Consider the following 56,049-nt stretch of genomic DNA (forward strand, 5'->3'; position numbering starts at 1 on the left):
GCAGGCCGGCCACATCGCGGGCGTCGGCTTCGATCTCTATCTGCGGATGATCGGCGAGGCGGTCTCGGCGTTCCGCGGCGAGGTCGCCGAGGGGCAGACGGAGCTGCGGCTCGAGCTCCCCGTCGACGCGCACATCCCCGAGGACTACGTCGACAGCGAGCGGCTGCGGCTCGAGGCCTACCAGAAGCTCTCCGCGGCGAGCGGGCCGGCATCGAAGGACGGGCAGATCGACCAAGTGCTCGAGGAGCTCGTCGACCGGTACGGTGCCCCGCCGGAGTCGGTCGAGCACCTCGTCGCGGTCTCGAGGCTCCGCCGTCAGGCGCAGCTCGCCGGGCTCGCCGAGGTCATCGCGACCGGGTCGAAGCTCCGCATCGCCCCGGCGAAGATCCCCGATTCCAGGCGGGTTCGGCTCGAGCGGCTGTACCCCGGCGCGAAGCACTTCGCCCAGAACGACGTGATCCTCGTGCCGTTCCCGACCCCGGGCGGCGAGGCGCCGGGCGACGGCGACCTCATCGAGTGGGTGTCCAGGCTCGTGGCGAACATCTTCGAGCCGAGCCCGGCCCCGGCCGAGCAGGGCTGAGCAGCAGAGCCGGGGCCCGTGGGGCTGCGGCTGCACGCGCGCCGGGAGGAGATCGTCGCCGAGGGAGGATGCCTCGGGGGATCCGGTCCTCCCGAGGGGCGATTCTCCTCGCGCGGCAGGCCTAGGGCTTGAGGTGGCCCCACTCGGCGAGGAACTCGGCGACCGTCATGGTCTCGAGGTCGAGCCGGATCTGCTGCAGCAGCATGTCGGCGTCGACGAGCGAACCCGCCTTCGTGCGGATGACGGGCGCCGCCGAGTCGGTGCGCACCACCACGAGCTCCGCGACCGAGGGGCCGCCGAGGCTCGTCGCCTCGCCCGCGACGAGCAGCACGGTGTGCACGAGCTTGCCGAGGCCGCGGAGCCGCCGGGGGCGGAGCTCCGCGCGCAGGTGCGCGCTCGCCGGCTCGGCGCCGTCGGGCAGGCCTGGGTCATCGGGCAGGCCTGGGTCATCGGGCAGGCCGTCGTCGGGCAGCTCCGCCGCGCTCATCGGGAGAACGCCCCGCCCACGCCCGCCCGCGCGCCGCGCCGGCGGTACTGCGCCGAGCGCAGCGACACCGCGACGGCGGACACCACGATCGCGACGCCCGAGCCGAGGAGCACCGCGAGCGTGCCCTCGTCGGCGACCTCCGGCAGCCCGGCGAAGGCGAGCTCGTTCATGAGCAGCGACACCGTGAAGCCGATGCCGCCGAGCGCGCCGACGACGAGCAGGTCGCCCCAGGTGAGCGGCGTGCTGTCGCGCCGTCGCGCCACCAGCGCGCCGATGCCGCCGCCGATCAGGATGCCGACGATCTTGCCGACCGGGAGGCCGACGAAGATGCCCCAGAAGGCCGGGTCCAGCTCCGACGGACTCACCTGCGGGACGGCGACCATCGCGGCAGACAGCGCGAACAGGGGCAGCACGACGCCGTTCGACCAGGGTTCGAGGGCGTGGACGGCGCGTCCGCCGGGTCGGCGGGCCATCACGAGGCCGAGCGCGACGCCCGCGATCGTCGCGTGCACCCCGGACTGGTACACGAAGTACCAGGCGAGCACGCCGAGCAGGATCAGCACGGCGACGACGGGCCACTGCGGCCGACGGGAGAGGATCCACGCCGAGCGGGGCTTCATCATGCGGCTGACCGCGCCGAACAGGGCGATCGCGATGCCCGCGAAGCCGAGCGAGGCGAGATCGGCGTCGCTCGTGAAGAAGAACGCGATGATGAGGATGGCGATGAGGTCGTCGAGCACCGCGAGGGCGAGCAGGAACACCCGCACGCGGGTCGGGATCCAGGTGCCGAACACCGCGAGCACGCCGAGCGCGAAGGCGATGTCGGTCGCGGTCGGGATCGGCCAGCCGTCGGCGGTCGGGGTGCCCGCCGTGAACGCGAGGAAGATCAGCGCCGGCACGACGACCCCGCCGACGGCGGCGATCGCCGGCAGCAGCGCCTTCGACAGGCTGTTCAGCTCGCCGATCACGAGCTCGCGCTTCAACTCGACCGCGACGATGAAGAAGAAGATCGCGAGCAGGCCGTCGCTGATCCAGTGGCCGATCGAGAGGTCGAGGCCGAGCCACGGCAGCTCGAGGTGCTCGGTCTTCAGGGCCAGCAGACCGGGACCGGCCGAGGTGTTCGCGAGCAGGAGGCCGAGGGCGGCGGCGACGAGGAGCAGGACGGCGGCCCAGCGCTCGGATCGGAGGAGGTTCATGCGAGCCTTTCGTACGGTCTTCGATCACGTTCGCCGACCAGACTTCCCGGCACTCCGCGAACGATCCTACCGCGCAGGTGCCGGGCGGCCCGTGCCGCCGTACGCTGGGGCGGTGACCCTCTCCCTCTGGGCGACGCTCCTCGCCGCCTGCTTCGTGATCAGCTTCACGCCGGGGGCCGGGGCGATCAACACGATGGGCAACTCGCTCACGGTCGGCTTCCTCCGCTCGATCTGGGGAATCCTCGGCCAGCAGGCGGCGCTCGTCGTGCACATCGTGATCGTCGCGGCGGGCGTCGGCGTGCTCGTCACGGGGTCGCCCGTGGTCTTCGAGATCATCCGGTACGCGGGGGCCGCCTACCTCGTGTACCTCGGCATCCGCCAGATCCTGGCCAAGCCGAGCGCCGAGGCGGTGGCGGTCGATGCGGCGCGGGCGGATGGCACGGAGCCGGCCGAGCCCGAAGCGGAGGCGGCGCCACCCGCGGCGCCGAGCGGCGAGTCGCGCTGGTCGATGTTCCGGCGCGGGCTCTGGGTGAACCTCCTGAACCCGAAGGCGATCGTGTTCTTCCTCGCCTTCCTGCCGCAGTTCATCCGGCCGGGGCTGCCGCTGCTGCCGCAGTACCTCGTGGTCGGGGCGACGGTGGTGCTCGTCGACGTCATCGTGATGTGGGGCTTCTTCGCGGTCGCCGCGCAGGGACTGCGCCGGCTCACCGCCTCCGCGCGGGGGCAGCGCATCGTGAACCGCCTGTTCGGCAGCCTGTTCATCGGCGTCGGGGTGCTGCTCGCGGTCGTGCACTAGCCCCGCCCGAGACGGGCCAGCCTAGGCTGGGCGCATGACCGCCGCCGCCCATCCCGCCCTCGACGAGCTCATCGCCACGGTCGCGCTGCTGCGCGCCCCGGGCGGCTGCCCCTGGGATGCCGAGCAGACCCACGAGTCGCTCGTGCAGTACCTCGTCGAGGAGTGCTGGGAGCTCATCGACGCGATCGAGTCGGGCGACCGCGCCGAGATGATCGAGGAGCTCGGCGATGTGCTCTACCAGGTGCTCTTCCACGCCGATCTCGCCGCGCACACCCCGGGCGAGGACTTCGACCTCGAGGACGTCGCCCGGCACATGACCGCGAAGATGGTGGCGCGGCATCCGCATGTCTTCGGCGACCGTGAGGCGGAGACCGCCGAGGACGTCGTCGGCTTCTGGGACGAGCTGAAGGCCGACGAGAAGCCGCACCGCACGAGCGTGCTCGACGGCGTGCCGATGGGTATGCCCGCGCTCGCGCTCGCCGCGAAGGTGCTGACCAAGGCCGAGAAGGCGGGCGTCGCGCCGAGCGCGAGCCCGCACGCCCCGGCCGATCCGCTCCTCGGCGAGCCGTTCCCTGCCGACGAGGCCGAGCTCGGCGAGGCGCTGCTCCGACTCGTCGCCGAGGCCCGCGGCCGCGGCCTGGACGCGGAGCGGGCGCTGCGCGGGGCGATCAGAGGCTTCACCGCCGAGGTGCGCGCCGCCGAGGCGTCCACGCCGCCCGGGCCGCGCGAATAACCCCGGCACGTCGGGCAGCCCCGGCACGTCGGGCAGCCCGGCGACGCGGGCACCGGCCGGCGCCTGGAAGAATGGGCGCATGGCCCAGACCGTCACGCCTCCGCGCGGCATGCGCGACTTCCTGCCCGCCGAGAAGGCCCGTCGCGAGCACGCGCTCGGCGTCATCCGCGGGGTCTACGCCGCGCACGGCTTCGACGAGATCGAGACGCCCGTGATGGAGGACAGCTCCCGGCTGCACGCCGGCCTCGGCGGCGACAACGAGAAGCTCGCCTTCGCCGTGATGAAGCGCGGGCTCGGCGAGGCGGAGCTCAGCGCCGCGGCCGCGGCGGGCGACCCGCTCTCGCTCGCCGACCTCGGCCTGCGCTACGACCTCACCGTGCCGCTCGCGCGCTTCTACGCGACGCACCGCGCGGCGCTGCCGCCCGTGTTCCGCTCCATCCAGATCGCGCCGGTCTGGCGGGCCGAGCGCCCGCAGAAGGGGCGCTACCGCCAGTTCGTGCAGTGCGACATCGACATCATCGGCGACGCCACCCCGCTCGCCGAGCTCGAGCTGCTGACGGCGACCGTCGCGACGCTCGACGCGCTCGGCCTCGCCGGCTGCACCATCCGCCTGAACGACCGGCGCATCCTCGCCGGCATCCTCGCCGCCTGGGGCGTGCCGCCCGAGCTCCGCGAGCGCGCGCTCATCACGGTCGACAAGCTCGACAAGATCGGCGTCGACGGGGTCGCCGACGAGCTCGTCGAGACCGGGGCCGTGGCCGCCCCCGACGCCGTCGTCGAAGCCCTGCACGGCCTCGCCACCGCCGACTGGCACCTGCACGACGGCGTCGCCCCGCCGCCCGCCTGGCTCGACCCCGACGCCTACCGTGAGCTGCTCGCGCTCCGGGAGGCGCTGCCGGGGGCGGCCATCGAGTTCGACCCGACCCTCGTGCGCGGCATGGGCTACTACACGGGCACGATCTTCGAGATCGCGCACCCCGAGTTCGGCTACTCGCTCGGCGGCGGCGGACGCTACGACGGCATGATCGGGCGGTTCCTCGGCCAGGAGGTGCCGGCCTGCGGCTTCTCGATCGGCTTCGAGCGGATCGTCGACCTGCTCGAGCTCCGCAACGCCGGCCGCCCCCGCGCGGTCGTACTCGTCCACGACGGCGCGACTCCGGCCGAGCGCCTGCTCGCGATCAAGCGGGAGCTCGTCGCCTCCGGCGTCCGTGTGCGCCTCGAACGCCGGGTGAAGAACTTCCGGGCGCTCCTCGACCGGGTCACCGCCGACGGCTTCGACGCCTTCGCCACCGTGACGGCCGACACGGCGGATGCCTCGGCGCTCGAGTTCCGGGAGCTCGCCGAGTAGCGCCGCGACCCGCGGAGTTGTGGCTCCCGCCGACGCCTCTAGACTGGGCGGCGGATCACGATGGCGTCGTCCACACCTTCCCAACCCCACGAAGCCCCCATCAGAGGAGTCCACTGTGGCATTCATCGAAGCAGTCGGCGCGCGCGAGATTCTCGATTCGCGCGGCAACCCCACCGTCGAGGTCGAGGTCCTCCTCGACGACGGCTCGCTCGCGCGGGCGGCCGTGCCCTCGGGGGCGTCGACCGGGGCGTTCGAGGCGTACGAGCTGCGCGACGGCGACGCCGACCGCTACCTCGGCAAGGGCGTGCAGAAGGCCGTCGACGCCGTGCTCGACGTGCTCGGCCCGGCCATCGAAGACCTCGACGCGAGCGACCAGCGCCTCGTCGACGCCGCCCTCATCGAGGCCGACGGCACCGAAAACAAGAGCCGCCTCGGCGCCAACGCCATCCTCGGTGTCTCTCTCGCCGTCGCGAAGGCCGCGGCCGACGCCTCCGACCTGCCGCTGTTCCGCTACCTCGGCGGGCCGAACGCGCACGTGCTGCCCGTGCCGATGATGAACATCATCAACGGCGGCGCGCACGCCGACACCGGCGTCGACATCCAGGAGTTCATGATCCTCCCGGTCGGCGCGCCGACCTTCTCGGAGGGCCTGCGCTGGGGCGTCGAGACCTACCACGCGCTGAAGAGCCTGCTGAAGGCGAACGGCCTCTCGACCGGCCTCGGCGACGAGGGCGGCTTCGCCCCCGACTTCGCGCACAACCGCGCCGCGCTCGACTTCATCTCCGAGGCCGTGCAGAAGGCCGGCTTCACCCTCGGCACCGACATCGCACTCGGCCTCGACGTCGCGTCGACGGAGTTCTTCGAGAACGGCGTCTACCGCTTCGAGGGCAAGGACCGCACCGCGGCCGAGATGAACGCGTACTACGCCGAGCTCGCCGAGGCCTACCCCCTGGTCTCGATCGAGGACCCGCTGGCCGAGGACGACTGGGACGGCTGGGCCGAGCTCACCGCCTCGCTCGGGCAGAAGCTGCAGCTCGTCGGCGACGACCTGTTCGTGACCAACCCGAAGCGACTCGCCGACGGCATCGCGAAGCACGCCGGCAACTCGATCCTCGTGAAGGTCAACCAGATCGGCACCCTCACCGAGACCCTCGACGCCGTCACGCTCGCGCAGCGCGCCGGCTACACCGCGGTGCTCTCGCACCGCTCGGGCGAGACCGAGGACACCACGATCGCCGACCTCGCGGTGGCGACCGACTGCGGCCAGATCAAGACGGGCGCGCCCGCCCGTTCGGAGCGGGTCGCCAAGTACAATCAGCTTCTGAGGATCGAAGAAGAGCTCGGTGAGGCCGCGGTGTACGCCGGCCGCACGGCTTTCCCGCGCTTCACGGCGTAAGACGATCGCGGCGCGAGAGCGCAGCGGAACGCAGGGGGCGGCCAGGCGGCCGCCCCCTGCGGCGTTCCCCGGGCGATCGGCCGGGAAGGAGGCGTCATGAGCGGACCGAAGCGTCCCGAGCGCCCCGGACGGCCGAGGCCCCCGCGGCCCGCGACTCCCGCATCGCCGCCCGAGACCACCCGGCCCGCACCGGCCGGCCCGACGGCCCCGCGCAGCGCGCGGCGACGCGCCGCCTCGGCGGCCGCCGCGGCCCCCGAGGCCGGCGCCGTGCGGCAGGGCTGGCTCGGCGGCATCCGCTTCTCGGGCTTCTCGCTCATCATGATGGGCCTGCTCGTGCTCGCCGTCGTCGTGCTCGCGCCCACGATCTCCGCCTTCGCCTCGCAGCGCCAGCAGATCGCCGAGCTGCGCGCCGAGGTGTCGCAGCAGGAGGCCGAGCTCACGAAGCTGCGCACCGAGCGCGAGCGCTGGAGCGACGAGACGTTCATCGTCACCCAGGCGCGCGAACGGCTCTACTACGTGCTGCCCGGCGAGGTCAGCTACCTCGTCATCGACGACCGCAGCGACGCCGACAAGGCCGAGGCCGAGCAGGCGGTCTCCGCCGAGGTGACCGAGGCCCGGCGCGACTGGCTGACGAGCCTCCTCGACTCGGTGATGACCGCGGGCCTGGCACCGGCGCCCGCCGACCCGACCGCGCCGCCCGCCGACCCTGCAGCGACCACGCCGCCCGCCGCGGCCCCATCCGGAGGTACCCGATGACCCGCCCGCCGTTCGAGCCCGTCGCCGAGCGCGACCTCCGCATCGTCTCGGCCCAGCTCGGCCGCGAGGCGCGCAACGTCGTCGGCATCGCGGCTCGCTGCGTCTGCGGGGCCCCGACCGTCGTCGCCACCGCCCCGCGGCTGGCCGACGGCACGCCGTTCCCGACCTTCTACTACCTGAGCCACCCCGCCGCCACCGCGGCGATGAGCTTCCTCGAGGCCGCCCAGCTCATGGTCGAGTGCAATGAGCTGCTGCACGCCGACGCCGAGCTCGCCGCGGGCTACGCCCGGGCCCACGAGGAGTACCTGGCCGACCGCGCCCAGTTCGGCGAGGTGCCGGAGATCGCCGGCGTCTCGGCCGGCGGCATGCCGAATCGCGTCAAGTGCCTGCACGCGGTCGCCGCGCACGCGCTCGCCGCCGGCCCCGGCGCGAACCCCGTCGGCGACCTCGCGCTCGCCCGCTCGAGCTGGTCGCCGGAGGTCTGCCAGTGCGCCGACTACGGCATCGACCGACTGCCGGGTGCCGCCGACGACGCGCCGCCGACCGCGGAGCCGGGCCGATGACCTCGCGCCGGCGCGGCGGCCGGGTGTCGCGGCTCGTGCGCGGGCTCGCGCTCGTCGCCGCGACCGCGGGCCTCGTCGGCGTCGGTGCGGCCCCCGCGCACGCGGACACCGTCCGCGACCTCGAGTACTGGCTCAGCGAGTACGGCTTCTCCACCGCCTGGAACACGACGAAGGGCAAGGGCGTCACCGTGGCCGTCATCGACACCGGCGTCGCGGGCACCGTCGTCGAGCTCAAGGGCGCGATCACCGGGGGCACGGATGTCTCGGGCCTCGGCTCGCCCGACGGGCAGACCCCGGTCGGCGAGAAGCCGGAGCACGGCACGATGGTCGCCTCGCTCCTCGCCGGCCGCGGCTCGACGCCGGGGAACGGCGTCATCGGCGTCGCGCCCGAGGCATCCATCCTCACCGCGTCCGTCGCCTTCGGCGAGGACACGGGGGCGGCGGCGTCGAACGACGAGCAGATCGCCGAGGCGGTGACCTGGGCCGTCGACCACGGTGCCGACGTCATCAACATGTCGCTCACGCGCAACACCCGGGACTGGCCGGAGAGCTGGGACGCGGCGTTCATGCACGCCTTCGAGCAGGACGTCGTGATCGTCGCGGCGGCGGGCAACCGCGGCAGCGGCACCACCGAGGTCGGCGCGCCCGCGACGATCCCCGGCGTGCTGACCGTCGCCGGCGTCGACCGCGAGGGCAACGCGAGCTTCGATGCGAGCTCGCAGGGCATCACGATCGCGGTCGCGGCGCCCAGCGAGGACCTGGTGGGTGTGCGTCCCGACGGCTCGTACGTGCAGTGGAACGGCACCAGCGCGGCGGCGCCGATCGTCTCGGGGCTCGTGGCGCTCGTGCGCGCCGAGTACCCCGAGCTCGACGCGGCGAACGTGATCAACCGGGTGATCTCCACCGCCGACCCGAAGGGCCACCCGGTCGGCGGCCCGCTCTACGGCTACGGCATCATCGACCCGGTCGCCGCCCTCACGAAGGACGTGCCGAGGGTCGAGGCGAACCCGCTCGGCAGCCTGTCCGACTGGATCCGGCTGCACCGCCGGGCGAGCGGGGAGGCGCCGGCGACGGCGGCGCCCGACGAGCAGATCGTGCCGATCGCCGACCCGCCGCTGCCCGAGTCGGCGAGCACCCAGACCCTACTGCCCACCTCGTGGACGCTCGCATATATCACGATCCCGCTCTCACTGGTCGCGGGATTTGGTACGCTAGCAGCGCTGTTGGGCATCGGCGCCACTCGGCATATCAGGCGGAGCACCCGCGGCGGCGGGGACTGACCGCCCATCCCCACAAATCAAGGAGTCCATTCACCGTGCCCAAGATTCTCATCGTCGGTGGCGGGTATGCAGGTTTCTACACCGCGTGGAAGCTCGAGAAGTGGCTGCGTCCCGGCGAAGCCGAGGTCACCGTGGTCGACCCGCTGCCCTACATGACGTACCAGCCGTTCCTCCCCGAGGTCGCGGCCGGGTCCATCGAGGCGCGCCACGCGGTCGTCGCGCAGCGCCGCCACCTGAAGAAGACGAACGTCGTCACCGCCAAGGTCACGAAGATCGACCACGCGGCCAAGACGGCGACGATCACCCCGGCCGAGGGCGAGCCGTGGCAGTTCGACTACGACATCGTCGTGGTCACCGGCGGCGCCGTCTCGCGCACCTTCCCGATCCCCGGCATCGCCGAGAACGCGATCGGCCTGAAGACCATCGAAGAGGCGGTCGCGATCCGCGACCGGCTGCTCTCGAACTTCGACCAGGCGTCCAACCTGCCCGCCGGGCCCGAGCGCGACCGGCTGCTCACCGTCACGGTGGTCGGCGGCGGCTTCGCCGGCATCGAGGTGTTCGCCGAGCTGCGTTCCTTCGCGAGCGCGCTGCTCGAGTACTACCCGCAGCTGAGCTTCGAGGACACCCACTTCCACCTCATCGAGGCGATGGGCCGCATCATGCCCGAGGTGTCGCTCCCGACGAGCCACTGGGTGATCAACCACCTCGACCAGCGCGGCGCGCAGATCCACCTCGACACGCAGCTCACGAGCGCGGTCGACGGCAAGATCGAGCTGTCCACGGGCGAGAGCTTCGAGTCCGACCTCATCGTCTGGACCGCCGGGGTCATGGCGAACCCGGCGATCGTCCGCACGAGCGACCTCCCCGTCGAGGAGCGTGGCCGCATCAAGACCCGCGCCGACCTCCGCGTCGGGGACGACGAGGACATCGTGGCCGACGCCTGGGCGGCCGGCGACATCTCGGCCGTGCCCGACCTCACCGGCGGCGGCGTCGGCGGCTACTGCGTGCCGAACGCCCAGCACGCCGTCCGTCAGGGCAAGCTGCTCGCGAAGAACGTCGTCGCGGTGCTCCGCGGCGAGGAGCCCAAGAACTACGTGCACAAGAACCTCGGTGCCGTCGCCGGCCTCGGCCTCGGCTCGGGCGTGTTCCAGTCGGGCAAGCTCGCCATCAAGGGCCTGATCGCCTGGTTCGCGCACCGCGGATACCACGGCCTGGCGATGCCGAGCTGGGAGCGCAAGTTCCGAGTGTTCTGGGGCTGGTGGAACAACTTCTGGCTCGGCCGCGACATCGTGTCGCTGTCGGCCGTGCAGCGCCCGCGCGCCGCGTTCGAGGAGTTCGCCGCCCGCCCGAAGCCGGCCGCCGACGCCGCCCCGACGACGCCCGCCGCCCCCGCGAAGGCGGAGCCCAAGACGGAGCCCACGGCCGCCCCGGCCAAGGCCGCCGCGAAGAAGGCTCCCGCCGCGAAGGCCGAGGCCGGCGAGGCCGCGCCGAAGAAGGCTCCGGCCAAGCGCACGACCGCGAAGAAGGCCGCACCGGCCGAGCCCGCCGCCGAGGCGCCCGCGGCCGAGGAGGTCGTCGCCGCCAAGTAGGCGGTACGGCAGCTGACTACGCAGCGCCTGACTACACTGTGACGCGGCGTCGCCCCCTGGGCGGCGCCGCGTTCGGCGTCTCGGGCGGGTGCGCCCGGCCGCCGCGCCCCCATAGCCCAACCGGCAGAGGCAGGCGGCTTAAACCCGCTCAAGTCTGGGTTCGAATCCCAGTGGGGGCACGCGGAGTGAGGGCGCGGGGAGGGCGGGCGTCGCGCCTCGGATCTGGATGCGCGAATATTAGCTTCAGCTATACTGGCTGCATGTCTGATCTCATTCGCGCTGCGCGGGACGAGCTGGGTATCACTGGTGCCGAACTCGCGGCGCGCCTCGGGGTGACCGCAGGCGCCGTTTCCCAGATCGAACGGTCCGAGCGCTCCGGCAGGATCAGGATCGACACCCTCTCCCGCGCCCTCGAGGCGATGCAGCTTCGACTGCGCGTCTCCACGAGTCCGGCCACGGCGTACGCCGACTACACCCCGGCGGCGGTCACCGATCGGGTCAACGAGGCGCTCGATCGTCGCGAGCCGAGCCTCGCGCTCCGGGTGATCTCTCACGCGGCCGACATGATCGCGCACGAGGCCGACGCACTCAGCTCCGCCGAGCTCGCGGACCGACCGTCCAGCATCAAGGATGAGCGATGGGAGCAGCTGTTCCGAGCGGTGTACGGTGGCGCCATCCCCGAGTCGCACAGACCCGACTGGGCCGTCACGTCGAAGCTGCAGCGCCGTTGGTATGTCTCGCGCTTCCCCTCCCTCCAGGAGAAGGCGAAGGTGACCACACCGGACTTCCTCCGCGAGCTGAACATCTACGTCGATGCCAACTCACTGAGCACCCGATGAGGAGTTTCGGCGCACCCGAGGTCCGTGCCCTCCTCGACGAGCTCGCGGAACGGCTCGCGGCGGCCGGCATCTCCGGATCGATCAAGATCGCCGGCGGCGCGGCGATGCTGCTGAACTACCCCGACGACCCGGCGGTGCGGGTGACGCGCGACATCGACGCCATGATCGAGCCGAGCGGGGACCTCGAACGAATCGTCGCGGAGATGGCCGAGGATCTCGGGCTGCCCGCTCGGTGGCTCAATGCGGCGGGAAGCGGCTGGCTCCGGGTCTCAGGTACTCCGGTCGCATCGGGATCGCTCTCGGTGTCGGTCGCCTCGCCGAGGGAACTGATCGCGATGAAACTCGCGGCGGGGCGTGACAAGGATGCCAGCGATCTGGTCCTGCTCGCCCGACACGAGGGCTTGACCGACCCGGCCGCACTCGTCGATATCGCCTACGAGGTGTACGGCGAGGACTCGGTCGAGCTGCCCGATGGTCGCCAGTCGTACCTCTGGTTCGCGAGCGATGTGATGGCCGAGGTGCAGCGCCTGGAGCGATACGGCCGCTAGCGCGGCCCTCAGTCGAGGTGGTCGAGCCGGCGCAGGATGAGGCCCTCGCGGAGCGCCCAGGGTGAGACGTCGAGCTCGTCGACGTCGAAGGCCCGCATGGCCTCTGAGAGCACCACGGCACCGGCGACGATCTGGAAGGTGCGGTCGGCGGTGATGCCGGGCAGCGCGGGGCGCGCGTCGGCGGGGATGCGGGCGAGCCGGGGGATCCAGTCGTCGAGACCCTTGAGCTTCAACATGGCGCGGCCGGACGACCCGACGCCGTCCTCGGTCCAGCCCGCGAGCCGGGCGAGCGAGCGGATCGTCTTCGACGAGCCGACGACGTGATCGGGGCCGGTGTGCGTGCGGAAGTCGGCGAGCGCGCCCTCGATGATGCGCCGGGCGTGTTCGCGCAGGCGGCCGACCTGTTCGACGGAGGGCGGGTCGTCGGGCAGGAAGGCGATCGTCGAACGGCCCGCGCCGAGGGGGAGCGAGCGTGCGACGTCGGGCACCTCGTCGCCGCCGAGGGCGATCTCCAGCGAGCCGCCACCGATGTCGAAGAGCAGGATGCGGTCGGCGGACCAGCCGTACCAGCGGCGCACCGCGAGGAAGGTGAGCCGCGCCTCGTCCTCGCCGGAGAGCACGTCGAGCCGGATGCCGGTCTCGCGCTCGACGAGGTCGAGCAGGTGCTCGCCGTTCGCGGCCTCGCGGATCGCCGAGGTGGCGAAGGCGAGCAGCTCGTCGATGCCGGCCTCGCGAGCCGCCCTGGCCGCCTCGCCGACGGCCGAGAGGACCGCCTGGACCCCCTCCGAACTGATCGAACCGTCGGGCTCCAGATAGCGCATGAGGCGCAGCACCGACTTGTTCGACGCGGTCGGGATGGGGCGGGCGCCCGGGTGGGCGTCGACCACGAGGAGGTGGACGGTGTTGGAACCGACATCGAGGACACCGAGGCGCATGAAAGCGAGCGTAGCGATCCCGGGCCCCATGCTGCATACTGAGGCGACTGGGTCAACTGTCCCAGTCCGTCGCGACGCGGTCGTCGCGGCGACTCGACGGCGAGGAGGACGCGATGGTGCGGATGTCCGCGGCCGACCGCCGGGCGGCGCTCATCGAGGCGGCGCTCCGGGTCGTGTCCCGCGAGGGGCTCGCCCAGGCGACCACGCGGGCCATCGTCGCCGAGGCCGGCATGAGCCTCGCGAGCTTCCACTACGCCTTCGACTCCCGCGACGAACTCGTCGACGAGCTCATCGGCACGGTCGTGGCCCGCGAGCGCAAGGCGGTGGCGCCCGAGGAGCTCATCGCCGCCGCGGGGGCCGGCGCGAGCCTCGCCGAACTCGTCGAGGCCGGGCTCCTGCGCTACTTCGACCACCTCCGCGCCGACCCCGAGCACGAGCAGGCGATGCTCGAGCTCACCCAGTACGCGCTCCGCTCACCGGAGCGGCATCCGCTCGCCGTCGCTCAGTACGACCGCTACACCGACCTCGTCGTCGAGGCGCTCGAGGCCGCGGCGGACCTCACCGGTGCGCGCTGGCGGCTGCCCGTCGAACACGTCGCGAGGGTGCTCGTCGCCTTCAGCGACGGACTCACCATCACCTGGCTGGTCGACCGCGACGACGCGGCCGCCGCCCGCGTCGCCGCCGCCGCGGCCGACGCGCTCTCGAGAATGGCGGACCCCCGATGACCCGAACCGACCCCGGCGCGCCCGACTCCGGCGCGTCCGACCCGGGCGCGTCCGACCCCGGCGGCCGCCCCGATGCCGCCCACGGGGCCCACGGCATCGGCGTGGGGACGCTGAGCGGCGCGGTCGGCGCCCTCGCCGAGCCGGTGCGCCGGGTGTCGGCCGGCTGGATCGCGGCGTTCGCGACCGTCTGGTTCGGCGTCTGGATGGCGCAGCTCACCCCCGTGCAGCTGCTGCTCCCCGCCCAGATCGACGCCGAGCTGCACCCGGAGAACTGGGTCGACTCGGTCGTCGCCTTCGGCGTCATCTCCGGTATCGCGGCCGTGGCGACCATCATCGCGTACCCGCTCACCGGTGCCGTGAGCGACCGAACCACGAGCCGGTTCGGCCGCCGCCGCCCCTGGATCGCCATCGGCGCGCTCGTCTTCGCCCTCGCGCTCGTGCTGCTCGGCTTCCAGACGGAGATCTGGGCGATCGGCACCGCCTGGGTCGTGGCATCCGTCGGCTTCTGCATCATGACCGCGGCGCTCACGGCGACGATCTCCGACCAGGTGCCGGTCGGCCAGCGCGGCTTCGTCTCCGGGTGGATGTCGGCCCCGCAGGCGGTCGGCATCATCGCGGGCCTGCTGCTCGTCACCGAACTGGTGGCCGGCCAGGTCGCGGGCTACGCGGTGCTCGCGCTCCTGCTCGTCCTCCTCGCCGTGCCGTTCCTGCTGCGCCGCGACCAGCCGCTGCTCGCGGCCGACCGGGCCCGGGTGAGCGCGCGAGGCATCCTCTCCTCCCTCTGGATCAGCCCCAGGCGCTACCCCGACTTCGGTTGGACGCTGCTCAGCCGCGTGCTCGTCTCCGTCGGCAACGCGCTCGGCACGAGCCTGCTGCTGTACTTCCTGATGTTCGGGCTGAAGGACCAGAACGCCGAGGACGACCTCATCGTGCTCACCCTCGTCTACATGGTGTTCGTCGTGCTCGCCTCGCTCGGTCTCGGCCGCTGGTCGGATCGCACCGGCAAGCGCCGGGTGTTCGTCTTCGTCGCCGCGGGCCTGCAGGCGCTCGCGGCGCTCCTGCTCGCGCTCGTGCCCGACCTCACGGTCGCGATGGTCGCCGCCGGACTTCTGGGCGCCGGCTACGGCTGCTTCCTCTCGGTCGACCAGGCGCTCGCGACCCAGGTGCTCCCGGATGCGGCGAGCCGGGGCAAGGACCTCGGCATCATGAACATCGCCTCCGCGGTGCCGCAGGCGATCGCGCCGCTCATCGGTGCCGCGGCGGTCGTGCTGACCGGCTCCTTCGTGCTCGTCTTCGTGCTGTCCGCGGTGTTCGCGGCCGCGGGCGCGTTCGCCGTGGCGCGGGTGCGGAGCGTGGCATGAGCGCGGCGAAGCGGCCGGCGGCCGCCCCGGCCGGGGATGCATCGCCCGCGAAGCGCGGCACGACGACGACGAGCGGCCCCGAGGGGACGGCGATCGACCTGCGGCTCACCGGACGGCCGACAGCGGATGCCGCGGTCTGGCGCGACCCGGCCGAGTACTGGGGCCGCATGACGGCCGCCACCGCCCACTTGGACGCCCCCGTCGGCGCGCTCCACCTCGGCGCGCTCCGGCACAATGCGGCCGACATGGTGCGTCGGGCGAACGGCACGCCGATCCGGGTCGCCTCGAAGTCGATCCGGGTGCGCGGCGTCATCGAGGCGCTGCTCCGGATGCCCGGATACCGGGGCGTGCTCGCGTACACGCTCGCCGAGGCGATCCGGCTCGCGGACACCGTCGACGACCTCGTGGTCGGGTATCCGACCGCCGAGCGGGGCAGTATCCGCCGCCTCGCCACCACGCCCGAGCTCGCCGCGAAGATCACCCTCATGGTCGACTCGCCCGCGCAGCTCGATCTCATCGACGCGGTGCTGCCGCCCGGGAAGCGCGAGATGATCCGGGTGTGCCTCGAGCTCGACGCCTCCTGGCAGGCGCCCGTGCTCGGCCATCTCGGCGTCCGCCGCTCGCCGATCCACGAGCCGGACGACGCGGGCGCGTTCGCGGCGTACCTCGCGAGGCGCCCCGGCTTCGCGCTCGTCGGCGTCATGTCGTACGAGGCGCAGATCGCGGGCGTGCAGACCGCGCCGCCCGGCAAGCCCGTCGACGGCGCGCTGAACCGCTGGATGCAGTCGCGCTCCATGCCCGAACTGCTCGAGCGCCGGGCTCGGGCGATCGCCCGCATCCGGGAGCGCGCCGAGCTCGAGTTCGTGAACGGCGGCGGCACCGGTTCGCTCGAGGCGACGAGCGCCGACCCCTCGATCACCGAGATCGCCGCCGGCTCCGGCATCCTCGCCGGCCACCTCTTCGACGGGTACACGCAGTTCGCCCCGGCCCCCGCCGCCGCCTTCGCGCTCGACGTGGTGCGCCGGCCGAGCGCCGAGCACGCGACGATCCTCGGCGGCGGCTGGATCGCCTCCGGCCCGCCCGGACCCGACCGGCTGCCGCGCATCGCCTGGCCCGAGGGGCTCGAGCTGCTGCCGCGCGAGATGGCGGGCGAGGTGCAGTCGCCCGTCACCGGCCGGGCCGCGAGGCGGCTCCGTGTCGGCGACCGGGTCTGGCTCCGGCACACGAAGTCGGGCGAGCTCGCGGAGCACCTGAACGCGTTCGCCGTCGTCGACGGCGACGCGGTCGTCGGCGAGCTGCCGACGTACCGCGGCGAGGGCTGGGCGTTCCTGTGACGGGGACGACGACGGACGGCGCGCGGGAGCGCGCCGCGGTGACGAGAGGACGGGATGCCGTGGCGGCGACGGGCGCGATCTGGCGCAACTGGGGGCGCACCGAGCAGGTGCGGCCGCTGCGGGTGGAGCGGCCGGAGAGCGCGGAGGCGGTGCAGCGGGCCGTGACGGCCGCGGCCGCCGCCGGCCTCGCGATCAAGCCCGTGGGCGCGGGGCACAGCTTCACCGGCATCGCCGTCGCCCCGGGCGTGCAGCTCGACCTCGACGCGATCGAGGGCGTCCTCGACGTCGACGTCGAGCGCGGCCGGGTCACCCTCGGCGCCGGCACCCGGCTGCATCGCCTGCCCGCGCTGCTCGCCCCGTACGGGCTCGCGCTGCCGAACATGGGCGACATCGACCGGCAGTCCATCGCGGGCGCCACCTCGACCGGGACGCACGGCACCGGCCTCGGCTTCGGCGGGCTCGCCACGCAGATCGTCGGCGCCAAGCTCGTCACCGGCACGGGGGAGCTCCTCGTCGTCGACGAGGCATCCCGCCCGGAGCTGCTGCCCGCCGTACGACTCGGCCTCGGCGCGCTCGGCGTGCTCGTGGAGCTCACGCTCCAGCTCGTGCCCCGCTACGTGCTGCACGCCGACGAGCACCCCGAGCCGCTCGCCGAGGTGCTGGACGGCTGGGACGAGCGAGTGCGGGGGGCCGACCACTTCGAGTTCTACTGGTTCCCGCACACCGAGATCGCGATGACGAAGACGAACACCCGGCTGCCGGGCGACGCGCCGCGCAGACCGCTCGGCCGGGTGTCCCGCTACCTCGACGACGAGCTGCTCGCGAACGGCGTGTACCGCGGCGTCTGCGCGCTCGGCACGGCGGTGCCGCCGATCGTGCCGTTCTTCGCCCGTCAGGTGGAGCGCCTGCAGGGCAGCCGCGACTTCGCGGACTTCTCGCCGAAGGTGTTCGTGACGAACCGCACGGTGCGCTTCCGCGAGATGGAGTACGCCGTGCCGATCGCCGCCGTGCCCGACGCGCTGCGTGAGGTGCAGCGGCTCATCGAGCGCCGCGGCTGGCGGATCAGCTTCCCCGTCGAGGTGCGGGCCGCGGCGGCGGACGACAACTGGCTCTCGACCGCGCACGGGCGCGAGACGGGGTACCTCGCGGTGCACCGCTACTTCCGCGAGGATCCGACCGAGTACTTCCGTGCGGTCGAGGAGATCATGCTCGCCCACGAGGGGCGGCCGCACTGGGGCAAGATGCACACGCTCGACGCCGAGGTGCTGCGGGAGCGGTACCCGCGTTTCGACGACTTCCTCGCGGTGCGGAACGAGCTCGACCCCGAGCGGCGCTTCCGGAACGACTACCTCGACCGCGTGCTCGGCGCGTAGCCCGGGCGGGGCCGGCCGCGGGCCCGGTCCGGAAGCTAGGGCGTGCGGCGGCGGAGGGTGACCGAGCCGACGACGATCGAGCCCACGATCCAGGCGCCGATGACGAGCAGCTTGCCGACCACCCACTCGGTCGACTCGGAATCGGCCGCGACGGCCTGCAACGCGTCGATCGCGTAGCTGAGCGGCAGCCACTCGCTGATCGCCTCGAGTGCGGCGGGCAGCTGGTCGCGCGGGATGAAGATGCCGCCGAGCAGGATCTGCGGGAACACCAGCACGGGCATGAACTGCACGACCTGGAACTCGGTGCGCGCGAACGCGCTCGCGAGCAGGCCGAGCGCCGTGCCGAGCAGCGCGTCCCCGACGGCGACCGCGAAGAGCAGCCACACCGAGCCGGCGATCTCGAGCCCGCACACCCAGACCGCGAACGACACCGCGACGGCGGTCTGCACGACCGCGAGCAGCCCGAACGCGAGGGCGTAGCCGAGGATGAAGTCGCCCTTACCGAGCGGCATCGACAGCAGCCGCTCGAGCGTGCCGCTGCGGCGTTCCCGGAGCGTCGCGATGCTCGTGACGAGGAACATCACGATGAAGGGGAACAGGGCGATCATCGCGGGACCGATGTCGCTGAAGACGTCCGTGTCCACGAAGATCCAGGCGACGAGCCCGATGAGCAGGCTCGGCACGACGACGAGCAGGCCGATCGTGCGCGGGTCGTGCCGGATCTGCGCGAGCACCCGGCCCGCGGTGGCGAAGGTGCGGGTGAGCGTCATCGCGGCTCCTCCGGTGCGGCGGCGGGCGCGGATGCCTCGTGGCGGCCGTGCGGGTGGCGGTCGTGCTCGGCGGGGGAGCGGAGGTCGGGTTCGCCGCGCTCGATGAGTCGCAGGAACGCGGCCTCGACGTCGTCGGTGCCGGTGACCTCCAGCACGCCCGCCACCGTGTCGTCGGCGAGCAGCTCGCCGTCGCGCATGAGGAGGAGCCGGTCGCAGCGCTTCGCCTCGTCCATCACATGGCTCGAGACGAGGAGCGTCACGCCGTCGTCGGCGAGGGCGCGGAACAGGCCCCACAGCTCGACGCGGAGCACGGGGTCGAGGCCGACGGTCGGCTCGTCGAGCACGAGCAGCTCGGGCGAGCCGAGCAGCGCCGCGGCGAGGGAGACCCGGCCGCGCTGCCCGCCGGAGAGGGTGCCCGCCAGACGATCGGCGACGGGACCGAGCTCGGTGCGCGCGATCACCCGCTCGACGTCGCCGGCGGGCGCGCCGAGCACCCGTCGGAAGTAGCGGAGGTTCTGCCGCACCGTGAGGTCGTCGTAGACGCTCGGCTGCTGGGTGACGTAGGCGACCCGGGTGCGGAGGGCGGCGCTGCCGGCGGGCAGGCCGAGCACCTCGATCTCGCCGGAGCGGACGACCTGCACGCCGACGATGGCGCGCATGAGCGTCGTCTTGCCGCTGCCGCTCGGACCGAGGAGCCCGACGATGCGGCCGCGCGGCACGGCGAGCGAGAGCCCGTCGAGCACCTCGCTGCCGCCGCGGCGGACGTGCAGCCCGCGGACGACGACGGCGGCGCCGGTCGAGGCATCCGCATTATTCATCATGCGAGGAATTCTTCGCCCCGGACACCGGGCTGTCAAGAGCCGCGCCGCCCTCGAGGTGGAGCTGCACCACCGGCGCGACGCGCCGGACGATGTCGGCGGGCGGCAGGCTCGCCAGGGGCTCCGCGACGAGCACGTAGCGCACCATGATGAGCCCGACGATCTGGGAGACCGCGAACTCCGCTCGGAGCTCGGCCTCGTCCGACGGCACGCCGGCCTCGGCGAGCCTCGTCGCGATGCGGTGCATGAGCTCGTGTCGGAGGAACTCCCGGAGCATCCGCGACACCGGGCCGTGCCCCACCGTGCCCCGCAGCGCGGCGAGCGCCGCGGGTCGTACCGCAGGGGCGTCCCAGGCCCGCACCACGCCGGTGACCAGCGCCTCGCCGATGCCGTCGATCGGGCCGTCGAGCGCTCCGCGGACGAGCTGATCGGGCCGGAGCGGCACCTGGACGACCGCCGCGACGAGGGCCTGCTTGTCGTCGAAGTAGTGCCGGATGAGCGCCGGATCGACCTCCGCCCGTCGCGCGATCGCCCGGATCGAAGCGGCCTCGTACCCGTGCTCGGCGAACTCCTGGGTGGCTGCGGCGAGGATCCGCCGGCGCGCCTCGCCGACCTCGGCCGCGCGTGGCCGACCGCGCTTCCGAGGGGGAACCCGGGTGCCCTGCTGTTCCACGAGGCAGAGCCTACGCCCCCGCTGCGAGCCCGCGGCACGGGCGCGGTGCGCCGGGCGTGAGAAGCCTTCGAGTCTCATGGGAAACCCGGCCGTCGCCGGGGTGCGCGGATAAGATGAGGGGGCACCCCGATTCCCGCAGCGCTAGGAGCTGATCAGCCATGGAATGGCTCATTCCCGTCATCATCGTCGTCGCGCTGGTCCTCATCATCGGCATCTACCTGTGGGCCACCTACAACTCCCTCGTCACGCTGAACGTGCGCGTCGACGAGGCGTGGAGCGACATCACGGTGCAACTGAAGCGCCGTGCCGACCTGATCCCGAACCTCATCGAGGCGGTCAAGGGCTACGCCGCGCACGAGAAGTCCGTGTTCGAATCGGTGACCCAGGCGCGCGCCGAGACCCTGCAGGCGCAGGGCCCCGTCGAAGCCGGTGCCGCCGAGAACCACATGCAGCAGGCGCTGAAGTCGATCTTCGCGGTCGCCGAGGCGTACCCGCAGCTGCAGGCGAGCCAGAACTTCCTCCAGCTGCAGTCGGAGCTCGTCGACACCGAAGACAAGATCCAGGCCTCGCGCCGCTTCTACAACGGCGGTGTGCGCGAGCTGAACACGAAGATCAAGGTGTTCCCGAACACGCTCTTCGTGCGGAGCCTCGGCTTCCACGAGCGCGAGTTCTTCGAGGTCGCGGAGCCGGCGGCGATCGCCGAGCCGCCGCGCGTGCAGTTCTGACGCGAGCGGAGCGCTGACGCCACCCGATGTATCGCGCAATCGCCAAGAACAAACGCAACACCGTCTTCACGATCCTGCTGTTCCTGCTCATCATCGGCGGGCTCGGCTGGCTCGCCGCCGCCATCTACGGCAACCTCACGATCGTGGTCATCACGCTCGTCGTGGCGATCGGCTACGCCCTCATCCAGTACTTCACGGCCGACCGGCAGGCGATCGCCATGTCGGGCGCCGTCGAGATCACCTCGAAGGCCGAGCACCCGAGGCTCTGGCGCGTCGTCGAGAACCTGTCGATCACGACCGGCACGCCGATGCCGCGCGTCTACGTCGTCTCCGACCCGGCGCCGAACGCGTTCGCGACCGGCCGCGACCCGCAGCACGCCTCCGTCGCCGCGACCACCGGGCTCCTCGAGCTCATGGACGACGCCGAGCTCGAAGGCGTCATGGCGCACGAGCTCGGGCACGTGCGCAACTACGACATCCGGCTCTCGATGATCGTGTTCGGGCTCGTCGTGGCCGTCGGCTTCATCTCCGACATGCTCGTGCGGATGGCCTTCTTCGGCGGCCGCGGCAACAACAACGGCAACCCCATCGTGATGATCTTCGGCATCGTGGCGATGCTCGTGGCGCCGCTCGTCGCGACCCTCGTGCAGCTCGCCGTGTCGCGCCAGCGCGAGTACCTCGCCGACGCGACCGGGGCGATGACGACGCGGCACCCCGACGCCCTCGCCCGGGCGCTGCTGAAGCTCGAGGCCTACGGCCGCCCCATGCAGCGGCAGAACACCTCGATGGCGCACCTCTGGATCGCCGACCCGCTGAAGCCGGGCATCGTCGACCGCCTGTTCGCCACGCACCCGCCGATCCCCGAGCGCGTGAAGCGCCTCGAAGAGATGGGCGGCAGCTTCTAAGCTGTGCGGCTCGCGAGTGGCGCCCTGCGCCGAGTCACTGCTCGGCGTGCGCCCGGTGCCCGTTCACTGCTCGGCGTGCGCCTCGAGGAAGGCGTAGACCTCGACGTCGTCGACGCCCGGGAACGTGCCGGAGGGCAGCGGCGAGAGCACGTGCGCGTGCAGCCGGGCGCTCGGCCACGCCCGGCCCGACCAGCGCTCCGCGAGGCCGTCGGGCGCGCGCCGGCAGCAGTTCTCGTCGGGGCAGCTCGAGGTCGCCCGCAGCGTCGTCTCGCGGCCGCGGAACCACTTCGCCTGGTTGAACGGCACGCCCACCGTGATCGAGAACTCCGCGGCATCCGTGCGTCCCGTCTGCGTCGCGCACCAGAAGGTGCCGGCCGGGGTGTCGGTGTACTGGTAGTTCTCCGTGGTGCGGTTGGTGTGCTCGAAGGCGGTGCGCGCGCTCCACTTCTTGCAGACCCACTGGCCTTCGATCGAGCCGGTGACATCGGTCGGCAGCGGCAGGCCGTCGTTCTCGTAGCCCTTCAGCAGGGCCCCGTCGCCCGCGACGCGGAGGAAGTGCAGCGTCATGTCGAGGTGCGAGGTCGCGAGGTTCGTGAAGCGGAGCGCGGCGGCTTCATGGGTGACGCCGAAGGCGTCCCGGAAGTCCTCGATCGCGAGGCGCCGGTCCTTCTTCGCCTCCTGCAGGAAGGCGACGGATGCCTCCTGCGGCATCAGGCACGCGGCCGCGAAGTAGTTGATCTCGAGCCGTTGCCAGAGGAACTCGTCGTAGCTCGCCGGCGGCGTGTGGCCGAGGAGCCGGTGCGCCATCGCCTGCAGCGCCATCGAGCGCAGGCCGTGACCGCCGGGGATCGACGCCGGCGGCAGGTAGATCCGGCCGTTTTCCAGGTCGGTGATGGAGCGCGTCGAGTCGGGCAGGTCGTCGACGTAGATCAGCTTGAAGCCGAGCCGCTCGGCCATCACGCTCACCTCGCGGTGGGTGAGCGCGCCCGAGCGGTGCCCGGAGGCGCGCACCTGCTCCTCCGCGAGCCGCTCGATGTCCGGGAGGAAGTTGGCGCGCTCGCGCATCCGCTCCCGCATCTCGGTGTTCGCCCGGCGCGCCTCCTCGGGCGTGGCGATCGCCTCGCTCGCCCGGCGCTGCAGCTCGCGGTGCAGTCCGACGATCGACTCGAGTGTCTCGTCGCTGATGCCGCGACCCGCGCGGATCGGCGGCAGGCCGAGGCTCGCGTAGAGCGGGCTCGCCTGCGCGCGGCCGAGCTCGAGCTCGAGCGCCGCGCGCCGGCTCGGCGCCTCGCGGGAGAGCAGTTCGGCGAGCTCGACGCCGAGGGCCGCGGAGAGGGCGTCGAGGGTCGACAGTTTCGGTTCGCGCTTACCGTTCTCGATGAGGGAGAGCTGGCTGCCGGCGAGGTCGACCAGCTCGCCGAGCTGGTCGAGGGTGAGCCCCCGCTCGCCGCGGAAGTGGCGGATGCGATGCCCGAGCGTCGCGAGGTCTGGGGTGCCGGCCTTCATGACTTAAGGATATCTAAAGATCGGTCATTCTTTCCAGATCTTTCCGCCAGATGTCCGTCCGGTCTTCCCGCATTCTTGAAGGACGGACCGATTCTGGTTCGGCCGAGCGGCCCCGCACGGCACCCAGCAGGAAGGCGCGACGACGATGACCCTCTCCGAGTTCTCCATCGGAACGGACTCCGACGCCCGCGAGACCCCCCGCGGCACCACCGACCCGGCCCTGCGCGCCTGGGTCGACGAGATCGCCGCCCTCACGAAGCCCGACGAGATCGTCTGGTGCGACGGCTCGAAGCAGGAGGCCGACCTCCTCACGAAGCAGCTCGTCGCCGAGGGCAAGCTGATCAAGCTCAACCCCGAGTGGCGCCCCAACAGCTACCTCGCCCGCACCGACGCCTCCGACGTCGCCCGCGTCGAGGACCGCACCTTCATCTGCTCGACGTACGAAGAGGACGCGGGCCCCACGAACAACTGGCGCGACCCGCGCGAGATGCGCGAAGAGCTCGTCGACGTCTTCGACGGCTCGATGAAGGGCCGCACCATGTACGTCGTGCCCTTCTCGATGGGCCCGCTCGGCGGCCCCATCTCGCAGCTCGGCGTCGAGATCACCGACTCGCCCTACGTCGTGCTCTCGATGGGCATCATGACGCGGATGGGCGAGCAGGTCTACCGCCTCATCGAGGCCGGCGAGCCGTGGGTGCACACCGTGCACTCGGTCGGCTACCCCCTCGTCGACGGCGTCGGCCAGCGCCGGGACGAGATCGAGTGGCCCTCGAACCCGACCAAGTACATCGTGCAGTTCCCGGACTCGCGCGAGATCTGGTCGTTCGGCTCGGGCTACGGCGGCAACGCCCTGCTCGCGAAGAAGTGCTTCGCGCTGCGCATCGCCTCGGTGATGGCGCGCGACGAGGGCTGGCTCGCCGAGCACATGCTGCTCATCAAGGTCACCTCGCCGGCCGGCAAGGTCTACCACATCGCCGCGGCGTTCCCCTCGGCGTGCGGCAAGACGAACCTCGCCATGCTCCGCCCGACCATCCCCGGCTGGACCGTCGAGACGATCGGCGACGACATCGCCTGGATGCGCCCCGGCGACGACGGCCGCCTCTACGCGATCAACCCCGAGGCCGGCTTCTTCGGCGTCGCGCCGGGCACCGGCGAGACGACGAACCCGACCGCCGTGCAGACCCTCTGGGGCAACACGATCTTCACGAACGTGGCGCTCCGCCCCGACGGCGACGTGTGGTGGGAAGGGCTCACCGACGAGGTGCCCGAGGAGCTCACCGACTGGCAGGGCCAGCCGTGGACCCCGGCATCCGGCCGGCCCGCGGCGCACCCGAACTCGCGCTTCACGGTGGCGGCCGCCCAGTGCCCGCAGATCTCCGACGACTGGGACGCCCACGACGGCGTGCCGATCGACGCCATCCTGTTCGGCGGTCGCCGTGCGACCAACGTGCCGCTCGTCGCGCAGGCCCGCTCGTGGAAGCACGGCGTGTTCATGGGCGCGACGATCTCCAGCGAGAAGACCGCGGCCGCCGAGGGCACCGTCGGCGAGCTGCGCCGCGACCCGTTCGCCATGCTGCCCTTCTGCGGCTACAACATGGCCGACTACTGGGGCCACTGGGTGAAGATGGGCCGCGTGCTGGGCGACCGCGCGCCGCAGATCTTCCAGGTCAACTGGTTCCGCAAGGGCGCCGACGGTTCCTTCCTCTGGCCCGGGTTCGGTGAGAACTCGCGCGTCATCGAGTGGATCGTCGGCCGCCTCGAGGGCGACGCCGACGCGGCGGAGACGCCGATCGGCCTCCTGCCCGCCGAGGGCGCGCTGAACCTCGACGGCCTCGAGATCACGGACGACGAGCTCGAGCAGCTCTTCCGCGTCGACCCCGCCTCGTGGCTCGCCGAGTGCGAGCTGACCGACGAGTACTTCGCCCAGTTCGGCGACCGGGTGCCCGCCGCCCTCCGCGCCGAGCTGTCGAGCCTCCGCTACCACCTCGAGCACGGGCAGGTGCCCGTGACCGACTGAGTGAGGTCCCGTCGATCGTGCGCCCCGGCCACCGGGGCGCACGATCGAGCGGAGGAGGATCGCGCCGGGGTCCCAGGTCTGGCGCGATCCTCGTCCGCTCGATCGACTCGATGACGGGAAACGGCGCGGGATGCGTCATCATGGGATGCGCAGACCGATGGATGCTGCGGGCGCTGTGGGCACGGGAAGGCGCACCGCCCGCGGCATCCATGGGTCTACGGACCCGCCGCGGGCGTTGTGGGCACGGGAAGGCGCACCGCCCGCGGCAATCTCACTTCTCTCGAGTTGCCCGACTTTCATGAAAGTCGGGCAACTCGAGGAGTCGAGCCCGGGCCTGCCGAGGCCCCGAGCCCCGGGGAGTCGAGCCCGGCCCTGCCGAGGCACCGAACCCCGGGGAGTCGAGCCCGGGCCTGCCGAGGCCCCGAACCCCCGACTTGCCCGACTTGCCCGACTTTCATGAAAGTCGGGCAACCCTCCGCGGTTGTGAGCGGGTACGCCTCGGCATCCACAGAGTCGTCGTGCCCGGAGTGGCGGGCGTCCCCGACCGCGCAAGGTGTGGCCATGACGTCGCACGCAGAACTCCCTGAAGAGATCGATCCCGGAGTCGGGTTCAGCGTGCGCGCTGCCCGAGGCGCCGGGGTCGGACGGGGCCGACTCCAGAACGCGTCGCTTGCGGCTCCGGTCTACGGCATGCGCATCGACGCCGCGACGCAGGTCACGCGCATCGATCGGTGTCGGCTGCTGCTCGGGAGGCTCGAGCCGCCCGTCTACCTCAGCCACCGTACCGCCGCGGAGATCTGGCGGCTTCAGCTGCCGGTGGCCCTCGACGATCCGATCCATCTCAGCGTGCTCGCGCCGCGTCGGGCCCCTCACGCCGCCGGGATCCGCGGCCACCAGCTCCGGCTGCGGCCCGGTGACGTCGCCACGGTCGACGGGCTCCCGGTGACGACCCCGGTGCGCACCTGGCTCGACCTCGGGGCGGCCGGAGCATCCGTCGAAGAGCTCGTCATCGCGGGCGATCGGATCTTGCATCGGCGGTCACCGCTCGCGGGCCTCGGCGATCTCGTGCGGCGGACGAACGGATGGCGCGGACGCGGCGGCGCCCGGCTGCGCGCCGCACTGCCGCTGCTCGATCCGGGGAGCGATTCGTCCCCCGAGACGCGGGTGCGACTGGCGATGGCAGGGCGGGGGTTCCCCGCGCCCGTGGCGCAGTTCCGCGTCCTGGATGCCGCGGGCGGATTCGTGGCGGTGTCCGATCTCGCCTTTCCGGAGTACCTGGTGGCCTGCGAGTACGAGGGAGACCATCATCGGAGCGATCCTCGGCAGTGGAGCAGCGACCTCGCTCGGTTCAATCGCTACACCGCTGCGGGGTGGGCGGCGTTCCGGCTCAGTGCGGCCGACCTCGCTGCGCTGGACGAGGCGCTCGATCTCGTCGAACGCGCGCTTCGCGCCCGCGGGTGGCGCGGCCCGAGGTAACTGGCCGCACGGACTTGCCCGACTTTCATGAAAGTCGGGCAAGCCCGTGGAACGGTTCAGGAGTTGCCGGACTTACATGAAAGTCGGGCAACCCTGGTGGGGGCGGAGCTCAGACGAGGAGCTGGTGCTCGGCGAGCTCGCGGTAGAGGGGCACGGTAGCGACGAGCTCCGAGTGCGTGCCCTCGCCGATGATGCGCCCGTCGTCGAGCACGACGATGCGGTCGGAGTCGACGACGGTCGAGAGCCGGTGCGCGATCACGATGAGTGTGCGGCCGGCGGCGACCTCGTCGATCGCCTCCCGCATCATCCGCTCGTTCACCCCGTCGAGCGAGGAGGTCGACTCGTCGAGCAGCAGGATCGGCGGCGCCGCGAGCAGCGCCCGCGCGATCGCGAGCCGCTGCCGTTCGCCGCCGGAGAGCATGATGCCGTCCTCGCCGACCTGCGCGCCGAGGCCGGCGGGGTCTCGTTCCAGCACGCCGCCGAGGTTCACCGCGCGGAGCACGTGCGCACACTCCTCGTCGCTCGCCGACGGGCTGCCGAGCAGCAGGTTGTCGCGGAGGGTGCCGGCCAGCACCGGGGCATCCTGCTCGACGTAGCCGATCTGCGCGCGCAGCTCGGCGCGGTCGATGGAGCGGAGGTCGAGCCCGCCCATGCGGACCTCGCCGACCGAGGGGTCGTAGAACCGCTCGACGAGCGCCAGGATCGTCGACTTGCCGGCGCCCGAGGGCCCGACGAGGGCGACGCGCTGCCCGCGGGGCACCGCGAACGACACACCGCGGAGCACCGCCTGGCGCTCGGTCACCGAGGGCTCGGGGGCGTCGGCGTCGGCGGAGCCGTTGCCCGGGTCGGCGGGATCCTGCGGCGAGGTCTGCGCGTAGGCGAAGTGCACGTCGTCGAACTCGATCGCGGGCGCCTCGGGCCGGACGCCCTCGTTCGCCGGGCCGACGACCACGGCGAGCGGGGCGAGCTCGCGGTCGTGCGCGTCCTCGTCGGGCAGGTCGAGGATCTCCTGGATGCGGCCGAGCGCGCCGAGCGCCTGGTTCACCGAGGTGATCGCGCCGAACGCCTGCCCGAGCGGCAGGATCATCATGAACAGGAACAGGATGAACGCGACGAGGCTCGCCACCGTGATCGCACCGGACGCCACGCGGAAACCGCCGACGCCGAGCACGACGAGGAACGAGACCTGCATCGCGATGCCGGCGATCGGCACGATGAGCGCCGAGATCTTCGCGACCTTCACGCCCATCCGCCAGGCGCCCTCGGCCTCGGCCTGCACGTCGGCGAGCTCGCGCTCGGTGGCGCCCGCGGCGCGGATGGTGCGCACCGAGCTGATCGCCCGCTCGACCGAGGCGGCGACGTCGCCGACCTTCGCCTGCGCGGCGTGCGAGGCGTCGCGCACGCGGGCGGAGAGCAGCGTGACGGTGGTGATGGCGACCGCGATGACGAGCACGGTGAGCCCGAGCAGCACGGGGTCGATGACGAGCATCGCGATGAGCGCGCCGACGAACGTGACCGCACCGCCGACCGCTTCGACGAGACCCTGGGTGAGCACCGCCCGGAGCATCGTCGTGTCGCTGCCGACGCGGGAGACGAGGTCGCCCGTGCGGCGGGTGTCGAACTCGGCGATCGGCAGGCGCAGGAGCTTCGCGACGAGCTGCTTGCGACTGGACAGCACGACGCCCTCGCCCGTGCGCTGCAGCAGGTAGTGCTGGTAGCCGGTGATGATGCCGCTCACCACGACGAGGGCGATGAGCGCCCAGACGATCCAACCGAGCGGATCGCCGGCCTCGACGACCGTGATGACCTGGCTCACGAGGAGCGGCTGCGCGAGGCTCGCGAGCGCCCCGACGATCGAGAGGATCGCGACCCAGACGAGCACCGGGCGGTGCTCGAAGACGAAGGGCAGCAGCTGACGGAACGTGGCACGCGGGCCAGGGGGAGTCTCGCGGCGGCCGAAGCGGGAACGGGCGGGAGAGGTCGGGGTGCTCATCGGTCTAGCAGCCTACGCCGTCGGGCTCGGAGATCGCCCAGGTACGGCACGATGGGGGGATGACTCGTCCTGCACTCGTCGCGATCTCGCACGGCACCTCCTCGCTCGAGGGGGCTTCCGCGGTGCGCGGCCTCGTCAAGGCCGTCGGTGCCCGGCTGATGCGGGGCGGCGGCATGCTCCCCGGCTCGGCCGGCCACGCGGCGTCGAGTGCGGCGGCCCTGCGCCTCGGCCACGTCGACGTCGAACAGCCCGACGTGCCGGCGACGCTCGCGAGCCTCCCGGCGGGGATGCCGGCCGTCGTCGTCCCGCTGCTGCTCTCGGCCGGGTACCACGTGCACGTCGACCTCGCCGAGGCGGTCGCCGCCGAGCGGTCGCGGACGATCGGACTGGCCGGGGCGCTCGGCCCCGACGACCGGCTCGCGCGCGTGCTCGTGCGGCGCCTGATCGAGGCCGGGTGGCGGGCCGGCGACGCCGTCGTGCTCGCCGCCGCCGGCTCGAGCGACGCCCGCGCCGTGGCCGACTGCGCGCAGATGGGGGAGCGGCTCGCCCGGGAGCTCGGAGCATCGGTGGCGATCGGGTACCTCTCGGCGGCCGAGCCGACGCTGGAGGAGGCCATCCGGCGGGCGGTAGGCCCGAACGCCGACCCGGACGCCGACCCAGCCGCCGCCCGCCGCGTCGTCGTCGCGAGCTACCTCCTCGCGCCCGGCTACTTCCAGGACCTCGCCGTCGCCACGGCCCGGGAGGCGGGTGCCGCCGCCGTCACCGAGCCGCTGCTCCGCGCGGGTGCGCTGCCCCCGGAGGAGCTCGCCGAACTCGTCGTCGACCGCTTCGCCGCGGCGGCCGCCCGCCTGTCAACCATGTGACGCAATACGGCGCGGCGAGACATCCCGTTTCCTCGCGTGACGACCGCGTCGTCACGAAGGTGCCGCCCGATTCCCGCTCGCCTAGCGTCGCTCCCACGGCGACCACCGCCGTCCCTCCGACGGGGGTGAGCAGCAGGGAGCTGGCATGACGCTGGGCGAGACGGAGACGAGGCCGGTCGAGCAGGCCGCGCCGGCCCGGCGCGCCGCCGGGGTCCGTCCGGCGCGCGGGGCGAACAAGCCGAACGGGCAGTGGAAGGTCGACGGCCGCGCGCCGCTGAACGCCAACGAGGAGTGGAAGCAGCAGGACGGCGGACTCGCCGTCCGCGAGCGCATCGAACGGATCTACGCGGCCGGCGGCTTCGCGAGCATCGACCCGACCGACCTGCACGGGCGCTTCCGCTGGTGGGGGCTGTACACCCAGCGGAAGCCCGGCATCGACGGCGGCAAGACCGCCACCCTCGAGCCGCACGAGCTCGAGGACGAATACTTCATGCTGCGGGTGCGCATCGACGGTGGGCAGCTCACCACCGAGCAGCTGCGCACCATCGGCGGGATCTCGACCGAGTTCGCCCGCGACACCGCCGACCTCACCGACCGCCAGAACGTGCAGCTGCACTGGGTCCGCGTCGAGGACGTGCCCGAGATCTGGCGGCGCCTCGAGGCCGTCGGCCTCTCCACGACCGAGGCGTGCGGCGATGTGCCCCGGGTCATCCTCGGCTCGCCGGTCGCCGGCATCGCCGCCGACGAGCTCATCGACCCGACGCCGCAGATCGAGGAGATCCAGCGCCGCTACCTCGGCGACCCGGAGTTCGCGAACCTGCCCCGCAAGTTCAAGAGCGCGATCACGGGGCATCCGAGCCAGGACGTGGTGCACGAGATCAACGACGTCGCCTTCGTCGCCGTCGAGCACCCCGAGCTCGGCGTCGGCTACGACCTCTGGGTCGGCGGCGGCCTCTCCACCGCCGCGCACCTCGCCGTGCGGACCGGCACCTTCGTGACCCCGGACCGGGTCGCCGAGGTGTGGGAGGGCGTCGTCTCGATCTTCCGCGACTACGGCTACCGGCGGCTGCGCAACCGTGCGCGGCTCAAGTACCTCGTCGCCGACTGGGGCGCCGAGCGGTTCCGCGAGGTGCTCGAGACCGAGTACCTCGCCGAGCCGCTGCCCGACGGCCCCGCCGCGCCGAAGCCGATCGCCCAGGGCGACCACGTCGGCGTGCACCGGCAGCGCGACGGCCGCTTCTACCTCGGCGCGACGCCGCTCGTCGGCCGGCTCTCCGGCACCACCCTCACCGCGATCGCCGAGCTGCTCGAGGGTGTCGGCTCCGGGCGGCTGCGCACCACCCCGCACCAGAAGCTCGTGCTGCTCGACATCGAGGAGCGCGACGTCGAGCGCGTCGTCGCCGGGCTCGACGGGCTGGGGCTGCAGGTGCGGCCGAGCCTCATCCGGCGGGGCACGATCGCCTGCACCGGCATCGAGTACTGCAAACTCGCCATCGTCGAGACGAAGGAGACCGCCTCGCGGGCCGTCGTCCGGCTCGAGGAGCGCCTCGCGGGGCTCGAGCTGCCGCACCCGATCAGCCTGCACGTGAACGGCTGCCCGAACTCCTGTGCACGCATCCAGACCGCCGATATCGGGCTCAAGGGCCAGTTGCTGCCCGACGGCGACGGCGGGCAGACGCCCGGCTTCCAGGTGCACCTCGGCGGCGGGCTCGCCTCCGCGCACCGCGAGGAGGCCGGCACCGGGCGCACCGTCCGCGGCCTCAAGGTCACCGCCGACGGGCTCGCCGACTACGTCGAGCGCGTCGTGCGCCGCTTCCTCGCCGAGCGCGACCAGACGGCGGCGGAGACCTTCGCCGAGTGGGCGCACCGGGCCGACGAGGAGGCGCTGCGATGAGCGCGACAGGCGAGACGACGCTGGCGCCCAGGCGGGCGCGGACGCGGGATGCGGATCCGACCGGCGGGGAGGCCCTGCGGTGAGCGCGGCGCTGGCGCCCAGGCGGACGCGGACGCGGGATGCCGGCGAGCTCCGCGCGCTCGCCGAGGCCGGTGCCGCCGAGCTGGCCGGTGCCGAGGGCGGCGAGGCGAGCGCCCACGCCGTCGTCGCCTGGGCGGCCCAGCACTTCGACGCCGAGCTCGCGGCGGTCGCCTGCTCGATGGCCGACGCCGTGCTGCCGCACCTCGTCGCCCAGTCGCTGCCCGGGGTCGACGTGCTCTTCCTCGACACCGGCTACCACTTCGCCGAGACGCACGAGACCCGCGATGCCGTGGCGAGGGGGCTCGACGTGCGCGTCGTCGACGTCCGCCCGACGCAGTCCGTGGCCGAGCAGGACGCCGAGTTCGGCGCGGAGCTCTTCGCCCGCGAGCCGGGGCTCTGCTGCCAGCGCCGCAAGGTCGAGCCGCTGCGGGGCTCGCTCGCGGGCTACGAGCTCTGGTTCACCGGGGTGCGTCGCGATGAGGCGCCCACCCGGGCGGGCACCCCCCTCGTCGCCTGGGACGAGCGCAACGGGCTCGTGAAGGTGAACCCCCTGGCGGCCTGGAGCTTCGAGGAGCTCACCGACTACGCGACGGCCTTCGGGGTCCCGGTGAATCCGCTCCTCGGCCGCGGCTACCCCTCGATCGGCTGCGAGCCGTGCACGAAGCCGGTCGCCGCCGGCGAAGACCCGAGGTCCGGCCGCTGGGCCGGCCTCGCCAAGACGGAATGCGGGTTGCACGTATGACGGTCTCCACCCCATCGCCGAGGCTCGCTCCCGCTCCCCGGGCGTCGAGCCGGTTCGAGGTGCTCGACCAGCTCGAGGCCGAGGCGATCCACATCATCCGCGAGGTCGTCGCCGAGTTCGAGCGTCCCGTGCTGCTGTTCTCCGGCGGCAAGGACTCCGTCCTCGTGCTGCACCTCGCCAGGAAGGCGTTCTGGCCGGGCCGGGTGCCGTTCCCGGTGCTGCACGTCGATACCGGGCACAACTTCCCCGAGGTGCTGGCGTTCCGCGACGAGACCGTCGCGCGCCTCGGCATCCGCCTCGAGGTCGCCCGGGTGCAGGACTACCTCGACGACGGCCGGCTCCAGGAGCGCGCCGACGGCACCCGCAACCCGCTGCAGACCCAGCCGCTGCTCGACGCCATCGCCGCCGGCCGGCACGACGCCGTCTTCGGCGGTGCCCGCCGTGACGAGGACAAGGCGCGGGCGAAGGAGCGCATCCTGAGCCTCCGCGACGAGTTCGGGCAGTGGGACCCGCGCAACCAGCGCCCCGAGCTGTGGAGCCTGTACAACGGGCGGCACACGCCCGGCCAGCACGTGCGGGCCTTCCCGATCTCGAACTGGACCGAGCTCGACGTGTGGCGCTACCTCGAGCGCGAGCGGATCGAGCTGCCGCCGCTCTACTTCGCGCACGAGCGCGAGGTGTTCCGCCGTGACGGCATGTGGCGCGCCGTCGGCGAGCACTCGCTGCCCCGCCCCGACGAGTCCGTCGAGCGACGCACCGTGCGCTACCGCACGGTCGGCGACATGAGCTGCACCGGCGCGGTCGAGTCCGTGGCGGCCGACCTCGCCGCCGTCACCGCGGAGGTCGCCGCCTCGACGCTCACGGAGCGCGGGGCGACCCGCGCCGACGACCGCATCTCCGAGGCCGCCATGGAGGACCGCAAGAAGGACGGGTACTTCTGATGAGCACGCTGCTGCGCTTCGCGACCGCGGGCTCGGTCGACGACGGCAAGTCCACCCTCGTCGGCCGGCTGCTGCACGACGCGAAGGCGATCCTCGCCGACCAGTTCGCGCAGATCGAGTCCGCGAGCCGGGCGCGCGGCTTCGGCGGCGATGCCGGCGGCTTCGACTTCGCGCTGCTCACCGACGGGCTGCGCGCCGAACGCGAGCAGGGCATCACGATCGACGTCGCCTACCGCTACTTCGCGACCGACCGGCGCTCCTTCATCCTCGCCGACTGCCCCGGCCACGTGCAGTACACCCGGAACATGGTGACCGGGGCGACGACCGCCGACGTCGTCGTCGTGCTGGTCGACGCGCGGAAGGGCGTGCTCGAGCAGACCCGGCGTCACCTCGCCGTCGTGCGGCTCCTGCGCGTGCCGCACGTCGTTGTGGCGGTGAACAAGATCGACCTGCTCGGCTACGACCCGGAGCCGTTCGCCCGGGTGGCCGAGGAGGTCGCGGCGGTCGCGGACGAGCTCGGTCTCGACGGGGTGCACGTCGTCCCGGTCTCGGCGCTCGCCGGCGACAACGTCGTCGAGCGCTCACCGCGCACGCCCTGGTACGCGGGCCCCGCCCTGCTCGAGCTGCTGGAGACCCTGCCGTCCGCCGAGGAGCTCGCGGCGTCCGCCGAGGACGGCGGTGAACCGTTCCGCCTCGACGTGCAGCTCGTGCTGCGCCCGCAGGGCGCGCTCGCACCCGAGCTCGCGGCGGTGCCGGGCGCCGAGGCGGAGTACCGCGATTACCGCGCCTTCGCCGGGCGGATCACGAGCGGCACCGTACGCACCGGGGACCTCGTCGAGGTGCTGCCCGCGGGGATCCTGACCACGGTGGTCGGCATCGATACGGCGGACGGGCCGCTCGCGGAGGCTCGGGCGCCGCGCTCGGTCGCGCTCCGGCTCGCGGACGAGGTGGATGCCGCGCGCGGCGCCGTCATCGCCGCGGCCGACGCCTCGCCGGCTCCCGTGCGGGAGCTCGAGGCGGAGCTGTTCCAGCTCGACGCCCGCCCGCTCGTCGCCGGGGCCCGCGTGCTCGTGAAGGCGGGCACCGCGACGGTCCCCGCGCTCGTCGCCGAGATCACCGGCCGACGCGACCTCGACACGCTGCGCACCGCGCCCGCCGACCGGCTGGAGACGAACGACATCGGTCGCGCCGTCATCCGGCTCGGCGCCGCGCTCCCCATCGAGGAGTACGAGGCCAGTCGCGGTGCCGGCGGCTTCCTCGTCATCCACCAGCAGGACGGCGCGACCCTCGCCGCCGGCACCCGCTCGACGGGCTGAGCGGCACTCCCGCCCGCTGCCCACCCCGCCGCGTTCCCATCCCACCCCACCGCGATCCCCGAGGAGGCGACCACCATGCACCACCGCACCACCCGACCCAGCCGCATCAGCCGAGCGATCGCGATCATGGCGGCCGGGGCCGCGATGCTGACCGGCTGCGCCGCGGCCGCGACGGCCGACCCGGGGCCGGATGCCTCGTCGGAGCCCGCCGCGGAGCTCCGCCTGGGCTACTTCGCGAACGTCACCCATGCGCCCGCCCTCGTCGGCCTCGAAGAGGGCTTCTTCGCCGACACCCTCGGCGACACGAAGCTGCGCACCGAGGTCTTCAACGCCGGGCCCGCCGCGGTCGAGGCGCTCTCAGCCGGCGCGATCGACGCCGCCTACCTCGGGCCCAACCCCGCGATCAACACCTTCGTGAAGTCGGGCGGCGAGTCCGCGGTCATCGTCGCCGGCGCCGCCTCCGGCGGAGCGGCGCTCGTCGTCCGCGACGGCATCGACGAGCCCGCCGACCTCGCCGGCGCGACGCTCGCGACCCCGCAGCTCGGCAACACCCAGGACGTGGCCCTCCGCACCTGGCTCGCCGACGAGGGCTTCGCGACCGACACGACCGGCGGCGGCGCGGTGAAGATCACCCCGACCGAGAACGCGCAGACGCTGACCCTCTTCCAGCAGGGACAGCTCGACGGCGCCTGGCTGCCCGAGCCCTGGGTGTCCCGCCTCGTGCTCGAAGGGGGCGCCCACGTGCTCGTCGACGAGGCGGAGCTGTGGCCGGACGGAGACTTCCCGACGACGGTGCTGCTCGTGTCCAAGCGCTTCCTCGACGAGCACCCCGCCACCGTGCGCGCCCTCGTCGACGGGCACGCCGAGGCCGTGCGCTTCCTCGCCGACGAGCCCGAGCGCGCCGCCGCCGACCTCAACGCGAAGCTCGCCGCAGACACGGGCAAGCCGCTCGACGACGCGGTGCTCGCCCGCGCGCTCGAGCACGTGCGGTTCACCGTCGACCCGGTCGCCGGGGCGTTCGAGGACGTCCTCGCGAACGGCGTCGCCGCCGGGACCGCGAAGGACGGCTCCATCGACGGGCTGTTCGCGCTCGGCATCCTGAACGAGGTGCTCGAGGAGCGCGGCGAGCCGACCGTCTCGGCCGGCGGGCTGGGCACCCAATGACGGCGACGGCGATCCGGCTGACCGCGGTCGGCAAGCGCTTCGGCGGCCCGCGCTCGCCGCAGGTGCTCGACGGCATCGACCTCGAGGTCGGCGAGGGGGAGTTCGTGTGCCTCCTCGGGGCCTCCGGATGCGGCAAGTCGACGCTCCTGAACCTCGTCGCCGGACTCGACGCGCCGACGTCGGGCTCGATCGAGGTGCCCGGTGACGGGGCCGCGGTGATGTTCCAGGAGTCGGCCCTGATGCCCTGGCTCACGGCCCGGCGGAACGTCGAGCTCGCCCTCCGGCTCCGTGGAGCTCCGCGCGCGGGGCGCCGCGCCGAGGCCGAACGGCTGCTCGGCCTCGTGAACCTGGCCGACGCGGCCGACCAGCGGCCCCACGAACTGTCCGGCGGCATGCGCCAGCGGGTCGCGCTCGCCCGTGCGCTCGCGCAGGACCGCACCGTGCTGCTCATGGACGAGCCCTTCGCCGCGCTCGACGCGATCACCCGCGACCTGCTGCACGAGGAGCTCGAGCGGGTCTGGCGTGAGACCGGCCGCACCATCCTCTTCGTCACGCACAACGTGCACGAGGCGGTGCGGCTCGCGCAGCGGATCGTGCTGCTGTCGAGCCGGCCCGGGCGCGTCGCGGGCCAGTGGCGGACGGATGCCCCGGGCCTCGACGCCGGAACGGTCGCCCGCGAGATCACCGAGCGACTGCGGAAGGAGATCGCGAGCAATGCCGCCTGAACTCGTGCGGGACGCCCTCGCGGAAGATCGCCGCGCCGCGGCGGGGGAGCCGGCGGCGCCGGGCGCGCCGTCGTCCGAGTCGAGGTCGTCCTCCGACGCGGCCGTCCCGCCCTCCGCGAGCGAGCTGCGGGCGCTCGAAGCCGGCCTCGACCGCCTGCAGACCGCGCCGCTCGAACGCGAACCGTGGTGGCGGCGGGCCGCGCGCGGCATCCTGCCCCCGATCGTGCTGCTCGTGGTGCTCGTCGCCGTCTGGCAGGCGTACACGGTCATCGCCGAACCCCGGCCCGACCTGTACCCGGGCCCGCTCGACGTGCTCGCCTCGATCGGCGGCGCCTGGGAGTCGGGGCGGCTCCAGCTCGCCGTCGGCACCAGCCTCGAGCGAGGGGTCCTCGGCTTCCTGATCGCCGCCGCGATCGGCACGCCGATCGGCCTGCTGCTCGCCGAGTCCCGACCGCTCCAGCGAGCCTTCGGCCCGTTCGTCTCCGGCCTGCAGGTGCTGCCCTCGGTCGCCTGGGTGCCCGCCGCGATCATCTGGTTCGGCCTCTCGGACGCGACCGTGTACTTCGTCATCCTGATGGGGGCGGTGCCCTCGATCGTGAACGGCCTCGTCGCCGGCGTCCGCCAGGTGCCGCCGCAGCTGCGCCGGGTCGGCCGGGTGCTCGGTGCGAGCCGGGCCGAGCTCGCCGCCCTCGTGGTGCTCCCCGCCGCCCTGCCCGGCTACCTCGCCGGACTGAAGCAGGGCTGGGCGTTCTCCTGGCGCTCGCTCATGGCCGCGGAGATCATCGCGACCGGCGGCTCCATCGGCTTCGGCCTCGGCGCGCTGCTCGACCAGGGGCGACAGCTCGCCGACCTCTCGGCGGTGTTCGTCGCGATCCTCGCCATCCTCGTCATCGGCATCCTCGTCGAGCTCGCCGTCTTCGCCCCGCTCGAACGGGCGCTGCTCCGCCGCCGCGGGCTGCTCCCGACCGGAGGTGCGCGATGAGCGGCGGGCGCGCGATGACCGTCGGGCACGCGCCGCGCGGCGCGACCGGGCTCGTGCAGCTCGTCGGCGCGGGGCCCGGCGACCTCGGCCTGCTGACCGTGCGCGGCCTGCGCGCGATCGAGGCCGCCGAGGTGATCGTCGCCGATCGGCTCGGCGCCCGCGCGGTGCTCGACCAGCTCGAGGTCGAACGGGGGTGCCCGCTCGACGCCGAGATCGTCGACGTCGGCAAACGCCCCGGGCATCACGCCGTACCGCAGGAGGGCATCATCGCGCTCCTCGTCGAGCTGGCCCTCGCCGGTCGGCGCGTCGTGCGGCTGAAGGGCGGCGACCCCTACGTCTTCGGCCGCGGCGGCGAGGAGCTCGCCGCGTGCCGCGCCGCGGGCGTCGACGTCGAGGTCGTGCCCGGCATCACGAGCGCCGTCTCGGTGCCGGCCGTCGCCGGCATCCCGCTCACGCACCGCGGGCTCGCGACCGCGTTCACCGTCGCGACCGGCCACGACCAGATCGCCGAGCTCGGCGGCGGCCGCGACCACACCGTGGTGCTGCTGATGGGGGTCGGCACGCTCGCCAACTCGGCGACGACGCTCGCCCGGGGCGGGCGTGGCGCCGACTGCCCGGTCGCGATCGTCGAGGACGGCTACGGGCCGGGGCAACGGGTCACGATCGGCACGCTCGGCACCATCGCGGTGCAGGCGGCGCTGCGCGGGGTCCGCTCGCCGGCCGTCGTGGTCGTGGGCGACGTCGTGCGGCTGAGCCCCTACGCGCCCGCCGAGCTCGCCGTGGACGGCTACGCCGTCGCCGCGGCGCACGATCCCTTCGCGCTGCACGGCACGCCGGACGATCCGGTCGCGCCGCCCGCCGGCGCGCCCTCCGAGAAAGGCTCCTGATGACCCTCCCCGCACTCCGTGTCGCGATCGTCGGCGCCGGCCCCGCCGGCGTCTACGCGGGCAATCTCCTGCGCGCGGCCGTCGCCGAGGCCGGCGGCTCGGTCGCGATCGACCTCTTCGAGTCGCTGCCCGCCCCGTACGGGCTCATCCGGTACGGCGTCGCGCCGGACCATCCGCGCATCAAGGGCATCGTCGCCTCCCTGCACGAGATGCTCGACGAACCCGGGATCCGATTCCTCGGCAACGTCGAGATCGGCCGCGACCTCGGCCTGGACGAACTGCACGCGCGCTACCACGCGGTGATCCTCGCGACGGGCGCGATCCGCGACGCCGCGCTCGAGCTTCCCGGCATCGGCCTGCCCGGCTCCTACGGCGCGGCCGACTTCGTCGCCTGGTACGACGGGCACCCCGACGTGCCGCGCGAGTGGCCGCTCGAGGCGCGCGAGGTGGCGGTGATCGGCAACGGCAACGTCGCGCTCGACGTCGCCCGCATCCTCGCGAAGCATCCCGTCGACCTGCGCAGCACCGAGGTGCCGGCGAACGTGCTCGCCGGCCTCGACGCCTCGCCCGTCACCGACGTGCACGTCTTCGGCCGTCGCGGGCCCGCCGACGTCAAGTTCACCCCGATCGAGCTTCGCGAACTCGGCGAGGTGCCGGGCGTGGACATCGTGCTCGACGAGGCGGACTTCGTCGCCGAGGACGCGCTCGCCGCGGCGGGCGAAATTCCCGCGGGTCGCACGAACCAGGTGAAGATCATGCTCCGCACCCTGAACTCGTGGCGCGGTCGCAGCACCGGTGCGCCGCGCCGCCTGCACCTGCACTTCCATCACGTCCCGCTCGAGGTGCTCGGCGCCGAGCGGGTCGAGGGCGTGCGCTTCGCGCGCACCGAGGTGCGTGCCGACGGGGTGGTGCGGCCCAGCGGGGAGCTCCGCGACGTCGCCGTGGGCGCCGTGTACCGCGCGGTCGGCTACTTCGGCTCGCCGGTCTCGGGCGCGCCCTTCGACGCGTCGCGCGGCGTCGTGCCGAACGAGGCGGGGCGCGTTCAGGACGGGCGGGGCGAGGCCGTGCCGGGCCTCTACGCCACCGGATGGATCAAGCGCGGCCCGGTCGGCCTCATCGGCCACACGAAGAGCGACGCGATGGAGACCGTCGCGAACCTCGTGGCGGACGCGGCCGCCGGGCGGCTGCCGGCTCCCGTGGTGGCGGATGCCGAGGCGGAGGTGCTGGACCTGCTCGACGCCCGCGGCGTGGAGCCCACGAGCTGGGCGGGCTGGCTCGCCCTCGACGCGCACGAACGCGGTCTCGGCGAGGCCGACCGGTACCCGCGCGAGCGGGTCAAGCTCGTGCCGCGGGAGGCGCAGGTGCGCGTCTCACGGGAGGGCGCGCTCGCCCCGCGGTGACGGCGCGCGCCGGCCTCAGAGCACCGCCGAGGACTCGAGGCCCGCCTCGTCGAAGTCGACGTCGCGGGTCTCCTTCGAGACGAGCAGCGCGATGAGCGTCAGCACCCCCATCACCGAGAGGTAGATGCCGACCCAGAACGGGCTGCCGCCGCCGGCCTGCCAGAGCGCCACGGCGATGAACGGCGCGACCGCCGCACCGAGGATCGACGAGACGTTGTAGGAGATGCCCGAGCCCGTGTACCGCACGTTCGTCGGGAACAGCTCCGGAAGCAGCGCCCCCATCGGGCCGAAGGTCATGCCCATGAGCGCGAAGCCCACGACGAGCCAGGCCATCACCCCGGCGAAGCCGGCCGAGAGCAGCGGCACCCAGACGAGGCCGAACACGATGATGCCGAGCGTCACCCAGATCAGGGTGCGGCGGCGGCCCCAGCGGTCGGCCCACGGGCCGGACAGCAGGGTGAAGACGCCGAAGAAGAGCACGCCGCCGATGAGCATCAGCACGAAGGTGTTGTACGAGTAGCCGAGGCCCGGCAGCGCGCCGTCGGCGGCTTCGACGGGCGCCCGCCCATAGCTCAGCGAGAACGTCGTCATCAGGTAGAAGAGCACGTAGGTGGCGAGCATGAAGAAGGTGCCGAGGATCAGCTGACGCCAGTGGGTGCGGAACACCGTCGCGAGCGGCAGACGCTGGATGCGGCCCTGCTTCTCGGCCTTCGAGAACGCGGTCGACTCGACGAGTCGCAGCCGCACCCAGAGGCCGACGGCGACCATCACGATCGAGAACAGGAACGGGATGCGCCAACCCCAGTCGAGGAAGGCCTGGGAGGGCATCGAGGGGTCGTCGGAGGGCAGGGCCGCGGCGATGATGAGGAACAGGCCGTTCGCGATGATGAAGCCGATCGGTGCACCGAGCTGGGGGAAGGTGCCGTACCAGGCGCGCTTGCCCTTCGGGGCGTTCTCGGTCGCGACGAGCGCCGCCCCCGACCACTCGCCGCCGAGGGCGAAGCCCTGCGCGATGCGGAGGATGACGAGGAGCAGCGGCGCGAACCAGCCGACCACGTCGTACGTCGGCAGCACGCCGATCAGGAAGGTCGCGATGCCCATGGTGAGCAGCGCGCCGACGAGGGTCGCCTTGCGGCCGATCTTGTCGCCGAGGTGCCCGAAGACGACCGCGCCGAGGGGGCGGGCGACCATGGCCGCGCCGAACACGGCGAAGGAGGAGAGCAGCGCGGTGGTCGCGTCGCCGGTCGGGAAGAACAGGTGCGGGAAGACGAGGACCGCCGCGGTCGCATAGACGTAGAAGTCGTAGAACTCGATCGTCGTGCCGATGAGGCTGGCGAGGATGACCCGGCTGCGCGGATTGGCCGGCGCGGCGGGGGCGGTCGATGGGGCTGACATGCTGCAGAGACTCCGTGCGGTTCGAGGCCCCGCGGACTGGCGTCGGTCTGGCGTCGGTTCCGCTGGTGGCGGGGTGATCTGCTGCTTGTGGCAACCCGAAAACCTTACGCGCGAGCGGCCCGCGCGGCGGCTCTGCTGCGACGAACGGTCGGATCCGGGCGACGAGCGGTGCGCGGCGCGTCAATCGAAGGTTCGAAGCGGGGCACATGCCGCCTCGTTAGGCTAGGGGCATGGACACCATCTTCACCGTTCTGCACGTCGTCACCGCGGTCTTCATCGTCGGGCCGATGGCGATCATCCCGATGACGGCGATGCGGGCGGTGCGCGCGGGCAACGCCGCGCAGGTCCGCGTGCTCGCGAAGTCGACGACGATCTTCAGCTGGCTCTCGCTCATCGTCTTCGTGCTCGGCTTCGGCGTCATGGGCATGGCCGACGAGAAGTACGGCCTCAGCTTCACGACGCCGTGGATCCTCTGGTCGATCATCCTCTACGTCATCGCCTTCGCCCTCAGCGTCTTCCTCGTCGTCCCGGCGATGAACAAGGCCGCCGACGCGCTCGAGGCGAGCGCCGCCGCGAGCGCGGGTGGCGCCGTGGCCGCCGAGAAGTCCGGCTACCCGGCGATCGCCGCGGGAAGCGGCATCGTGTCGCTCCTCCTCGTCGTCGTTGTCGTGCTCATGGTCTGGAAGCCGTAGCGCACCCTGCACCACGCCGAAGCGCCTCGGAACCGACCGGTTCCGAGGCGCTTCGTCGTCGCGGGCGAGACCCCGGCTACGCGCCGGCGAGTGCCAGCATCTCGGTTGACCATGACCATGACCATGACCATGACCATGACCATGACCATGATCGCGATCGGGGGTGCCTCGGTCCTGAGCGCTTGCGCCCACCTACGTGCAACACCGACGCCCGGTGGCAACAAAACGGATGCCCGGTTGTAACAAAACTGAGTGCCGTGGAAACAACCCTCTCGAGAGCCGTGACATACGGTTCCATGGAGACAGAATCGGGTGAGCAACGTTGAATAGAGCGAAACTTAGTACCTTGGCCTGCACTCTTGCGACCGGTTTGTTGGTTTTCCCCGTGGGCGGGCCCGCAAATGCCATTGAACCTCAGGGCGAGGCCGATCCGGCGAGCCTGAGTGATGGAACGAGCATCCTGATCCCGGTCGCTTTCGACGCCGAAATCGCGAGTCAGCACGGATACGAGCTCCGATGGGATGGGTCCGGCGCGGCATACTCGGTACCGAAGACAAACGCCGAGAACGATTTCACCGACAGCGCATTCCTCGGAATGCTCGACGCGGACAATAACGTGATCGATGGTCAGCGAGGCGCTGTGGCGCGCGGGACGGTCTGGGGCAACTGCGGCACTTCCTCGTTCGACTTCACAGCAGGAAATTCACAGTTCAAGACCAGCTATTCGATCGCTCCGAACTACGGGGCGCCGATCAGTCACGATTGGACCGTGACGGTTACGACCACCGGAATGGGGGGTCAGTCTGGCTGGTACGACCTGTCGGGCCTCCCGTCGTGGGGCAGCCCGTCGTGGAGTGCGACGCGAGCGGTTACCCAGAACTACACCGGCCACGCGAACGGAGTTGCGAGCGGTGAAGTCCTCGTCACCTCTGGCACCATCTGCAATTCGGGGAACCCCGCCGATAGCTATTGATGGCGATGGGGTGGCCCAGGCGGGCCACCCCATTCTTTACCTGCGCCTCGGACAACTTACGCGCGGACTCGGATGTGGTCCGCGATCGCCGTCTTGTAGTCTCCCGCCCTTGCCCTGAGATCTGCACTCACGATCAGGGTGTCGTGGCCGATGTCCCAGACGTCCTCTGTGGACGTTGGCTGAATGAACACAGTCAGGTGGAACGGCCGCGCCGCGCGGCCGAGGAGTATCTCCGCTTCCTGGACAAGCTCTAGATACAGGAAATCAGGCGTTGACGCGGCGTCACGACTTGCGCGGTGTTCCGCTCTCCAAGCCATCATGTCGTCGGCAATCGATGGTTCGAGCTGTCGCACCACGGCACGAAGCTCTGGGTCTCCTGGGAGATCTTCCGTGCGGAGAGGCCAGGTTCCATACGCTTCCGACTCGCCACGAAGACGATCCCACCAGACCCACCATTCGGCGACCGCTTGAGTAGAAGCCGAACTCACGGCGCGTCCAGACCCCCTTCGCGGGCCGTGGACTACTGGAATCCGAGTCGTGTCTGTGGAATGGTCGACACGGCTCTTGACCCAGAGTGCGAGGAGCGTCGCCCCGGGGCCATCGCTTTCGGACACGTGCCACGACTCTCTGCCCATCGGATGCATGTGTCAACGCTATGCCGGGTAAAAGGGGTCGCAAAAGGGGGAAACGCAGAAAAGATGCGAGTTGGCATGCATGTTGCGTAGTGCCTTGTCAGACCGGTTCCGAGACGCTTCGCGGTGCAGGGCGGATGCCGCGGGCTACGCGCCGGCGAGCCCGCGGAGGACGCGCGCGGTCGCGATCGCGGCTTCGGCGGCCTCGCGTCCCTTGTCTTCCTTCGAGCCGGGGAGCCCGGCGCGGTCGAGGCCCTGACGCTCGTCGTCGAGGGTGAGCACCCCGAAGCCGACGGGCTTGCCCGTGTCGAGCGCGACCCGGGTGAGGCCGTCGGTCGCCGCCGCCGACACGTACTCGAAGTGCGGGGTGCCGCCGCGGATGATGACGCCGAGGGCGACCACCGCGTCGGCGCCGGCCTCGAGCGCCGCCTTCGCGACTACGGGCAGCTCGAAGCTGCCGGGCACGCGCACCAGACGGTGGTCGGCACCGGCCGCGTCGAGGGTGCGCGTGGCGCCGGCGATCAGCCCGTCGGTGATCTCGTCGTGCCAGCTGCCGGCGACGACGACGATCTCGAGGCCGGAGCCGTCGAGGTCGAGGTGCGAGCTGTCGAGGTTGGGGGAGCCGGCTCCGCTCATGATGCGTGTCCTTCCAGGAGTGCCTCAGCCGCGGCATCCGCGAGCTGCTGTTCGTCGATCTGGTGCCCCATCCGGGCGGCCTTGGTCTCGAGGTAGCGCTGATTGCCGCGCCCGACCCCGACGACGAGCGGCAGCCGCTCGGCGACGTCGACGCCGTGCTCGGCGAGCTGGCGCACCTTCTCGGGGTTGTTCGTCAGCAGGCGCACGCGCGCCACGCCGAGCTCGGCGAGGATGGCGCTCGCCGCGCCGTAGTCCCGCGCGTCGGCCGGGAGGCCGAGCGCGACGTTCGCGTCGAGGGTGTCGAGGCCGTCCTCCTGCAGGCGGTACGCCCGCAACTTGTTGATGAGGCCGATGCCCCGGCCCTCGTGCCCGCGGAGGTAGACGACGACGCCGCCCTCGCGCTGGATGATCTCGAGCGCCGCGTCGAGCTGCGGCCCGCACTCGCACTTCAGCGAGCCGAGCGCCTCGCCGGTCAGGCACTCGGAGTGCACCCGGACGATGGCGCCGCCCTCAGCCGAGGCGGGGTCGCCCGAGATGATCGCGAGGTGGTCGGCGCCCGTCTTGCGGTCGCGGTAGGCCCGCACGCGGAACTCGCCGAAGCTCGTCGGCAGCAGCGTCTCGACCTCGAAGTCGACGCGCGAGGACTCCGCGATCGCGGGTGCGGGCGAAGGGGTCGCCGTCGCGGCATCCGTCCCCGCATCGCCGTGCGTGCGCAGCCAGTCGACGAGCGCAGCGACGGTCGTGACCGGCAGCCCCTCCTCCTCGCCGAGCTCGATGAGGCCCGGCAGCCGCATCATCTCCCCGTCGTCGGCCACGAGCTCGCCGATCACGCCGACGGGGGAGAGGCCGGCGAGCCGCATCAGGTCGACCGCGGCCTCGGTGTGCCCCGCGCGTTCGCGCACGCCGCCGTCGACGGCGCGGAGCGGCAGGATGTGCCCGGGCCGGATCAGTCGCTCGGGGGTCGCCTCGGGGTCGGCGAGCACGCGCAGCGTGTGGGCGCGGTCGGCGGCCGAGATGCCGGTGGAGGTGCGGTCGGCCGCATCGACCGAGATCGTGTACGCGGTGCCGCGGCGGTCCTCGTTGTGCGCGACCATCGGCGGCAGCTGCAGCCGGTCGGCGAAGGCGTTCGGCATGGGGGCGCAGAGGAAGCCGCTCGTGCGGCGCACCATCCAGGCGATCCACTCCTGCGTCGCGAACTCGGCCGCCATGATGGCGTCGCCCTCGTTCTCGCGCGCCTCGTCGTCGGCGACGATCACGGGCTTGCCCGCACGCAGCGCGTCGAGGACCTCGGGGATGGTGGCGAGGCTCATGCCCGCACCTCCCGCTCGTCCGCGAGGGAGCTCGGCAGTTCGCGTCCCTCGAAGCGGCGCAGCCGCGCGACGTGGCGCGCGAGGATGTCGGTCTCGATGTTCACGAGGTCGCCGGGCCGCCGCTCGCCGAGGGTCGTCGCCTGCACCGTCTCGGGGATGAGCGACACCTCGAACCAATGCCCGGCGTCGGGGCCCGCGGCGGTCGTGCCGACCTCGCTCACGGTGAGCGAGACGCCGTCGACGGCGATCGAGCCCTGGTCGACCACGAGCGGGGCGTGCGCATCGTCGAGGGAGAAGCGCACGACGCGCCAGCCGTCCTCCTGACGGACCTCCAGCACCCGGGCGGTGCCGTCGATGTGCCCCTGCACGATGTGCCCGCCGAGGCGGTCGCCGACGCGGGCGGCGCGCTCGAGGTTCACGGCGAGCCCTTCGCGGGCGCCGTCGAGGGTGGAGAGGGCGAGCGTCTGGCCCATCACGTCGGCGGTGAAGCGCTCCGCGTCGAAGTCGACGACGGTGAGGCAGACCCCGGAGACGGCGATCGAGTCGCCGTGCGCGACGCCCTCGACGGCGAGCGGCCCGCGGACGGTGAGCCGGGCGGCGTCGGCGCCGCGCTCGACGCGCTCGATGCGGCCGAGCTCTTCGATGATGCCGGTGAACATGTCAGTTCCCTTCGGTGGGGGTGGTCGGGGTGGCCCGGTGGGCGACGAGGAGCACGTCGTCGCCGAGGCGCTCGACGGCGGTGAACGCGAAGCGCGGGGCGGCGGAGATCGTGGGCACGCCGAGCTCGCCGAGGGCGAGCTTCGCGCCGCCGAGGAGCGTCGGCGCGAGATAGACGAGGAGCTCGTCGGCGAGGCCGGCGGCGAGGAACGCGGAGGCGAGCGTCGGGCCGCCCTCCACGAAGAGCGAGCGGATGCCTCGGGCGGCGAGGTCTTCGAGCGCCGCGGCGAGCTCGCGGCCCTCGTACTGGAGCAGCTCGTGCGGGTGGCGGCGCAGGGCGGCGTCGGCCGGCACGTCGCGGCGGCCGAACACGACGGGGACCGGCTGCTGCTCGAGCAGGGCGCCGTCGGCGTCGCGGGCGGTGAGCGCTGGGTCGTCGGCGAGGACGGTGCCGGTGCCGACGGCGATGGCGTCGGCGGCGGCCCGGCGGCGGTGCACATCGGTGCGCGCGGCGGGACCGGTGATCCACTGGCTCGTGCCGTCGGCCGCCGCGGCGCGACCGTCGAGGCTCGACGCCCACTTCACGGTGACGCGGGGCCGGCGCGAGCGAGCGGTGAACAGCCAGTCGCCGATCGCGGCCTCGACCTCGTCGGCGAGGAGGCCCTGCTCGACGTCGACGCCCGCGGCGCGGAGGCGCTCGGCGCCGCCGCGCGAGGCGCGACCGGGATCGGCGACCGCGTAGACGACGCGGGCGATGCCGGCTTCGATGAGCGCGACCGCGCAGGGGCCCGTGCGACCCGTGTGGTTGCAGGGTTCGAGGGTGACGACGGCCGTGGCGCCGCGAGCCGCACCCGCGGGGAGCTTCGCGAGGGCGTCGACCTCGGCGTGCGCCGTGCCGGCCCCGCGGTGCCAGCCCTCGGCGAGCACCTCGCCGTCGGGGGTGAGCAGCACGCAGCCGACTTGCGGGTTCGCCCCCGTCGCGGGCCCGCGGTGGGCGAGTTCGATCGCCCGACGCATCGCGCGGAGCTCCGCCTCCTGGCCTGCCGTCATGTCCGTCCTCGTGGTCGAGGCTCCGGGGTGCGCGGCGCGGCGCTCATCGGCCGGGCGCGCGAACACTCCTCGGCCGACACGTGCCGCCTCCCATCCGGACTCTCACCGTCGGTACCGGAGTTTCACCGGTTCAACCGCTCGCGCCCCGAAGGGCGCTCGCGGCTCGCGGACTGTCACCGCCGGTTCGGAATTGCACCGACCCCGGAGCACGTTGTCGTGTTCGATTCTAGGTCAACGCGCTGGCGGGCGGGCTATTCCCGGGTGGAGGGCTGTTCCCGAGTTACGGGCTGTTCCCGAGTTACGGGCTGTTCCCGGGTCGCCGGCGCTTCCTGGCTACGGGGCGCTCGGCGTCCGCTCGTCGACGAGCGCCCGGGCCGTGCCCTCGTCGGTGATCAGGTCGGTGATGAGGCCGGCGGCGATCGCGCCGCGCAGACTCGGCAGCTTCGCGCGCCCCGAGACCACGCAGATGCGGCGCGGGGCGCGGCGCAGCACGCCGAAGTCCGGGCCGGTGGCCCGCTCGTTCAGCGGGATGCCGTCGCTCGAACCGTCCGCGCGGTAGAAGACGGTGGCGACGTCGCCGACGACGCCGTCCGCACTGAGGGCGGCGTAGTCGTCGCGCTCGAGGTAGCCGCCCTGGTAGACCCGGCTCGCCACCTCGGCGAACGGCGAGCCGACGCCGAACAGGGCGACGTCGAGCCGGCCCTGCAGCTCGAGGAGCCGCTTCGTGCTGCGCTCGCGCCAGAACGCCTCCTTCGTCGCGGGGTCGTCGAAGAAGGCGGGAACCGGGAACTGCTGCACCTTCGCCCCGAAGGCGTCGCCGAATCGGCGGAGCAGCTCGCTCGCGTAGAGGATGCCGGTGGTGCGGAGGTTGCCGGCGCCGTTCAGCTGCACGATCTCGCTGTTGTGCGTCGACTTCGGGACGAGATGCCGGCTCACGGCGCTCATCGTCGACCCCCAGGCGACCCCGACGAGCTGGTTCGAGTCGATGAACCGGCCGAGAATCCGTGCAGCCGAGAGCGCCACGCGGTCGAGTCGATCGACGTCGCTCGCCTGGTCGGGGACCGGCACGACGTGCGCGGCGATCTCGTGGCGCTCGCGGATCGCCTGCTCGAGCCGGCTCGGCAGATCGAGCGGGGAGTGGATCGAGATCTCGACGAGACCGCTCGCGCGGGCGTGGCTCAACAGGCGCGAGACCGAGGAACGGGAGGTGTGCAGCTCCGCCGCGATGGCGTCCATCGTGAGGTCCTGCATGTAGTACAGGTGCGCCGCACGGAGGGCGTCGCGGGTCTTGCCGGCGGGCACCTCGGGGCTGCGGTCGGGGTCGTCCTGCGGGGTCCAGGTCATCACCGGTCTCCTTGCACGTTTGTGCACGCGAGTTGAAAGAAGGTTCGCGTGCGTTCACGATGTATTCATCCACAGACGGGACGCTTCTGGCAAGCCCGTCGGCACCGTCGAAAGGACCGGGATGAGCCACACGTCGACGTCGACGCATCCGACTGCCGCGGAGCGGCCCGAGATCGCCGAGCTCCGCGCCCGACCGAGCGCGCAGGTCGTCGTCATCGGTGGCGGCATCAACGGCATCGCGACCTTCCGCGACCTGGCGCTGCAGGGCGTCGACGTCGTGCTCGTCGAGCGCGACGACTTCGTCTCTGGCGCCTCCTCCGCGTCCTCGCACATGATCCACGGCGGCATCCGCTACCTGGAGAACGGCGAGTTCCGGCTCGTGCAGGAGTCGGTCACCGAGCGCAACGCGCTCATCCGCCTCGCGCCGCACTACGTGAAGCCGCTCGAGACGACCGTGCCGATCTTCTCCACCTTCTCCGGCATCCTCTCGGCGCCGCTGCGCTTCCTCACCCACCGCTCCGGCAAGCCGACCGAGCGCGGGGCGCTGCTCATCAAGACCGGCCTCACGATCTACGACTCGTTCTCCCGCGACGGCGGCAGCGTGCCGCGCCACCGCTTCCTCGGCCGCAAGCGCACCCTCGCCGAGCTGCCGAAGCTGAACCCCGGCGTGAAGTACACGGCCACGTACTTCGACGCGAGCATGCACGACCCCGAGCGGCTCGCCCTCGACGTGCTGCACGACGGGCTCGCCGCGGGCGCGCACGCCCGGGCCGCGAACCACCTGGAGGCCGTCGGCCTCGGGGTCGGCGGCGTGCGGGTGCGCGACCGGCTGAGCGGCACCGAGTTCGAGCTCGTCGCCGACGTCGTGGTGAACACCTCCGGCCCCTGGACCGACCTCACGAACGAGGCGCTCGGCCACGAGACCCGCTTCATGGGCGGCACCAAGGGCTCGCACATCGTGCTCGACCACCCCGAGCTCCTGGAGGCGACCGGGGGCCGCGAGATCTTCTTCGAGCACGAGGACGGCCGCATCGTGCTGATCTACCCGCTGAAGGGCCGCGTGATGGTCGGCACCACCGACCTCGAGCACGACATGCGGGAGCCCGCCGTGTGCACCGAGGCGGAGATCGACTACTTCTTCGAGCTCGTCGCGCACGTTTTCCCGGACATCCGGGTCGACCGATCGCAGATCGTGTACCGCTTCTCCGGCGTGCGCCCGCTGCCCCGCCACGACGACACCCAACCCGGCTTCGTGTCCCGCGACTACCGCATCGAGCGGGCGGAGGCGCCGGGCCGCCGCGGGACGACCGTGCTGAGCCTCGTCGGCGGCAAGTGGACCACCTTCCGGGCCCTCGCCGAGCACCTCGCGAACGAGGTGCTGGAGCTCCTCGGCACCGAGCGCCGTCGCAGCACCGCCGGCCTCGCGATCGGCGGTGGCGCTGGGTACCCGACGACGCCGGACGCCCGCCGCGTCTGGGTGGTCTCCCACGGCGACGAGCTCGGCGCCGCGCGGGCGGAGGAGCTGCTCGAACGCTACGGCACCCGCGCCGAAGCCCTCATCGACGAGCTCGACCCCGCCGAGGACCTCGCGCTCGCGAACCACCCCGGCTACAGCCGTCAGGAGGTCGCCTGGCTCGTGCGGCACGAGCGTGTCGCCCGACTCGACGACCTCGTGCTGCGGCGCACCAGCATCGCCTTCACCGGCACCGCCACGCTGCCGCTCCTCGACGAGCTCGCAGCCATCGCGGGCGAGGTGCTCGGTTGGGACGCCGAGCGGCGGAACGCCGAGGTCGCGGCGACGCGGCTCCTCCTCGAGGAGCGCCACGGCGTGCGGCTCGCGGCGGCCGAGGTCACCGCAACCCCGTAGCAGATCTGCACGGATGTGCACCCGGAAACGCCCCGCACCGGGGCGCCGGCCGGATAGCGTGCAGCAGGGCCCCTCGGCCCGATGCCACACCGGGGGCGGCGACCCGTGCCGTCCCACCCATTGAAAGAAGGTCAACGTGGACAATCTCGGCGTCCTGTTCCTCTCGGAACTCGTCGGCACCGCCCTGCTCGTGCTGCTCGGCACGGGCGTCGTCGCCAATGTCGCGCTCGTGCGCAACAAGGGCTTCAACGGCGGCTTCCTCATGGTCAACATCGGCTGGGGCCTCGCGGTCTTCGCCGGTGTGGTCGTCTCGTACGCCTCCGGCGCGCACCTGAACCCGGCGGTCACGCTCGGCCTCGTCGCGAACGGCGCGGAGGAGTTCGGCAACGCCGCGATGGGCACCACCGTCGCCGTGTCGTTCGTCTCGGTGCTGACCTACCTCGGCGCACAGATGCTCGGCGCGTTCCTCGGTGCCGTCGTCACCTGGCTCGCGTACAAGCAGCACTTCGACGCCGAGCCCGAGGCCGCGAACAAGCTCGGCGTGTTCTCGACCGGGCCGGCGATCCGCTCCTACGGCTGGAACCTCGTCACCGAGATCATCGGCACCTTCGTGCTGGTCTTCGTCGTGATCGGCTTCGGCCGCAACGGCGACGCCTCCGGCCTCGCCGCGCTCGGCGCCCTGCCTGTCGCGCTCCTCGTGATCGGAATCGGCGCCTCCCTCGGTGGCCCGACCGGCTACGCGATCAACCCGGCCCGTGACCTCGGCCCGCGCATCGCGCACGCCATCCTGCCGATCAAGGGCAAGGGGTCGAGCGACTGGAGCTACTCCTGGGTGCCCGTCGTCGGCCCGATCGTCGGCGGCGTCCTCGCCGGCCTCGCGGCGACCCCGCTGCTGCCCATCCTCGGCTGAGCCGCACCGATTCCCACCCACCACCCGCACTGACAGCAACGGAGTTCTCAGATGGCTGACTACGTCCTCGCGATCGACCAGGGCACGACCTCGTCGCGCGCGATCATCTTCGACAAGTCCGGCTCGATCGTCTCGACCGGACAGCTCGAGCACGAGCAGATCTTCCCGAAGGCCGGCTGGGTCGAGCACGACCCGAAGGAGATCTGGAACAACACCCGCGAGGTCATCGGCCAGGCCCTCGCCAAGGCCGACCTCACCCGCCACGACATCGCCGCGGTCGGCATCACGAACCAGCGCGAGACCGCCGTCGTCTGGGACAAGACCACCGGCCAGCCCGTGTACAACGCGATCGTCTGGCAGGACACCCGCACCCAGGACATCGTCGACCGCCTCGCCGCGGACGGCGGCGTCGAGCGCTTCAAGGCCAAGGTCGGGCTGCCCCTCGCGACGTACTTCTCCGGGACGAAGATCGTCTGGATCCTCGAGAACGTCGAGGGTGCCCGCGAGAAGGCCGAGGCGGGGAACCTCCTGTTCGGCACCACCGACAGCTGGGTGCTCTGGAACCTCACCGGCGGGGTCGACGGCGGCGTGCACGCCACCGACGTCACCAACGCGAGCCGCACGATGTTCATGGACCTCGAGACCCTCGCCTGGGACGACGAGATCCTGGCCGCCTTCGGCGTGCCGCGCTCGATGCTCCCGGAGATCAAGAGCTCCTCCGAGGTCTACGGCGTCGCCGAGGCATCCAGCCTGCTGCGCGAGACGCCGATCGCCGGCATCCTCGGCGACCAGCAGGCCGCGACCTTCGGGCAGGCCGCGTTCGAGGCCGGCGAGGCGAAGAACACCTACGGTACGGGCAACTTCCTGATCTTCAACACCGGCACGGACATCGTGCACTCGAAGAACGGGCTGCTCACGACCGTCGGCTACAAGCTCGGCGACGCCCCGGTGCACTACGCGCTCGAGGGGTCGATCGCCGTCACCGGCTCGCTCATCCAGTGGCTGCGCGACAACCTCGGGCTGATCAGCTCGGCGGCCGAGGTCGAGGAGCTCGCGAAGGGGGTCGAGGACAACGGCGGCGCGTACTTCGTGCCGGCGTTCTCGGGCCTGTTCGCGCCGTACTGGCGCCCGGACGCGCGCGGCGCGCTCGTGGGGCTCACCCGCTACGTGAACAAGGGCCACATCGCCCGGGCCGCGCTCGAGGCGATCGCCTTCCAGACCCGCGACGTGATCGAGGCCGTGAACGCGGATGCCGGGGTCGACCTGACGGAGCTCCGCGTCGACGGCGGGGCGACGGCGAACGACACCCTGCTGCAGTTCCAGGCCGACATCCTGGGCGTCCCGGTCGTGCGCCCGGTCGTCGCGGAGACGACGGCGCTCGGCGCGGCCTACGCCGCCGGCCTCGCCGTCGGCTTCTGGTCGGGGCTCGACGACCTCAGCGCCAACTGGCAGGAGGACCGCCGCTGGACCCCGTCGATGGACGAGGCCGAGCGCGCACGCCTCGACCGCAACTGGAAGAAGGCCGTCACGAAGACCCTCGACTGGGTCGACGACGACGTGCGCTGATTCAGCGCACCCGGGTCCTGGGGAGGACCCGAAGGGGAGGACGGGCCGGATGCCGAGGGCATCCGGCCCGTTCGCGTCTCCTGAGGGGCCGCGGCGTCGTGAGCCGTAGCGAAGCCGTCGGCCCAGCCCGGCGGGTCGTCGGCCCAGCCGGGCGGGTCGTCGGGCCAGCCGGGCGGGTCGTCGGCCCAGCCCCCGGGTCGTCAGCCCAGCCTGGCGATGAGGAGGGCGGATGCCTCGTCGAGCGTCGTCGCCTCGAGCACCCCGAGCACGCGGGCGCGCGAGGCCTCCGCGGGCTCGGGCGTGGCATGGGTGCGGTTCAGCCAGACGCCGACGAGCCCGGCTTCGGCCGCGCCGATCGCGTCGGTGCGCAGCCGGTCGCCGATGTAGGCGACGGGGCCGACGGGTGCGGTCTCGGCGAATCGCTCGACCGCGGCACGGAAGATCGCCGGGTCGGGCTTCGCGACGCCGAGCGCCCCGGAGGCGATGACCTCGTCGAAACGGTCGGTCAGCCCGAGCCGGTCGAGCTTCGCGAGCTGGAAGTCGAGCTCGCCGTTGGTGATGACCCCGAAGCGCACGCCGGGCAGGGCCGCCTCGAGCGCGGCGAAACTGCTGGCGACGTCGGCGTGCAGGCTCCACGAGGAGCGGTAGTGCGCGAAGTACTCGTCGAACCAGGCTCCGGCCGCGGGGTCGTCGAGGATCTCGCCGTGCGCGAGCGCGAAATCGCGTGCCCTCGCCCGCCGCTGGCCTTCGAAGCTCAGCTCACCCGCCAGGTAAGCGTGGTAGTGGCGCTCTTCGAGCTCGTGCCACAGCACCGGCACGTCGAGCCCCTCGACCGCCTCGTATGCCCGAAGCTGCATGTGCTGGGCGATGCCGAGCCGCACCGCCTCGCGGTGGGCCATCAGGGTGTCGTCGAGGTCGAAGAGCACGACCGGCGCGGGGCGGCTCGCAGACGCCCCGGCCGATGCGGACTCAGCGGCGGCGGAGGAAGCCGACACGCTCGTAGACCTGGCCGAGCACCCGCTCGGCCCGCTCGGAGGCCTTCTCCGCGCCGATCGCGAGGAGGCGGTCGAGTTCGGCCGGGTCGTCGAGCAGCTCGAAGGTGCGCGCGCGGAACGGCTCGAGCCGTTCGACGACGAGCTCGGCGAGCTCCGTCTTCAGCTCGCCGTAGCCGCGGCCCTCGTAGCGCGCCGCGATGGTCTCGATCGACTCGCCGCTCGCCGCCGCGTAGATGTCGAGCAGGTTCGAGATGCCCGGCTTCGCCTGCCGGTCGTAGCGGATCTCCCGCTCGGCGTCGGTGACCGCGCTCTTGATCTTCTTCGCCGTGACCTTCGGGTCGTCGAGGAGCTTCACGAGCCCGGCCTCTGAGGCGGCGGACTTCGACATCTTGGCGGACGGGTCCTGGAGGTCGTAGATGCGCGCGGACGCCTCGGGGATGTACGCCTCGGGGACGACGAAGGTGTCGCCGTACCGCGAGTTGAACCGGGCGGCGAGGTCGCGGGTCAGCTCGAGGTGCTGGCGCTGGTCGTCGCCGACGGGCACGAGGTTCGTCTCGTAGAGCAGGATGTCGGCGGCCATCAGCACCGGGTAGGTGAAGAGGCCGACCGTCGTCGACTCGGCGCCGTAGCGCTGCGACTTGTCTTTGAACTGGGTCATGCGCCCGGCCTCGCCGAAGCCGGTGATGGTGCCGAGCACCCAGGCGAGCTCGGCGTGCGCCGGCACCTGCGACTGCACGAACAGGGTCGAGCGCTCGAGGTCGATGCCCGCGGCGAGGTACTGCGCGGCGGTGCGCCGCGAGCTCTCGCGGAGCTTCGCCGGGTCTTGCGCCACGGTGATCGCGTGCAGGTCGACGACGCAGTAGATCGGGTCGACGGTGTCTTGCAGCGCGACCCAGTTGACGAGCGCGCCGAGGTAGTTGCCGAGATGGAGGGAGTCGCCGGACGGCTGCATGCCGGAGAAGACGACGGGTCGTGCGGAGTTCATGGTGTCCTCGATGGAAGTTCGGTTGACGCTCGTTCGGGGTGGCCGAAGGCCGAGGGTCGCCGGGTCGGGTGCGGCGTCAGATCGCGTAGTCGACCACGACGGGGGCGTGGTCGGACCATCGCTCGTCGTAGGCGGCTGCGCGGTCGACCGCGTAGTTCTCGACCTTCGCGGCGAGCTGCGGCGTGGCGAGGTGGTAGTCGATGCGCCAGCCGGTGTCGGTGTCGAAGGCCTTGCCGCGCTGCGACCACCAGGTGTAGGGCCCGGGCACCTCGCCCGCGTGACGACGGCCGACGTCGATCCAGCCGAGGCCGGCGCCGTCGTTGTACCCGGGCTCGCCCTCGGCACCGAGGAACCGGTCGAAGTAGGCGCGCTCTTCGGGCAGGAAGCCGGCGCGCTTGACGTTGCCCTTCCAGTTCTTGATGTCGAGGGTGCGGTGGCCGACGTTCAGGTCGCCCATGATGACGGCGTACTCGGAGTGCTTCGCGAGCTCGGGAAGGCGCTCGACCATCGCGTCGAGGAACTTGTACTTCTCGACCTGCTTGGGGGTGTCGACCTCGCCGGAGTGCACATAGGTGCTGACCACCGTGATCACCGAGCCGCCGACCTCGTAGTCGGCTTCGAGCCACCGGCCGGCGCTGTCGAAGTCGACCGGGCCGAGCTCGACGCGGTGGATGCTCGCGCGGTGCCGGCTGGCGAGGGCGACGCCTGCGCGCCCCTTGGCGGTGGCGGGGTCGTGCAGCACGTCCCACTCGTCGCCGAGGAGGCCCACGAGGTCGTCGGTGGAGGCCCGCACCTCTTGCAGCGCGAGAATGTCGACGTCACGGGCGGCGAGCCAGTCGCCCATGCCCTTGCGGAACGCGGCGCGCACCCCGTTGACGTTGACACTGGCGATGCGGAGCGGCTTGGCGGGCATGAATCGATCCTACGGGAGCCCGCCGACACGGCGACGCCCGGGCGGTGCGGCCCAGGCGGGACCCGTCCGGGTCAGTGCCGGTCGGCCGGGCCCGGGCCGGCCTGCTCGATCTCCTCCAGCTCGAGCCGCGCCCGCTCGAGGCGACGACGTGCCGGGAAGCGGGCCAACCAGCCGGACTCGCCGAGCTCCTGCTCGGCCTCCCGCACCCGCACCTTCGCCGCCGTGACGAGTGCCCGGTGCTCCTCGGCGAGCCGCTCGGCCTCGAGCTGCTCCGGCGTCACCATCCGCAGCGATTCGTGCGCGTCCTCCGCCTCCACCGCGATCCACGCGGAGGCCACGAGGATGACGATGCTCGTCAGGCGGAACCAGAGCAGGAGCCCGATGAAGACGGTGAAGGTCGCGAGCAG

General features: G+C 72.4%; 53 protein-coding genes, 1 tRNA gene and 1 riboswitch (2 of these 55 cut by a window edge). Of the genes, 35 read left to right on the plus strand and 19 right to left on the minus strand.

The genetic code is table 11. The annotated features are described in order from the left end of the window. Positions 1–580: the 3' portion of a transcription-repair coupling factor gene (gene mfd / locus M3147_RS04065; protein WP_251202205.1), read on the plus strand. It extends 3,062 nt beyond the left edge of the window; only the last 580 of its 3,642 coding nucleotides appear in the window; its start codon lies beyond the left edge, outside the window; it ends in the stop codon at positions 578–580. Between the two features lie 121 nt (positions 581–701). Here the strand turns inward: mfd and M3147_RS04070 are convergent, their stop codons facing one another. After that, positions 702–1,067, minus strand: a complete 366-nt coding sequence (locus tag M3147_RS04070; protein ID WP_251202206.1) for a hypothetical protein — start codon at positions 1,065–1,067, stop codon at positions 702–704. Beyond that, positions 1,064–2,263: a Na+/H+ antiporter NhaA gene (gene nhaA, locus M3147_RS04075; protein WP_251202207.1), complete on the minus strand. Its 1,200-nt coding sequence runs from the start codon at positions 2,261–2,263 to the stop codon at positions 1,064–1,066. Before nhaA ends, M3147_RS04070 begins: the two co-directional genes overlap by 4 nt. Before the next feature lie 112 nt (positions 2,264–2,375). Here nhaA and M3147_RS04080 point away from each other — a divergent pair, with 112 nt between their 5' ends. From M3147_RS04080 to M3147_RS04130, 11 genes are all read left to right on the plus strand, one after another. After that, positions 2,376–3,059: a LysE family transporter gene (locus tag M3147_RS04080; RefSeq protein ID WP_251202208.1), complete on the plus strand. Its 684-nt coding sequence runs from the start codon at positions 2,376–2,378 to the stop codon at positions 3,057–3,059. A gap of 34 nt (positions 3,060–3,093) precedes the next feature. Further along, positions 3,094–3,792 (plus strand): MazG family protein, encoded by a 699-nt coding sequence (locus M3147_RS04085; RefSeq protein WP_251202209.1) that lies wholly within the window; start codon positions 3,094–3,096, stop codon positions 3,790–3,792. Between the two features lie 79 nt (positions 3,793–3,871). Then, a complete protein-coding gene (hisS, locus tag M3147_RS04090; RefSeq protein ID WP_251202210.1) occupies positions 3,872–5,140 on the plus strand; it encodes a histidine--tRNA ligase in 1,269 nt (422 codons plus the stop codon). Between the two features lie 115 nt (positions 5,141–5,255). Beyond that, positions 5,256–6,536: a phosphopyruvate hydratase gene (gene eno, locus M3147_RS04095; protein ID WP_251202211.1), complete on the plus strand. Its 1,281-nt coding sequence runs from the start codon at positions 5,256–5,258 to the stop codon at positions 6,534–6,536. 96 nt (positions 6,537–6,632) lie between these two features. Continuing rightward, positions 6,633–7,292, plus strand: coding sequence for an FtsB family cell division protein (locus M3147_RS04100; protein WP_251202212.1), 660 nt, complete (start codon positions 6,633–6,635; stop codon positions 7,290–7,292). After that, positions 7,289–7,855 carry a DUF501 domain-containing protein gene (locus M3147_RS04105; RefSeq protein ID WP_251202213.1) on the plus strand — a complete coding sequence of 189 codons (567 nt, stop codon included), beginning with the start codon at positions 7,289–7,291 and terminating at the stop codon, positions 7,853–7,855. Before M3147_RS04100 ends, M3147_RS04105 begins: the two co-directional genes overlap by 4 nt. Further along, positions 7,852–9,135, plus strand: coding sequence for a S8 family serine peptidase (locus M3147_RS04110; RefSeq protein WP_251202214.1), 1,284 nt, complete (start codon positions 7,852–7,854; stop codon positions 9,133–9,135). The genes M3147_RS04105 and M3147_RS04110 overlap by 4 nt, the downstream gene beginning before the upstream one ends. Before the next feature lie 35 nt (positions 9,136–9,170). Further along, a complete protein-coding gene (locus M3147_RS04115; protein WP_251202215.1) occupies positions 9,171–10,724 on the plus strand; it encodes an NAD(P)/FAD-dependent oxidoreductase in 1,554 nt (517 codons plus the stop codon). A gap of 105 nt (positions 10,725–10,829) precedes the next feature. Beyond that, positions 10,830–10,903 (plus strand) — tRNA-Leu (locus tag M3147_RS04120). An 81-nt stretch (positions 10,904–10,984) separates the two neighbouring features. Next, a complete protein-coding gene (locus M3147_RS04125; protein WP_251202216.1) occupies positions 10,985–11,563 on the plus strand; it encodes a helix-turn-helix domain-containing protein in 579 nt (192 codons plus the stop codon). Next, positions 11,560–12,111, plus strand: coding sequence for a DUF6036 family nucleotidyltransferase (locus tag M3147_RS04130; protein ID WP_251202217.1), 552 nt, complete (start codon positions 11,560–11,562; stop codon positions 12,109–12,111). Before M3147_RS04125 ends, M3147_RS04130 begins: the two co-directional genes overlap by 4 nt. Positions 12,112–12,119: 8 nt before the next feature. Here M3147_RS04130 and M3147_RS04135 read toward each other — a convergent pair whose 3' ends face one another. Further along, positions 12,120–13,046, minus strand: a complete 927-nt coding sequence (locus tag M3147_RS04135) for a Ppx/GppA phosphatase family protein (protein ID WP_251202218.1) — start codon at positions 13,044–13,046, stop codon at positions 12,120–12,122. Positions 13,047–13,159: 113 nt separating this feature from the next. Between M3147_RS04135 and M3147_RS04140 the strand changes: the two genes are divergently transcribed. Genes M3147_RS04140 through M3147_RS04155 form a run of 4 tightly spaced genes read left to right on the plus strand, consistent with a single transcriptional unit; the run spans position 13,160 to position 17,839 of the window. Continuing rightward, entirely contained in the window at positions 13,160–13,771 is a 612-nt protein-coding gene (locus M3147_RS04140; protein WP_251202219.1) for a TetR/AcrR family transcriptional regulator, read from the plus strand. After that, entirely contained in the window at positions 13,768–15,132 is a 1,365-nt protein-coding gene (locus M3147_RS04145; protein ID WP_251202220.1) for an MFS transporter, read from the plus strand. The genes M3147_RS04140 and M3147_RS04145 overlap by 4 nt, the downstream gene beginning before the upstream one ends. Next, entirely contained in the window at positions 15,129–16,466 is a 1,338-nt protein-coding gene (locus tag M3147_RS04150) for an alanine racemase (protein ID WP_439954180.1), read from the plus strand. Before M3147_RS04145 ends, M3147_RS04150 begins: the two co-directional genes overlap by 4 nt. A gap of 59 nt (positions 16,467–16,525) precedes the next feature. Beyond that, positions 16,526–17,839: a D-arabinono-1,4-lactone oxidase gene (locus tag M3147_RS04155; RefSeq protein ID WP_251202591.1), complete on the plus strand. Its 1,314-nt coding sequence runs from the start codon at positions 16,526–16,528 to the stop codon at positions 17,837–17,839. A gap of 35 nt (positions 17,840–17,874) precedes the next feature. On the opposite strand, the gene M3147_RS04160 is transcribed toward M3147_RS04155, so the two are convergent. From M3147_RS04160 to M3147_RS04170, 3 genes are read right to left on the minus strand one after another with little or no spacing between them, the layout of a single operon-like run. After that, positions 17,875–18,609 (minus strand): ABC transporter permease, encoded by a 735-nt coding sequence (locus M3147_RS04160; RefSeq protein ID WP_251202221.1) that lies wholly within the window; start codon positions 18,607–18,609, stop codon positions 17,875–17,877. Next, positions 18,606–19,430: an ABC transporter ATP-binding protein gene (locus M3147_RS04165; protein ID WP_251202222.1), complete on the minus strand. Its 825-nt coding sequence runs from the start codon at positions 19,428–19,430 to the stop codon at positions 18,606–18,608. The genes M3147_RS04160 and M3147_RS04165 overlap by 4 nt, the downstream gene beginning before the upstream one ends. Then, on the minus strand, positions 19,420–20,100 hold the full coding sequence (locus tag M3147_RS04170) for a TetR/AcrR family transcriptional regulator (protein ID WP_251202223.1): 681 nt from the start codon (positions 20,098–20,100) through the stop codon (positions 19,420–19,422). Before M3147_RS04170 ends, M3147_RS04165 begins: the two co-directional genes overlap by 11 nt. Before the next feature lie 158 nt (positions 20,101–20,258). On the opposite strand from M3147_RS04170, the gene M3147_RS04175 reads away from it, so the two are divergent. Both M3147_RS04175 and M3147_RS04180 read left to right on the plus strand, forming a co-directional pair. Continuing rightward, positions 20,259–20,825 (plus strand): LemA family protein, encoded by a 567-nt coding sequence (locus tag M3147_RS04175; RefSeq protein WP_251202224.1) that lies wholly within the window; start codon positions 20,259–20,261, stop codon positions 20,823–20,825. Positions 20,826–20,851: 26 nt separating this feature from the next. Next, a complete protein-coding gene (locus M3147_RS04180; RefSeq protein ID WP_251202225.1) occupies positions 20,852–21,730 on the plus strand; it encodes a M48 family metalloprotease in 879 nt (292 codons plus the stop codon). Between the two features lie 63 nt (positions 21,731–21,793). Here the strand turns inward: M3147_RS04180 and M3147_RS04185 are convergent, their stop codons facing one another. Further along, positions 21,794–23,236, minus strand: a complete 1,443-nt coding sequence (locus M3147_RS04185) for a helix-turn-helix domain-containing protein (RefSeq protein ID WP_251202226.1) — start codon at positions 23,234–23,236, stop codon at positions 21,794–21,796. A gap of 145 nt (positions 23,237–23,381) precedes the next feature. On the opposite strand from M3147_RS04185, the gene M3147_RS04190 reads away from it, so the two are divergent. Both M3147_RS04190 and M3147_RS04195 read left to right on the plus strand, forming a co-directional pair. Continuing rightward, the gene (locus M3147_RS04190) at positions 23,382–25,253 is read left to right on the plus strand and encodes a phosphoenolpyruvate carboxykinase (GTP) (RefSeq protein ID WP_251202227.1); all 1,872 of its coding nucleotides are present in this window, start codon (positions 23,382–23,384) and stop codon (positions 25,251–25,253) included. 561 nt (positions 25,254–25,814) lie between these two features. After that, positions 25,815–26,729 carry a hypothetical protein gene (locus M3147_RS04195; RefSeq protein ID WP_251202228.1) on the plus strand — a complete coding sequence of 305 codons (915 nt, stop codon included), beginning with the start codon at positions 25,815–25,817 and terminating at the stop codon, positions 26,727–26,729. A 109-nt stretch (positions 26,730–26,838) separates the two neighbouring features. Here M3147_RS04195 and M3147_RS04200 read toward each other — a convergent pair whose 3' ends face one another. Further along, entirely contained in the window at positions 26,839–28,722 is a 1,884-nt protein-coding gene (locus tag M3147_RS04200; RefSeq protein WP_251202229.1) for an ABC transporter ATP-binding protein, read from the minus strand. Between the two features lie 59 nt (positions 28,723–28,781). Here M3147_RS04200 and M3147_RS04205 point away from each other — a divergent pair, with 59 nt between their 5' ends. From M3147_RS04205 to M3147_RS04250, 10 genes are all read left to right on the plus strand, one after another. Beyond that, entirely contained in the window at positions 28,782–29,585 is an 804-nt protein-coding gene (locus tag M3147_RS04205) for a sirohydrochlorin chelatase (RefSeq protein ID WP_251202230.1), read from the plus strand. Positions 29,586–29,730: 145 nt separating this feature from the next. Beyond that, positions 29,731–31,479, plus strand: coding sequence for a nitrite/sulfite reductase (locus tag M3147_RS04210; RefSeq protein ID WP_251202231.1), 1,749 nt, complete (start codon positions 29,731–29,733; stop codon positions 31,477–31,479). A 79-nt stretch (positions 31,480–31,558) separates the two neighbouring features. Continuing rightward, entirely contained in the window at positions 31,559–32,302 is a 744-nt protein-coding gene (locus M3147_RS04215) for a phosphoadenylyl-sulfate reductase (RefSeq protein ID WP_251202232.1), read from the plus strand. Then, the gene (gene cysD, locus M3147_RS04220; RefSeq protein WP_251202233.1) at positions 32,299–33,243 is read left to right on the plus strand and encodes a sulfate adenylyltransferase subunit CysD; all 945 of its coding nucleotides are present in this window, start codon (positions 32,299–32,301) and stop codon (positions 33,241–33,243) included. The genes M3147_RS04215 and cysD overlap by 4 nt, the downstream gene beginning before the upstream one ends. Next, positions 33,243–34,559 carry a sulfate adenylyltransferase subunit 1 gene (locus M3147_RS04225; RefSeq protein ID WP_251202234.1) on the plus strand — a complete coding sequence of 439 codons (1,317 nt, stop codon included), beginning with the start codon at positions 33,243–33,245 and terminating at the stop codon, positions 34,557–34,559. The genes cysD and M3147_RS04225 overlap by 1 nt, the downstream gene beginning before the upstream one ends. Before the next feature lie 75 nt (positions 34,560–34,634). Next, entirely contained in the window at positions 34,635–35,723 is a 1,089-nt protein-coding gene (locus M3147_RS04230) for an ABC transporter substrate-binding protein (protein WP_251202235.1), read from the plus strand. Further along, a complete protein-coding gene (locus tag M3147_RS04235; RefSeq protein WP_251202236.1) occupies positions 35,720–36,448 on the plus strand; it encodes an ABC transporter ATP-binding protein in 729 nt (242 codons plus the stop codon). The genes M3147_RS04230 and M3147_RS04235 overlap by 4 nt, the downstream gene beginning before the upstream one ends. Beyond that, positions 36,438–37,430 carry an ABC transporter permease gene (locus M3147_RS04240; RefSeq protein WP_251202237.1) on the plus strand — a complete coding sequence of 331 codons (993 nt, stop codon included), beginning with the start codon at positions 36,438–36,440 and terminating at the stop codon, positions 37,428–37,430. Before M3147_RS04235 ends, M3147_RS04240 begins: the two co-directional genes overlap by 11 nt. Continuing rightward, positions 37,427–38,317 (plus strand): uroporphyrinogen-III C-methyltransferase, encoded by an 891-nt coding sequence (gene cobA / locus M3147_RS04245; RefSeq protein WP_251202238.1) that lies wholly within the window; start codon positions 37,427–37,429, stop codon positions 38,315–38,317. The genes M3147_RS04240 and cobA overlap by 4 nt, the downstream gene beginning before the upstream one ends. Further along, positions 38,317–39,717 (plus strand): FAD-dependent oxidoreductase, encoded by a 1,401-nt coding sequence (locus M3147_RS04250; protein ID WP_251202239.1) that lies wholly within the window; start codon positions 38,317–38,319, stop codon positions 39,715–39,717. Before cobA ends, M3147_RS04250 begins: the two co-directional genes overlap by 1 nt. A gap of 15 nt (positions 39,718–39,732) precedes the next feature. Here the strand turns inward: M3147_RS04250 and M3147_RS04255 are convergent, their stop codons facing one another. Continuing rightward, positions 39,733–41,112 (minus strand): MFS transporter, encoded by a 1,380-nt coding sequence (locus M3147_RS04255; RefSeq protein WP_251202240.1) that lies wholly within the window; start codon positions 41,110–41,112, stop codon positions 39,733–39,735. A 230-nt stretch (positions 41,113–41,342) separates the two neighbouring features. Between M3147_RS04255 and M3147_RS04260 the strand changes: the two genes are divergently transcribed. Both M3147_RS04260 and M3147_RS04265 read left to right on the plus strand, forming a co-directional pair. After that, positions 41,343–41,804, plus strand: a complete 462-nt coding sequence (locus tag M3147_RS04260; RefSeq protein ID WP_251202241.1) for a DUF2269 family protein — start codon at positions 41,343–41,345, stop codon at positions 41,802–41,804. Between the two features lie 385 nt (positions 41,805–42,189). Then, positions 42,190–42,777, plus strand: a complete 588-nt coding sequence (locus M3147_RS04265; protein ID WP_251202242.1) for a hypothetical protein — start codon at positions 42,190–42,192, stop codon at positions 42,775–42,777. Positions 42,778–42,833: 56 nt separating this feature from the next. On the opposite strand, the gene M3147_RS04270 is transcribed toward M3147_RS04265, so the two are convergent. The 6 genes from M3147_RS04270 to M3147_RS04295 all read right to left on the minus strand — a co-directional run bounded on the left by M3147_RS04270 (position 42,834) and on the right by M3147_RS04295 (position 48,406). Further along, entirely contained in the window at positions 42,834–43,133 is a 300-nt protein-coding gene (locus tag M3147_RS04270; protein ID WP_251202243.1) for a hypothetical protein, read from the minus strand. 423 nt (positions 43,134–43,556) lie between these two features. After that, the gene (gene ribH / locus M3147_RS04275) at positions 43,557–44,045 is read right to left on the minus strand and encodes a 6,7-dimethyl-8-ribityllumazine synthase (RefSeq protein WP_251202244.1); all 489 of its coding nucleotides are present in this window, start codon (positions 44,043–44,045) and stop codon (positions 43,557–43,559) included. Next, on the minus strand, positions 44,042–45,355 hold the full coding sequence (gene ribA / locus M3147_RS04280) for a GTP cyclohydrolase II (RefSeq protein WP_251202245.1): 1,314 nt from the start codon (positions 45,353–45,355) through the stop codon (positions 44,042–44,044). Before ribA ends, ribH begins: the two co-directional genes overlap by 4 nt. Continuing rightward, on the minus strand, positions 45,352–46,014 hold the full coding sequence (locus M3147_RS04285) for a riboflavin synthase (RefSeq protein ID WP_251202246.1): 663 nt from the start codon (positions 46,012–46,014) through the stop codon (positions 45,352–45,354). The genes ribA and M3147_RS04285 overlap by 4 nt, the downstream gene beginning before the upstream one ends. A 1-nt stretch (position 46,015) precedes the next feature. Next, positions 46,016–47,062: a bifunctional diaminohydroxyphosphoribosylaminopyrimidine deaminase/5-amino-6-(5-phosphoribosylamino)uracil reductase RibD gene (gene ribD / locus M3147_RS04290; protein WP_251202247.1), complete on the minus strand. Its 1,047-nt coding sequence runs from the start codon at positions 47,060–47,062 to the stop codon at positions 46,016–46,018. Positions 47,063–47,138: 76 nt separating this feature from the next. Continuing rightward, a riboswitch (FMN riboswitch) is annotated at positions 47,139–47,276 on the minus strand. Positions 47,277–47,395: 119 nt separating this feature from the next. Then, positions 47,396–48,406, minus strand: a complete 1,011-nt coding sequence (locus tag M3147_RS04295; RefSeq protein ID WP_251202248.1) for a sugar-binding transcriptional regulator — start codon at positions 48,404–48,406, stop codon at positions 47,396–47,398. 121 nt (positions 48,407–48,527) lie between these two features. On the opposite strand from M3147_RS04295, the gene M3147_RS04300 reads away from it, so the two are divergent. From M3147_RS04300 to glpK, 3 genes are all read left to right on the plus strand, one after another. Next, a complete protein-coding gene (locus tag M3147_RS04300; RefSeq protein ID WP_251202249.1) occupies positions 48,528–50,273 on the plus strand; it encodes a glycerol-3-phosphate dehydrogenase/oxidase in 1,746 nt (581 codons plus the stop codon). 136 nt (positions 50,274–50,409) lie between these two features. After that, positions 50,410–51,183: an MIP/aquaporin family protein gene (locus M3147_RS04305; protein ID WP_251202250.1), complete on the plus strand. Its 774-nt coding sequence runs from the start codon at positions 50,410–50,412 to the stop codon at positions 51,181–51,183. Positions 51,184–51,234: 51 nt separating this feature from the next. Then, positions 51,235–52,749 (plus strand): glycerol kinase GlpK, encoded by a 1,515-nt coding sequence (gene glpK / locus M3147_RS04310; protein WP_251202251.1) that lies wholly within the window; start codon positions 51,235–51,237, stop codon positions 52,747–52,749. A 200-nt stretch (positions 52,750–52,949) separates the two neighbouring features. On the opposite strand, the gene M3147_RS04315 is transcribed toward glpK, so the two are convergent. From M3147_RS04315 to M3147_RS04330, 4 genes are all read right to left on the minus strand, one after another. Beyond that, complete coding sequence (locus tag M3147_RS04315; protein WP_251202252.1) at positions 52,950–53,744, minus strand: HAD family hydrolase; 795 nt, start codon at positions 53,742–53,744, stop codon at positions 52,950–52,952. Then, on the minus strand, positions 53,719–54,729 hold the full coding sequence (gene trpS, locus M3147_RS04320; protein ID WP_251202253.1) for a tryptophan--tRNA ligase: 1,011 nt from the start codon (positions 54,727–54,729) through the stop codon (positions 53,719–53,721). The genes M3147_RS04315 and trpS overlap by 26 nt, the downstream gene beginning before the upstream one ends. Before the next feature lie 76 nt (positions 54,730–54,805). After that, the gene (locus tag M3147_RS04325; protein ID WP_251202254.1) at positions 54,806–55,642 is read right to left on the minus strand and encodes an exodeoxyribonuclease III; all 837 of its coding nucleotides are present in this window, start codon (positions 55,640–55,642) and stop codon (positions 54,806–54,808) included. 71 nt (positions 55,643–55,713) lie between these two features. Continuing rightward, a protein-coding gene (locus M3147_RS04330) for a YihY/virulence factor BrkB family protein (RefSeq protein WP_251202255.1) crosses the window boundary here: on the minus strand, positions 55,714–56,049 show its 3' portion. It continues 975 nt past the right edge of the window; only the last 336 of its 1,311 coding nucleotides appear in the window; the start codon falls outside the window, past its right edge; it ends in the stop codon at positions 55,714–55,716.

The organism is Agromyces mediolanus (genome assembly GCF_023715325.1).
GTDB lineage: Bacteria > Actinomycetota > Actinomycetes > Actinomycetales > Microbacteriaceae > Agromyces > Agromyces mediolanus_A.

Excerpts from the sequence above, each read along its gene's own strand:
- cobA (WP_251202238.1), top strand. The coding sequence starts at position 37,427 with ATGAGCGGCGGGCGCGCGATGACCGTCGGGCACGCGCCGCGCGGCGCG.
- hisS (WP_251202210.1), top strand. The coding sequence starts at position 3,872 with ATGGCCCAGACCGTCACGCCTCCGCGCGGCATGCGCGACTTCCTGCCC.
- M3147_RS04180 (WP_251202225.1), top strand. The coding sequence starts at position 20,852 with ATGTATCGCGCAATCGCCAAGAACAAACGCAACACCGTCTTCACGATC.
- ribA (WP_251202245.1), bottom strand. The coding sequence starts at position 45,355 with ATGAGCCTCGCCACCATCCCCGAGGTCCTCGACGCGCTGCGTGCGGGC.
- M3147_RS04200 (WP_251202229.1), bottom strand. The coding sequence starts at position 28,722 with ATGAGCACCCCGACCTCTCCCGCCCGTTCCCGCTTCGGCCGCCGCGAG.
- M3147_RS04105 (WP_251202213.1), top strand. The coding sequence starts at position 7,289 with ATGACCCGCCCGCCGTTCGAGCCCGTCGCCGAGCGCGACCTCCGCATC.
- M3147_RS04260 (WP_251202241.1), top strand. The coding sequence starts at position 41,343 with ATGGACACCATCTTCACCGTTCTGCACGTCGTCACCGCGGTCTTCATC.
- M3147_RS04130 (WP_251202217.1), top strand. The coding sequence starts at position 11,560 with ATGAGGAGTTTCGGCGCACCCGAGGTCCGTGCCCTCCTCGACGAGCTC.
- M3147_RS04240 (WP_251202237.1), top strand. The coding sequence starts at position 36,438 with ATGCCGCCTGAACTCGTGCGGGACGCCCTCGCGGAAGATCGCCGCGCC.
- M3147_RS04175 (WP_251202224.1), top strand. The coding sequence starts at position 20,259 with ATGGAATGGCTCATTCCCGTCATCATCGTCGTCGCGCTGGTCCTCATC.
- M3147_RS04225 (WP_251202234.1), top strand. The coding sequence starts at position 33,243 with ATGAGCACGCTGCTGCGCTTCGCGACCGCGGGCTCGGTCGACGACGGC.
- M3147_RS04235 (WP_251202236.1), top strand. The coding sequence starts at position 35,720 with ATGACGGCGACGGCGATCCGGCTGACCGCGGTCGGCAAGCGCTTCGGC.
- ribD (WP_251202247.1), bottom strand. The coding sequence starts at position 47,062 with ATGACGGCAGGCCAGGAGGCGGAGCTCCGCGCGATGCGTCGGGCGATC.
- M3147_RS04140 (WP_251202219.1), top strand. The coding sequence starts at position 13,160 with ATGGTGCGGATGTCCGCGGCCGACCGCCGGGCGGCGCTCATCGAGGCG.
- M3147_RS04150 (WP_439954180.1), top strand. The coding sequence starts at position 15,129 with ATGAGCGCGGCGAAGCGGCCGGCGGCCGCCCCGGCCGGGGATGCATCG.
- glpK (WP_251202251.1), top strand. The coding sequence starts at position 51,235 with ATGGCTGACTACGTCCTCGCGATCGACCAGGGCACGACCTCGTCGCGC.
- M3147_RS04135 (WP_251202218.1), bottom strand. The coding sequence starts at position 13,046 with ATGCGCCTCGGTGTCCTCGATGTCGGTTCCAACACCGTCCACCTCCTC.
- M3147_RS04190 (WP_251202227.1), top strand. The coding sequence starts at position 23,382 with ATGACCCTCTCCGAGTTCTCCATCGGAACGGACTCCGACGCCCGCGAG.
- ribH (WP_251202244.1), bottom strand. The coding sequence starts at position 44,045 with ATGAGCGGAGCCGGCTCCCCCAACCTCGACAGCTCGCACCTCGACCTC.
- M3147_RS04070 (WP_251202206.1), bottom strand. The coding sequence starts at position 1,067 with ATGAGCGCGGCGGAGCTGCCCGACGACGGCCTGCCCGATGACCCAGGC.
- trpS (WP_251202253.1), bottom strand. The coding sequence starts at position 54,729 with ATGAACTCCGCACGACCCGTCGTCTTCTCCGGCATGCAGCCGTCCGGC.
- M3147_RS04110 (WP_251202214.1), top strand. The coding sequence starts at position 7,852 with ATGACCTCGCGCCGGCGCGGCGGCCGGGTGTCGCGGCTCGTGCGCGGG.
- M3147_RS04285 (WP_251202246.1), bottom strand. The coding sequence starts at position 46,014 with ATGTTCACCGGCATCATCGAAGAGCTCGGCCGCATCGAGCGCGTCGAG.
- M3147_RS04145 (WP_251202220.1), top strand. The coding sequence starts at position 13,768 with ATGACCCGAACCGACCCCGGCGCGCCCGACTCCGGCGCGTCCGACCCG.
- M3147_RS04100 (WP_251202212.1), top strand. The coding sequence starts at position 6,633 with ATGAGCGGACCGAAGCGTCCCGAGCGCCCCGGACGGCCGAGGCCCCCG.
- M3147_RS04195 (WP_251202228.1), top strand. The coding sequence starts at position 25,815 with ATGACGTCGCACGCAGAACTCCCTGAAGAGATCGATCCCGGAGTCGGG.
- M3147_RS04165 (WP_251202222.1), bottom strand. The coding sequence starts at position 19,430 with ATGATGAATAATGCGGATGCCTCGACCGGCGCCGCCGTCGTCGTCCGC.
- M3147_RS04160 (WP_251202221.1), bottom strand. The coding sequence starts at position 18,609 with ATGACGCTCACCCGCACCTTCGCCACCGCGGGCCGGGTGCTCGCGCAG.
- M3147_RS04205 (WP_251202230.1), top strand. The coding sequence starts at position 28,782 with ATGACTCGTCCTGCACTCGTCGCGATCTCGCACGGCACCTCCTCGCTC.
- M3147_RS04085 (WP_251202209.1), top strand. The coding sequence starts at position 3,094 with ATGACCGCCGCCGCCCATCCCGCCCTCGACGAGCTCATCGCCACGGTC.
- M3147_RS04250 (WP_251202239.1), top strand. The coding sequence starts at position 38,317 with ATGACCCTCCCCGCACTCCGTGTCGCGATCGTCGGCGCCGGCCCCGCC.
- M3147_RS04255 (WP_251202240.1), bottom strand. The coding sequence starts at position 41,112 with ATGTCAGCCCCATCGACCGCCCCCGCCGCGCCGGCCAATCCGCGCAGC.
- M3147_RS04210 (WP_251202231.1), top strand. The coding sequence starts at position 29,731 with ATGACGCTGGGCGAGACGGAGACGAGGCCGGTCGAGCAGGCCGCGCCG.
- M3147_RS04325 (WP_251202254.1), bottom strand. The coding sequence starts at position 55,642 with ATGCCCGCCAAGCCGCTCCGCATCGCCAGTGTCAACGTCAACGGGGTG.
- M3147_RS04295 (WP_251202248.1), bottom strand. The coding sequence starts at position 48,406 with ATGACCTGGACCCCGCAGGACGACCCCGACCGCAGCCCCGAGGTGCCC.
- M3147_RS04185 (WP_251202226.1), bottom strand. The coding sequence starts at position 23,236 with ATGAAGGCCGGCACCCCAGACCTCGCGACGCTCGGGCATCGCATCCGC.
- M3147_RS04230 (WP_251202235.1), top strand. The coding sequence starts at position 34,635 with ATGCACCACCGCACCACCCGACCCAGCCGCATCAGCCGAGCGATCGCG.
- M3147_RS04300 (WP_251202249.1), top strand. The coding sequence starts at position 48,528 with ATGAGCCACACGTCGACGTCGACGCATCCGACTGCCGCGGAGCGGCCC.
- nhaA (WP_251202207.1), bottom strand. The coding sequence starts at position 2,263 with ATGAACCTCCTCCGATCCGAGCGCTGGGCCGCCGTCCTGCTCCTCGTC.
- cysD (WP_251202233.1), top strand. The coding sequence starts at position 32,299 with ATGACGGTCTCCACCCCATCGCCGAGGCTCGCTCCCGCTCCCCGGGCG.
- M3147_RS04125 (WP_251202216.1), top strand. The coding sequence starts at position 10,985 with ATGTCTGATCTCATTCGCGCTGCGCGGGACGAGCTGGGTATCACTGGT.